Here is a 56,167-nt window from a genome sequence, read left to right on the forward strand (position 1 = left end):
CAAGGAGGCCGCGCGATGATTGCCCCCCTCTCCTGGAAGACCGTCCTCGCCGCCGTCCTGCTCTCCTCGGGCCCGGCCGCCGCCCAGGGCGCCACTCCTCCGAAGCCCGCCGCCGCGACCACCGCGGCCCCCCAGGGCGTCACCCTCCCCAAGCCCACCACCGTCACGCTGAAGAACGGCGCGCGCGTGCTGCTGGTGGAGCGCAAGGACCTGCCGCTCGTCGCCTTCAGCGCGTGGCTGCGCGGCGGCGCGCTCGCGGACCCCACTGGCAAGGAGGGCCTCTCCGCCCTCACCGCGGAGCTGCTCCAGAAGGGCGCGGGCGCCCGTGACGCCCGCCAGTTCGCCGAGGCCGTGGACGGCGTCGGCGGTGTGCTGGAGACGCGCGCGGAGCTGGAGAACCTGGTCGTCAGCGGCCAGTTCATGTCCCGCGACAGCGCGCTGATGGTGGAGCTGCTCGCGGACCTGCTCACCCGCCCGCGCTTCGCCCAGGACGAGCTGGAGAAGACGCGCGCGCGCATGGCCTCCGAAATCACCGCCGCCAAGGATGGTGACCCGCGCGGCCTCATCAACACCTACTTCGAGGCCTTCCAGTTCACCGGTCACCCCTACGGCACCCCCGTGGACGGCACCGAGGCGTCCCTGCCGGGCCTCTCCCGCGACGACGTGCTCGCCTACGCCAAGAGCCAGCTCGGCGGCGACAGGCTCATCCTCTCCGTCGTCGGTGACTTCGACAGCAAGGCGCTCGCCGCGAAGCTGGAGGCCGCGCTCGGCGGCTGGGCCCGCGCCGCCAGCCCCGCCCCGGAGGTCGCCACCACCACCGTCTCCAAGGGCCGCCGCGTCCTGCTGGTGGACAAGCCCGACGCCACCCAGACGTACTTCTCCATCGGCAACACCGGCATCGCCCGGAACGACCCGGACCGCGTCACCGCGAACCTGGCGGGCACGGTGCTCGGCGGACGCTTCACCTCGCTGCTCAACACCGAGCTGCGCGTGAAGTCCGGCCTGACCTATGGCGCCCGCGCCGGCTTCTCCCCGAGCGCCCACCCCGGCCCGTTCGTCATCAGCTCCTTCACCCAGACGGACAAGACAGACAAGGCCATCGACATGGCCCTGGATGTCTTCACCCGCTACCGCAAGTCCGGCATGGATGACGCCATGCTGGCGTCCGCCAAGTCCTACGTGCTGGGCCAGTTCCCGCCCCGGCTCGAGACGGGCGGCCAGGTGGCCGACAAGCTTTCGGAGCTGGCCTTCTACGGCCTGGATGCCAGCGACGTGGACGGCTTCGCCACCGCCGTGGCCGCCACCACCCGCGAGGGCGTGGGCACCGTCATCCAGCGCGCGCTGCCCGCCCCGGAGAACCTCACCTTCGTCCTCATCGGCAAGGCCTCCGCCATCCGGGAGATGGCTCGCAAGTACGGCCCCGTCACGGAGATGAAGATTTCAGACAAGCGCTTCTCCCCGCCGCCCGCGCCCGCCAAGCGCTGAGGCAGGCTCCCACGTCATCCGGGCCCGACACACTTGAACACCCGTCGGGCCCGGGTGTCACACATGGCGCGCAATGCCTTGCGCCGTGAGCAGGAATGCCCCTGTTGGGCCTCCCCGATGCCATCGGCTAGGGTTGACTGGCCTTACTTGAATTGGGGGCTTCACGTGAAGATGCTGCGTTTTTCTTTCCTGCTGGGCGCGACGTGTGTCGCGGCGCTGGCGGGGTGTGGAAGTGATTCGTCCGTGCCAGGGGGACTCGGAGAGGGCTTGTCCTCCGTGGACACGGACTCCCATGGCTCGGGTGACGGGACGTGGATGGGGGAGCCCGTCGCCGAGGGTTGTGGGCCGGATGCGGGAGTGCCCGGGGATGGTGGCTCGCCCGACGCCGGCGTGGATGGAGGGCCTTCGAATCAGCGCGCGGTGCTGGTGAAGGACACCACCCGCTTCTACACGTCGGTGGGCGTCGCCGAGCGCGAGGAGGACCTGTCAGCGAATCCTCCCGAGGTGCTCGTGTTCAACGGGTCCACCTTCACGCTGTTCCTGGGCTCGGCGGCGAACGGAGGGTGGCTCTTCACGGGGGTTCCGCCGGGGCCGTTCTACCTGCGCACGGGGGGGACCTACCTGGTGACGTCCTCGCGCTACGTGGACATCGGCCGCAACCGCCTGGGCCGGCCGGATGCCGAGTACGTGGACATCTTCACCTCGCCCCTCCAGGCCAACCTGCTGGGCCTGGCGCCATGGCAGCCCTACCTGGGCAGCCTGCAGCAGGGCTCCAGCCTGCAGCTCACCTCCGGGCAGGTGGACCTGTATGCGTCTCCCGCTTTCTACGAGGGGGTCCCCGACGGAGCCACCTCCATCGTCACCTCCCAGGCCGAGCTGGGCTCGAACCTGGGCAACTTCCCCGTCTTCGAAGCGGACCGCGGAGACCGGCTGTACATCAACCAGCTCAGTGAGTTCAGCGCGGGCTCGCTCCCCGATGGGCGTCCGCTGGGGTACTCCGCCGTGGAGCGCGCGGTGCAAGCGGGTGCATTCGACCACAGGCCCGACGGCGTCACCCCCATTCCCGTCACGGGCTTGCTCCAGCCGGTGCGGATGCGGGAGTTCCCCCTCGAGTGGCGCCTGCCGGAGTTCGCCCGGCTCACGTCGGAGGTCCATCCCAACGCGCTGCCCGGACTGCCCCGGCTCGATATCGTGCCCGGCCCGCACGGACTGGCGGACGGGTGGATTGGTTATACCGGGGAGTTGCTCACGCTGAGCCTGCCCCGGGGGGCCGCGTATGACTTCACGGCCCGCCTGAAGTTCGGCAATCCCTATCCGTCGAACTGGGGACTGGTGGGCGTGGTGTCCTACTCGTTCCGGAACCTGGAGGCGCTGCCGGATGGCTCGGGCCGGCTGGGCAGCATCTCCGGGAGCTACACGGCCTGGGATGAGTTCGACCACCTCATCGCGGGGCCCGTGTCGCCGCGGGTGTCGCCGCCCCGGTCCTTCACCATCGACGGCGTGCCCGCGAGCGTTCCGCGCAAGGTGGGCACCGCCAGCCCCGTGCTCGCCTGGGTTCCGCCGGCGATTGGCACGCCCACGGCCTACCGGGTGGCCATCTCGCGGCTCGACCTGGACTTCGGCTTCTCGACGACGTGGAGGTCGTTCTACCTGCCCGGCTCGGCCACCCAGCTCAGGCTGCCTCCGGAAGTCCTCGAGCCCGGCACCACGTACCACGCCACGGTGGCCGCCATCGACAGCCCCCAGGTCGACATCGAGTCCTACCCCTTCAGGACCCTGGAGCGGCTGCCCTACCGCTCCGCCAGCACCGTGAGCTCCTACTTCACCACGCCGTGAAGCGTGCGTGACGGTTGATGGAATGGCACCCCGGCCCCGGTGTTCTTCATGACGCCGGGGCCTTCGTGTGTCTGGTGTTTCCGGTGGCACACGCCCCTCGCGCGCGAAACGCAGGTTGCCTTGAGATGTCTCGGGGGCGTCTCAAGTACTTGCGCGGTGAAGGCGGGTCAGGCGTCCCTGGGGAGTCTCCATGGTATCGGGCGGGGAGCACGATTCCTCCTGAGACAGGTGGTTCATCATGATGATGCCGCGGAGTTCTTCCCTGCTGGGCACGACGTGTGTCGTGTGGCTGGCGGGGTGTGGAAGTGGTGCGTCCTCCTCCGAGCGGGAGCCCCAGGCGACAGGCCAGACGCTGCTCGCCGATGACACGGTGCTGGTGACGAGCACCACGCGCTTCTACACCTCGGTGGGCATCGCCGAACGCGTCGAGGACCTGTCGGCGAGTCCTCCTGAAATCTACACCTATGACGGGATCCGCTTCTCGCGAAACACCGGCTCCGCGGTGCCGGGAGGGTGGCGATTCACGGGCGTGCCGCGAGGGGAGTACTACCTGCGCGCAGACCCCATCAACATGGTCGACATCCTCACGTCCGCGCGTCACGTGGATATCGGCATCAACCGTCTGGGGCGTCCGGATGCCGTCTATACGAACGTCGACTGGTTTCCCCTCCAGCTCGACCTGCGAAACCTGTCGCCCTGGGTGCCGTGGACGGGTGACTACCAGCAGGGCTCCAGCTTTCAGGTGGTCTCCTCGGAGGTGGACATGATGGGGGAACTGACCCTCTTCGAGGCTTTCCCCGAGGGGGCGACCTCCATCGTCACCAATGAAGCGGGGCTGTACTCCTATCTCTGGACCAACATCCCCGTGTTCCAGGCGGACCGGGGGGACCGGCTGTACGTCAATCAGTTCAGTGAGTTCATCGCGGGCAGGACGTCCGATGGGACGTTGGTGGGCTACTCCTCCTTGACGCGCTCCGTGCACCTGGCGCCCTTCGACCTGGTGCCGAGCTGGGAGGAGCCCTTGCCCCTGCCCATCTCCGCGGAGTTCCAGCCCGTGAATGAAAGAGAGGTCGCTCTCGATTGGCGCCTGTCCGAGTTCGCACGCATGGCTCCGGAGGCCCACCCGCGCGCCGTCCCCAGGGGGTCCTCGTTCGCGGTCCGGCCCGCTCCCCATGGACCGGCGGATGGGTGGGTTGGCTACGCGGGGGAGTTGCTATGGATGGACATGCCCCAAGGGACGGCGTCTGACTTCACGACCCGCCTGCGGTTTGGCAACCCGTACCCTTCGAACTGGGGCGTGGTCGGCAGTGTGTCCACCCTTTATTTCTCTCCGACACAACTGCCGAGCAACCCGGCGCGTTTCATCAATCTGGCGAGTTCCTATACCGCGACCGAGGCGATCGAGGACCTCACCGCCGGCCCGGTGATTCCGAAGGTGTCGCCGCCTCGCTCCTTTCGCATCGACCGGAAGCCGGCCAGCGACCCTCAGCGGGTGAGCTCGCTCAACCCCATGATTTCCTGGGTCCCTCCCGCCGTCGGCAAGCCCACGGCCTATGAGGTCAAGGTCAGGCAGTACCTCCCCGAGTACGGTGCCATGCTGGACCTGGGGTCCATCTATGTCCCCGGCTCGGTCAGGGACGTGCGACTGCCCCCCGGAAAGCTAAAGCCGGGCGCCGAATGCTACGTGACGGTGACCGCCGTCTACGCGCCCCTGTGGGACGTGGAGCATGCTCCGCTCAGCACGCGGGACACGGTGCCCTACCGCTCCGCCGGCGCCTTCAGTTCCTTCTTCACCGTGCCCTGAGGCGGCGGCGCTGATGGCGCGCTCCGGGCCCCGGCGTTCCTCGTGACGCCGGGGCCTTCGTGTGTCTGGTGTTGCGGGAGGCGCACGCCCCGCGCGCGCGAAACGCCTGTCGCCTCGAATTCCCTCAGGGGGCCTCAAGTACTTGCGCGGTGAAGACTTGTCAGACGTCCCTGCAGAGCCTCCATGGTATCGGTCCTGGCGCACCATTTCTCGAGCGACAGGGGGTCCTTCATGAAACCGCTGCGAATGTCTTTCCTGCCAGGAACGATGTGTGTCGTGTGGCTTGCGGGGTGTGGAGGTGGAGCGTCCCCCGTCGAGAGGGATTCCCAGGCGACGGGCCAGACGTTGCTCGCCGACGACGCGGTGCTGGTGACTCGCACCACGCGCTTCTACACCTCGGTGGGCATCGCCGAGCGCGCCGAGGACTTGTCGGAGAACCCTCCTGAAATCCACGTGTATGACGGGGCCCGCTTCTCGCGCATCACCGGCTCCGCGGTGCCGGGAGGATGGCGGTTCATGGGCGTGCCGCGAGGGGAGTACTACCTTCGCTCGGACAGCGGCACCAGGGTCGACATCCTCACGTCCGCGCGCCATGTGGACCTGGGCGTCGGCAGTCGGGGGCGCCTGGATGCCGTCTACGCGGGGGTCGACTGGTCACCCGCACGGCTCGACCTGCGAAACCTGTCGCCCTGGGTGCCGGTGACGGGTGATTACCAGCGGGGCTCCAGCCTCCAGGTGGTCTCCTCCCAGCTGGACCTGTCCGGCTCGCTGCTCCTCTTCAAGGACGTGCCCGAGGGGGCGACCTCCATCGTCACCGATGAGGCGGAGATGCTGAGCTTCGGCAGGAGCGGGATTCCCGTCTTCCAGTCGGACCAAGGGGACCGGCTGTATGTGAATCAGCTCAGTGAGTTCATCGCGGGGGGAATGCCCGATGGGACGCGAGTGGGGTACTCCGCCGTGGACCGCTCCGTGGAACTGGAGCCCATCGACTTCGCTCCGGACTGGGAGACGCCCATGCCCATCACCGGGGTGCTCCAGCCGCTGGAGCCGAGAGAGGTCACCCTCGATTGGCGCCTGTCCGAGTTCTCCCGCCTGGCGGTGGAGGGGCACCCGCGTGCCTCGCTCGTCCTGTCCTATCTCGAGATTCGCCCCGCTCCCCACAGCCCGGCGGATGGTTGGTTTGGCCATGCGGGTGAGCTGCTCTCGATGTCCCTGCCCCCAGGGGCCGCGACGGACTTCACGGGCCGCTTGCGGTTCGGCAATCCCTATCCGTCGGACTGGGGCGTGGTCGGTCGGTTGGCCCAGAGCTACGCCTATCCGTCACCACTGCCGAGCAACCCGGCGAGTTCCGTCCAATTGACAGGGCACTATTTCGCCATCGACGTGCTCGAGAACCTCACCTCGGGCCCCGTGGTCCCGAGGCTGTCGCCGCCGCGCTCCTTGCGCATCGACCGGAAGCAGGCCAGCAGTTCCAACGAGGTGGGCTCGCTCCATCCCGTGATTTCCTGGGTCCCTCCGGCGGTCGGCAAGCCCACGGGCTATGAGGTGAGGGTGACGAGAATCCATCCGCGCCTGGGGCTCACCCTGAACATGGGAAATATCTATGTGCCTGGCTCGGTCCGGGAGTTGCGGCTGCCGCCCGGCAAGCTGGAGCGGGGGACCTACAACTTCGTGAAGGTGACCGCCATCGAGGCACCCCACTGGGACGTGGAGCATGCCCCGCTCCGCACGCTGGAGTCGGTGCCCTACCACTCCGCCGCCGCCTTCGGTTCCCTCTTCTTCGTGCCGTGAGGTGGGCCATGCCGAGGGCTCCTGGCGTTCGTCGTGACGCCGGGAATGTCACTTGGGGCCGGTGACGTTCCGGGGCGGGGCGGGCGGCTTCGTCAGCGCGCGGTAGCGGCCCTGGCACTTCTGGAAGCGCGCATCCACCGAGCGCGCGAACCACGCCGTGGTGAGCTCTCCCTTCAGCTTGGGGCTCTGGAGCGTCACCTGGGGGAGCTGGGCGTACGCGGGGGATTCTCCTGTCTGGTTCGCGTACACGCGCTTCACCGCGCGGAAGGTCTCTGTCGACTCGAAGTCCTCTTCCTTCTCCTTCTTCACGTCGCGGCGGACCTGTCGCTCGCTCAGCTCCGGGGCGTGGTCTCGACGGAAGGCGAGCAGCGCCGCCAGGGACTTGCTGTCCTCCGAGCGGGGGTCGCCGTTCTTGTCATAGAGTTGCAGGTCTCCGTCCAGCACCAGCGACACCCGGGTGAGCTGGCCCACCTGGGCCTGGAGCGCGGCGTTGCGCGAGGCGTAGACGCCAGCGTTGTAGTCGGCGAAGCGGAAGAGGGGCTGGGGATACGCGGCCTCGTAGCCGAGCAGCCGCGCGGTGCCGAAGCGCACTCCACCCGCGCGCGTGTATAGCGACTCGCGCACCTTCACCGGGTCCGCGTCCTCGCCTTCCTTCTCCACGGCGTATCGGACGCTCACCTGCATGGAGCCCGCGGTGGTGACGGGGTTGAGGTCCTCCAGTCGCCGCGAGGAGAACAGGGCGCTGGCCAGGTTCATCGTCGCGAACGTCGTGGGGTACTCGGCTTCGTAGTACGCGAGCATGTCCCGGAAGAGTCGGTCGAGGTCTCGTTCCGTGCGCACGGTGCGCAGGCGCTCGTCGAAGGTGCGCTTCTGGCCGGCAGCCTTGCCCGCGAGCACCGAGGCCAATGCCTTGTGGCCCAGCGGGCCCAGCGTGTCCGCGTGCTCCTCCAGTCGTGTGCGGACCATGCGCGGGAGGTTCGGGACCGCGGGGTCCGACTGGAAGCCGGATTCCTGTTCGATGACGGCGAGCACGGAGCACACGGCCGAGGGCGACGGCGGCACGTCCTCCGCTTCCAGCGCGGCGAGGACGTCTCGTGCCCAACCCTCGCGCTCCTTCACGTGGGGCGGGAGGAGCTGGGTGACCTGCTGGACCGAGAGACGCGGCGGCGGTGGCACGGTGGGCTCGGGCGTGCCCACGCCTCGCGGTGTACACGCGGCGAGTGCGCAGACCAGGGCCCAGGCGACGCGTGCACGTCCGCGCCGCCGCGTTCCGGTTCCACCTGGGCCTGGGTCATCCATCCGCTTTGCCTCCGGGCACGACACGAGGTTCCACCGAGGTTCGACGGTGGAACAGCCGGCGCGGCGACATCGTCCCGCCGCCGTGTTCCTCGACGGCGGGGCAGCGGGGCCATTCAGTCCGTGACTCGGGGCGTCATCCTACCTTGCCCCGAGGTGGCGGAGGGAGTGGGTTTCAGGCGGACTTCGGCTCAGCGACGGATGCGCACGTCGCGCGCCACGGAGCGCCCACCCATGAGGACGAAGCGCGCTCGCACGGGGGTGCCTGCCTGGAGCTGGCGCAGGGAGACGCGCCGTCCCTGGCGCACGCCCTGGCTGCGCTCGTCGAGCGTCAGTACGTAGTCGCTGCCGTCGCTGTCGCGCACGGTGATGGTGTCGCGGCTCACGCGGGTGACTCGGCCGCTCACGGCGCTGGAGGCGATGACCACGTCCTCGAGCGCGCGGTTCGAGGTGTTCTCGGGGAGCGCGGCCTGCGCTGCGCGCGCGGCGCCCTTGAACCAGTCTTCATCGTCGCTCGCCTGGACCGCTTCCGTGCCGATCATCACCCTGCCGGTCCCGGGGGCCTGGGCTGTCGCGCCGGTGGTGGTGCCGGTGCCCGTTGTGTTGCCGACCGCGGTGGTGCCGGTGCCCGTTGCACTGCTGGCCGACGTGTTGCCAGTGCTCCTCGCGGCGTTGCCGGTGCCCGGTGCATTGCCGGTCGACGTGCTGCCCGTGTTTCTCGCGGCGTTGCCGGTGCCCGTCGCATTGCTGGCCGACGTGTTGCCCGTGCTCCTCGTGGCGTTGCTGGTATTCCGTGCCGCCGCGTTGCCCGTGTTCCCGGTCGCCGCGTTGCCAGTTCCCGGTACGGTGCCGGTGTTCCTCGCCGCGTTGCCTGGAGCTTCAGCGGAGTCCTGCGTGGCGCCAGTCTGGCCCGCGACTCCTCCCGCCATGCTCGGAGGTGGCACCGCCTGCTCCGACTGTCCACTCGCGGACCGCGCGCTCGTCGCGGGGTCCTGTCCTTGCCGCTCGGCACACCCAGACACCCACGCGCAGAGCCCCAACATTCCCACCCACGCCCATCGCCTGCCCATCCAGTCACCTCGCGTTCCCATTCCGCGTTACGTGCCAGGAGACCTGTGCAAGAGGCGTGCTCCTATCGACTAGGGCGTGGGCCTGAGCGCTCGTGAGGGCTCACCGCGACGTGACTCGGGTAGCCGTGGGACTTCAACGCCTGGTCGCCTGCTCGCGAGGTGGGGCGGCTGGGGGCGCGACGTCAGCTCACGTGGGGTCCGCGTCGCTCAGGCCGTCATCGTGCGAGCCACGGCCTTCACGTGTGTGCGCACCAGTTCCCGTGCCGCCATCAACTCCGTGGCGTTGGTGGGCGTGTATCCCAGGCACAGCACCACGTCGTCCTCGGGTGAAGCCCGCACGCCCAGCTTCATGTAATCGAGCATTCGCGGCACCGGCTCGCCCTCCGTGTCGCGCGTGAAGCGGCCGAAGACCGCCGCGTTCGGGTCTCTTCGGGGCGCTGTCTCCTTCAGCGCGAACAGCCGCCGTGTCGCCGCGAGCACGTCCGGCTTCTCCACCATCCGCTCCGGGCGCGCCGGTCCCGCGAGCTCCCACTCCAGCAGCCGCAGGCAGCCGCGCACGAACTCCACGTCGGTGATGACCAGGCCGTACAGGTACCAGTCCGCGCACGCGGCAAGCACCAGTCGCGCCTGCGCGTCCGTGAGCCAGCCGAAGGTGGGGCAGGTGAAGGTCTCGCACACCGATGAGCGGTAGACGCCGCAGTCGCGCAGGTCCGCGCCCCCCGTCACCTTCGGATGCCCCAGACACCCCACCTGCTTGCGCTCCTTGTCCAGGAAGCCCAGCAGCGGACACACCCGGACGGCGGCGAACATCGGCGCCGCGCGCCGTGCCTCCACCAGCTCCCGCGCCGCCGCATGCCACGACTCCGGCTCCATCGGCGCTCGACGCAGCCGCTCCGTCTGCATGGCGAGCTGCTCCGTCAGCGCGACGCGCGAGTGGTCCTTGAAGTTGTAGAGGCCACAGCAGGCGCCGCACGAGGCGCCTCCACCGGGCTGACACAGGTGGAAGGAAACCGTCACGATTCACATCTTACGAACACCAACGATTTATGCAGCGGAATCGTAGCGAGCAGGCGGGCAACCGGCCCCAGGAGGGCAGGCGAGCGGGCGCCTCGGCCCGTCTGGGAGGCTCGCTCCACTCCTTCGAGGGTCGCCCCCCGGGAGAACGACTCCCGGGACTCGGCGTGGCTTCACCCCTTCACCCGTCGGTGGGCGGTGGGCTCAGAACCACTCGGGCCGCATCCGGGCGTAGGAGTCCTCGCCGGTGCGGCACAGGTGAATCAGCAGGGGAATCCGGGGCAGCTCCACGGCGAACCAGTACTGCGCCGTCGCGAGCTTGCCCTCGTAGAAGTCCGCGTCGCCCTGGCCCCGCGCGAGTCCTTCCTTCGCGGCGGCGGCCTGCTCCAGCCAGCGCCACGCCACCGCCAGCACGCTGAACAGGTCCAGGAAGTCCGCGCTGTGGCGCAGCATCAGCTCCACCTCTCCCGCCGCCCCCCGAGCACCCAACTCCGCGACCAGCTCCGCCACCTCGCCCGTGGTGCGCTCCAGCGCCTCACCCCACGTGGCCTCCACGCCGGCCTTCCGGGCCCGCGCCACGGTGCGGCCCACCGCGTCCGCGAACGTCGCCAGCGCCGCGCCACCACCGGCCACCACCTTGCGACCCAGCAGGTCGAGCCCCTGGATGCCCGTGGTGCCCTCATGGATGCTGTTGAGCTTCTGGTCCCTCAGCCATGCTTCCGGCAGGTACTCACTGGAGTAGCCGTAGCCGCCGTGCACCTGCACCGCGAGCGCGTTGGCCTCGAAGCCGCGCTCCGCGGGGAAGCTCTTCGCCACGGGCGTCAGCAAATCCACCAGCAGCCCCGCGCCGCGCCGCGTGTCCTCGTCCTGGGCATGCATCGCGAGGTCCGCCTGATACGCCGCCGTCACCAGCAGCGACAGGCCGCCTTCGACAATCGCCTTCTGCCGCAACAACATGCGCCGCACGTCCGCGTGCTCGATGATGGGGTGCTGCGGGCGCGTGGCGTCCTTGGCTCCCACGGGGCGGCCCTGGGGCCGCTCGCGCGCATAGGCCACCGCCTCGTGGTACGCGACGGACGCGGTGGCCACGCCGTTGAGGCCGACCATGATGCGCGCCTCGTTCATCATCTGGAACATGCACGCCAGCCCGCGCCCGGGCTGCCCCACCATCCACCCCCGGCAGTCGCCCGACTCGCCGTAGTTGAGCACGAGGCTGGGGATGCCCTTCCAGCCAATCTTGTGGATGACGCCAGCCACGCGGACGTCGTTGTCCACCAGCGCGTCACCCTCACGCCGCCGCGCCGGCACCGCGAACAGGGAGATGCCTCGCGTGCCGCTCTCCACGCCCTCCGTGCGCGCCAGCGTGAGGTGCACGATGTTCTCGCTGAAGTCCTGGTCCCCACCGCTGATGAAAATCTTGGAGCCCTGGATGCGCCACGTCCCATCCGCCGCCAGGGTCGCGCGCGTCCTCACGTCCGCCAGGCTGCTGCCCGCCTGCGGCTCGGTGAGGGCCATGGTGCCCGTCCACTCGCCCCGGTACAGCGGCTCCATGAAGGCCGCCTTCACCTCCGCGGTGCCGAAGGCCTCCAAGAGGTGCGCCGCGCCGTGCGTCAGTCCCAGATAGGCATACGCGCTCAGGTTTGCCGCCATCAGATAGGCGCTGGCCAGCGCGTGGACGGTGAGCGGGAGCTGCTGTCCGCCGACTTCCGGAGGCCTTGTGGCGGTGAGCATCCCCAGCTCCACCAGGCGCGGATACAACTCGCGCATCAGCGGATGGACGCGGACTCGGCCGTTCTCGAACGTGGGCGGCTCCGCGTCCAGCGTCCGATACGTGGGGTAGAGCACCTCGCGAGCGAAGCGACGCGCGCTGTCCAGGAGCAGGCCGAAGGTCTCTCGTGAGTGCTCCGCGAAGGCGGGCAGTTCGCACAGGGCGGCGACACGCACCACCTCGTCGAGCTGGAAGTCCACGTCGCGGTCCGACAACAACGGATTGGGGCGGGGCGCGGTCATGCCCCGGTTGTTAGCAGGAGCGTTACCAGGAGGCGATGGCCACTTCGAAGTCGAGCGCCTCCTCGTCGCGCGCTTCGCCCGCCCCGCCGCCGCGCGTTCGCAGTGCGGAACGTCGCCAGCGCTTTCCCGGTCGGCGCGGTGACTGGTGTCGCTCACCCAGGGCTTCCAGAACGGCGAAGGTCATCGGCTCCACGCCCAGTCCCCTGCTGCCCGAGGGCCGACGCATCCGCCCCAGGATTCGGCGCCTCCGAGGTCCTTCATCCCAGCCCGACGCTGATGTGCTCCACATGACAGGCTCCTGCTCCTCGGAGGCATGCGTTTCCACTTGCACGTCTGGCGGCTGAAGTTGGGTCTGGACCTGGGTCCATGCCAGTGTGGGGAGCGCTCGCCCCTTCGCCGTCAGTAGGGAGGGCAACGGAGAGGCCGAGCGATTGTCTGCTCGTCTGCCATGACCCGCCGACCACTCACCCCGAGGACTCGACCGTCCGTCGAGGCCGCCCGCGCGGCGCGGTGTCGGGCACCGGATACTTCCGTCCATGCGACGCACGCTCATGCTCCTGGCCACGGCGCTGACGCTGGTCGCCGTCTTCCTGCTGCTGCACCTGCTGGGGGGACGCCAGTACGTGGGCGCGCTGTCCGGCACGAGGGAGGGCGGCGCGCTGGGGCTCGTCCTGGGCCTGCTCTACGCGCTGGCGTGGTTCGGCGCGGTGCTGTTGGCCCCCATCCTGTTGCTGGCGGGACTGGCGGGAGCCTCGCTCCAGAGGGCTCCACCCACGCGACGCGGTTGAAAGTCCGCGCGAGGCCCGCGCGTTCTCGCGCATCATCGGGCGCATGAACCGCCCCGCGCTCGGAGCCGTCCTCGTGTCCGTTCTCTGCGTCCTCACTGGCTGTGCCGGCACCGCGCCGAACGTCCGGCACGCTCCCGAGGTGGACGCGCTCTTCGCGGACTACAGCGGCCCGGAGCGGCCCGGGGCCAGCCTCGTCGTGCTGAGGGAGGGGAAGGTCGTGCTCAGCCGCGCCTATGGCCTGGCGGACGTGGGCACCCGGACGAAGGCCACGCCGGAGAGTCATTACCGGCTGGCCTCGCTCACTAAGCAGTTCACCGCGATGGCCATCCTGCTGTTGGTGGACGAGGGCAAGCTCCGGCTGGAGGACCGCGTGGTGGACGTGCTCCCCGGGTTCCCCTCGTACCTGGGCGAGGTCCGCATCCACCACCTGCTCCAGCACACCTCCGGCATCTGGGACTACGAGGCGTTCGTCCCGGCCACGCAGACCGAACAGGTGAAGGACCGCGACGTGCTCCAACTGCTTTCGCGCACGGACCGCACGTACTTCCCGCCGGGGAGCGCGGTGCGCTACAGCAACTCCGCCTACGCGGTGCTCTCCCTCATCGTGGAGCAGGTGAGCGGCACGTCCTTCGCCGGCTTCCTGCGCGCACGAATCTTCACCCCCAGCGGCATGGCCTCCGCCGTCGCCCACCAGGAGGGTGTCTCCACTGTGTCCCAGCGGGCCTACGGCCATGCGAGCCGCGAGGAGGGTTTCGTCCCCAGGGACCAGAGCAACACCAGCGCCGTGCTGGGGGATGGCGGTGTCTATGCGTCCGGGGTGGACCTGGCCGCGTGGGATGTCGCGTTGGATTCACACGCGCTGGTGGACGCGAAGACGCAGGCGCTCGCGTGGACGCCGGTGAAGCTCCCGGATGGCGCCTCCGGGCGTTATGGCTTTGGCTGGTTCGTCGACGAGGACCAGGGCCGCACGCGCCTGTCACATCACGGTGAGACGTGTGGCTTCACCAACGCCATCGTGAAGTATCCGGACCAGCGTCTCACCGTCATCGTCCTGACGAACCGCGCGGGCGGCGCGCCGTGGACGCTCGCGCAGCAGGTCGCCGACCTGTGGCTGGGCACGGCCGCGACGCCGCGCCCCTGGCCTTTCGAGAGCATGGCCAACGCGCATTGAAACAGCGCGACAAGCCTCAGTGGCTCAGCCGCTCCGTCAACCAGACGCGCGCGTAGGCCCAGTCTCGTTTCATCGTGGCCTGCGACACACCCAGCGCCGTCGCCGTCTCGGGGAGGCTCAGGCCCGCGAAGTAGCGCAGCTCCACCAGCCGGGCGAGCCGGGGCTGGAAGGTCTCCAGCTCCGACAAGGCCCCCTCCAACTGGAGGACCTCCAGGTCAGGGCCCGGGGCTTCCAGGTCCAGGTGGCGGATGCTCAGCCACTCCCGCCGCGCGTCGCGACGCTGATGGAGTGAGGCGCGGGCCCGGTCCACCAGCACCCGCCGCAGCGCCTGGACGGCGACCCCGAAGAAGTGGCGACGGTCCTCGGGTTGGAGCGCATCCGTCCCGAACAAGCGCGTCCAGGCATCCTGAATCAGCACGGTGGGCTGTAGGGGATTGTGGGGAGCCATCTCGGGTTGGACGGCGCGGGCCATCCGCCGCAGCTCCCGATAGGTGGCCGCCGTCAGCGCGTCCCTCGCGCCCAGGTCTCCCTCTCGTGCTCCCTCCAACAAGACCGCCAGCTCCGTCGTGCTCATGGTGTCCCCCGCGGCTCCAACCGCGCCGCCCCACGGAAGCGCTCTCCGCGTCCCTCCTTAACGACGGATTCGCGGGAAATCCTTGAGTGGCCGGAAAGTACCCCTCACGCGGAAACCATCGGGCAAGGCCCGGAGATCGGGGTGGACGCCCGGAGCACGGCGCCGGGAGGTCGCGAGCGCTCGGCGGCCGTCCGCGCTTCGATACATCACATCCCGAGTTGATACATCGACGCGGACGCGGGCGGGCTTGTCACCGGGCTCAACGCAGCTCGTCGTTTGATGACAGGTCGCTGTTCCATGAACACAGTGGAGTTCTGTTCCAGATGTCGAGCCTGTCGACATGTCACAAGGTATCGCGCGAGGAGCAGACGGGCGGGGCGAGGAGGACCCGTTTACATTCGTGTCCAAGAAGCCCGAGCATCGTGTTCATCCATGCTTTTGCTCCGCGGTTCGTGTCACGTGTCGACAGCTTGTCGTGTCTCGGGTTTTTCAACGTGTCCTCCTGTGCAGGGTGGTTTCGCGGGGAGGGCCGTCTCGGGGTTGGCGAGGCTGGGGTGGATGGTGCTCATGCTGCTCGTGCTCGCGCCCTCGGCGCGGGCGGAAGGCCCGGGCGCGCGGAGCGTGGAGCTGGAGAGCGGGTGGCGGTATCGCTGGGGTGACTCGCCGGTGGGGCCGGATGGCGTGCCCACGTGGGCGCATGAGGCGGACGCGGAGGACTGGCGGCCCATGGTCGCGTTGCGTGAGCCTCCAGGGAAGGAGTCAAACACCTTCCTGTGGCTGAGCCTCCCCGTGCCGCACGGGACGTGGCTTGAGCCCGCGCTCTTCCTGGGCACGGTGGCGAATGCGTTCGAGGTGTACGCCGGGGGTCGCCGCGTCTACGCGAGCGGGACGATGAATCCCTCGGGCCATGAGTCGATGGAGAACATGGCGTGGAACCTGGTGACGCTGCCTCCCTCGGTGCCCGGCACGCGGGTGTTGCTGCGCATCCAGAGCACCGGGCAGACCATCGGCGCGAGCCGGGAGGCGCGGGTGGGCTCGCGGCACGAGCTGGCCGCGCGGGTGACGCGTGACGGGCTGGCGCCCTTCGTCATGGGCACACTGCTGCTCGTCGTCGCGGCGGTCTCCGCGGGGGCGGCCCTGCTGCGGCGCCAGAGACGGATGTTGGTGGCGCTCACGGTCTTCGCCGGAGGTTCGGGGCTGATGTTGCTGGGCTCCAGCGGGCTGCTGGTGTCCCTCTGGGACGCGAAGCTCTTGAGCAGTCAGCTCACGCTGCTGGGCGCCTACCTCCTCCTGCCGGGACTGGGGTGGTTCATCTCCGACAGCATCCTGGAGGGACAGCTGCGCTGGTTCCGCTGGGGCGCGACGGTGCTCTCCGTGCCCGCCGCCCTCCAGAGCCTGATGTTGTTCGTGGACCTGGGGACCGTGTATCGGCAGCTGCACCTCTTCACGTTCTACTCGCTGCCGTGCCTGTTCCTGTGCGTCATCGTCGCGGCCCGCGCCGCGTGGCGGGGGAGCATCGACGCGCGCATCTTCGTCGTGGGCCTGGGCGTGCTCACCTTCGTGCTGCTGCTCAGCACGCTGCCTTTGCTCGGGTTCACGGAAGTGACGGGCACCTACCACCACTGGGGTTTCATGGCGCTCACGGTGTCCCTGGTGGGCATCGTCGCGCGGCGCTCGACGATGGTGGTGCGCTCATTGGCGTCACACACGCGCCAGTTGGAGGCGCGGAGCAAGGACGTGCGGGAACTGGCCACGGGCATGGGCCGCGGCGCCGGGGAGCTGGCGACGGTGGTGCAGCAGCTGCGCACGTCGAGCGAGGAGCAGACGGTGGGCATTGGCCGTCAGGCGACGGCGCTCAAGGAGTTGGAGCAGACGGTGCAGGAAATCCGTCAGGGCTCGCTGGTGACGGCGGACAAGACGCGACTGCTGGCCAGCTCCATCGTCGTCGCGGAAGAGGCGGGTCGCGACGGCGGCGCGGCCATCGACCGGACGTTGAGCAACCTGGAGGCCATCCGGGTGGAGGTGTCGGAGATGGCCCGGCGCATCCTCGCGCTGGATGCGCGCACGCGGGAGATTTCCGGCATCGTCGACACGGTGAAGGGGCTCGCGGACCAGTCCAACATGCTGGCCGTCAACGCGGCGATTGAAGCCGCGCGCAGCGGTGAGCACGGCCGGGGTTTCGCCGTGGTGTCGCGCGAGGTGCGCAGCCTCGCGGACCAGTCCATCCTCGCCACGCAGCGCATCCGCGAGGTGCTGGAGGGGGTGAACACCAGCATGCGCGAGGCCGCGAAGATGAGCGAGCAGGGCGAGCAGCGGGTGAAGGTGAGCTTGGACGCGGTGCGTGTCTCCGGCTCGCAGTTGCAGAAGCTGGCGGGCATCATCGGCGACACCAGCAGCAGCGTGCGGCAGATTTCCATGGCAGTGTCCCAGCAGGACGCGGGCACGTCCCAGATAGCCATGGCCATCCAGGACCTGTCCGGACAGATGCAGCAGACGCTGCGGGTCGTGGAGGAGACGCAGCGGGTGTCGCGCTCGGTGCAGACGCTGGCGGAGAGCATGTCCGGCGCGGCTGGCAAGGCGCTCCAGTCGGGCACGCTGGGCGCGTGAGTGCCCGTGACGACCTCCGCCATGCGCGTGGCCACGTGCAGGCGCGTGCCGCCATGGTCGAAGCGCGTTCCCGGCGCGGCGACGGGGGCCAGCGTGGAGTGGGTGTTCACACACGCGGCCAGGGTGATGCCAGGCCGCGTGGTGAACGGGAGTTCCTTCTCCATGCCCACGCCCGGTGCGCCGAGCGAGGACAGGCCATGTCCCAGCTCAGTTCAGCGAGTGGGTTGGCCCGGACAGACGCCGCTCCAGTACCCGACATACGGCGTCGAGGTGTCACCCCAGGTGACGACGGTGCCTCGGCACTTGCAGATGATTCCGCCCACCTGCTCGAAATGGGAGGCGTCGCTGTAGAAGTTGTACTCCCACAGCATCGTGCCGTCGCACGCGTCGAGCGCACCCACCTGGCTGACGTTGGGGGCCTGCTCCGCGTCTTCCTCGCCCGTGACGCCGCACCCCGAGAGGACTCCGAACGCCAGCATGGCTCCGATGAGGTGACGCGACTTCATGTCGAACTCCGTGGGTGGAAGGTCTGATGCCACTGCGTGGCGATAGTAATCGAAGTCAGGGGTCGATGGGGGCGGGGCAGAGGGGGATGAAGGAGTCGCACGCGAAGCGCTGGGTGCAGTAGCCGCCCGCCTGCGTGGGCCAGGCATAGGCCGTCCCGTAGGCGGAGCCCGGGGGACACTCCAGGGTGTGCTCACTGACATGGCACCATTCAGCGGGGTCGCACTCCCAGGGGCCGGAGAGCGACTGGCGGACCGCGGCCTCGGCCTCGGGGACTTGCGATTCAGCGCCTCCTCCACAGCCAGTCAGCAGCAAGGCCACCACGAAGGCACCGCTCCACGTCTGACGATTCATTGAACGCTCCCGGGGATGAGGGAGTGCGACTTCACTTCCAGTGGCGGCTGGCGCCAAGGAGAATCGAGGGGCCGGCGGTCCTGGCCGGGCGCGTCACCACCCGCTGGAGCCACCCCTGTCGCCGGCGCGCGCGTCCCGGCGCGTGTCCCCGAGGAGGCCTGCTCGCTGGGGCATTTGCGTGATTGCCTCGCGAGTGTGGTCGAATCTCCCAAGAAACAGCGCCTCGGGACTCCTAGGGTGGCTCATGGGAGGCCCGGGTAGAGGGAGTGGTTCGCATGCGGCGCATTCGTGTCATCGACAGTCATACCGGGGGTGAGCCCACGCGCGTGGTGACGGACGGAGGCCCGGAGCTGGGAGCGGGCGATCTGGCGAGCCTGCGTGAGCGCTTCCGCGAGAAGTTCGACGCCTTTCGCAAGGCCATCGTCTGCGAGCCTCGTGGGTCCGACGTCATGGTGGGCGCGCTGCTGTGTCCGCCCGTCAGCGCGGCGAGCGTCGCCGGCATCATCTTCTTCAACAACGTTGGCTATCTCGGGATGTGTGGCCACGGGACCATCGGCGTGGTGAAGACGCTGGAGTACCTGGGGCGCATCGGTCCTGGTGTCCACTCGCTGGAGACTCCCGTCGGCGTGGTGAAGGCCACGCTGCATCCGGACGGGCGCGTCAGCATCGCCAATGTGCCGAGCTACCGGTGGGCGCACGACGTAGCCGTGTCCGTGCCGGGACATGGCGAGGTGCGCGGCGACATCGCCTGGGGTGGCAACTGGTTCTTCCTCTCCCGCGCCACGCACCTGCCGCTGGAGCTGTCGCGGACGCCCGCGCTCCTGGCGTACACCTCCGCCATCAAGCAGGCGCTCGCGGACCAGGGCATCACCGGGGAGGGCGGCGCGGAGATCGACCACGTCGAGCTGTATGCCCCGTCTCCGACGCCGGGGGTGGATGCTCGCAACTTCGTGCTCTGTCCGGGGCTGGCCTATGACCGGTCTCCGTGCGGCACCGGGACGAGCGCGAAGGTCGCGTGCCTGGCCGCCGAGGGTGTGCTCGCGGAAGGCGCGACGTGGGTGCAGGAGAGCATCCTCGGCAGTCGCTTCGAGGCGCGTTACGTCCGTGACGGCGCGCGCATCCTGCCCACCATCACCGGCACCGCGTCCGTCAACGCGGAGGCCACGTTGCTGGTGGACCCGACGGACCCGTTCGCCTGGGGCATTGGATGAGCGCCTTCGACTGCGTCATCGTCGGCGGTGGCATCGTCGGCGCGGCGCTCGCGGATGTGCTCAGCGCCGACGGTGTGTCGGTGGCGCTCGTCGAGGCGCGGTCCATTGGCGCGGGGACGACGGCGTGTGGCATGGGCCACCTGGTGGCCATGGATGACAACGCGGCGGAACTCGCGCTGACGTCGTGGTCCGTGTCGCTGTGGCGAGAGCTCGCCGATGGACTGCCTCGCACGGTGGAGTATGACGCGTGTGGCACCCTCTGGCTCGCCGCCGATGACGAGGAGATGGCCGCGGTCTCCGCGAAGGTGGCGAACTACCGCGCCGCGGGTGTCCGTGTCGAAGTGCTCGACAGCGCGGCGCTCTATGAGGCCGAGCCCGCGCTTGCTCCGGGACTCGTGGGGGCGCTGCGGGTCGTGGATGATGCCGTGCTGTATCCGCCGCTCGCCGCGCGGACCTTCGCGCTGCGTGCCCAGGCCCGTGGCGCGCGGCTGATGACGGGGTGTCCGGTTCGGGAGCTGCGCCCGGGAAGTGTCGTGCTCTCCAACGGTGACGTGCTGACGGCACGGCACATCGTGCTCGCGGCGGGGGTGGCCAGTCCCTCGCTCTGCCCTGGGCTGCCCATCTCTCCGCGCAAGGGACACCTGCTCATCACCCGGCGCGGGGCTCCCGTGGTGCATCACCAGTTGGTGGAGCTGGGTTACCTCAAGAGCGCGCACGGCACGGACGGCGCTTCCGTGGCGTTCAATGCCCAGCCACGTGTCACGGGGCAGCTCTTGCTGGGCTCGTCGCGACAGCCGGGTGATGCGACGCGCGAGGTGGACGCGGCGCTCCTGGAGCGCATGCTGAAGCGCGCAGCCATGTTCCTTCCAGGGCTCGATGGCTTGCAGGCGCTGCGCGTCTGGACGGGGCTGCGTCCGGCGACCCCGGATGGTCTGCCGTTGCTGGGGCCGCATCCGGAGAAGCCGTGGCTCTGGCTGGCTTGTGGCCATGAGGGGCTCGGTATCACCACGGCCACGGGCAGCGCGCGACTGGTGGCGGACCAACTGCTCGGGCGCACCAGCGCCATCGATGCGCGTCCGTATTCACCCGCACGCTTCCTGACGGCGTCTTCTCGGGAGACTGCTCATGCGTGAGACAGCGTCGAAGGCCGTCACGCTCGTCACCCTGCGCATCAACGGGCGTGCTGTCACGGTGCCGGTGGGAACGTCTGTCGCGGCTGCGCTGGCGATGACGGACAGCTTCGTCAGCCGCGCGGACCTGAGCGGGCGCCCTCGTGGCCCCCTCTGTGGAATGGGCGTCTGCTTCGAGTGCCGAGCCACCATCGATGGTGTGCCCGAGGTCCTCATGTGCCTGACGCCGTGCCGTGAGGACCAGGAGGTGGTGACCGATGCGTGAGGCCTGTGACCTCTTGGCTGGTGCCGGTCTCGGAAGGTTCGCCGCGGCTTGCCGCGCGGATGAGGTGTGCACTCATGCGTGAGGCCTGTGACCTCGTGGTCGTCGGCGCAGGACCGGGCGGACTCGCCGCCGCTTGCCGTGCGGCCGAGGCAGGGCTGGATGTCCTCGTCCTCGACGCCCAGCCAGAGCCGGGAGGGCAGGTCTGGCGAGGCGAGGCCCGAAAGGGCACGAATCGTCTCGCGCGTCGGTGGCTCTCACGCTTCTCCGCGTCGGGCGCTCGCTTTCGTCCAGGCGCCCGCGTCGTCGCCGCTCCCGAGCCCGGCGTGCTCCTGGTCGAAGAGGGCTCCTCGTCGTTCGCGGTGCGCTACGGCCGCGCGGTGCTCGCCACCGGCGCACGCGAGCGCTTCCTTCCGTTCCCCGGTTGGACACTGCCGGGCGTGCTGGGCGTCAGCGGCCTCCAGGTGCTCGTGAAGGATGGCCTCCCCATGCGCGGCAAGCGCGTGGTGCTCGCCGGCACGGGCCCGCTGTTGCTCGCCGCCGCCGCGACGATTCACGCCCACGGTGGCGAGGTCCTCTACATCGCCGAGCAGGCCTCCGCCGCGAGCCACTGGAGCTTCGCCCTCCAGCTCTGGCGGCACCCGGCCAAGCTGCTCCAAGGCGCCCTGATGTCAGCGACGCTCATCAGCGTGCCCACGTCCACGGACGCCTGGGTCATCGCCGCTGAAGGCGAGGACCGGGTGGAGTCGGTCCGCCTGTCCGTGCGCGGTCGCGAGGAGCAACTCCAGTGCGACTACCTGGGCGCGGCCTACGGGCTCGTGCCCAATCTGGAAGTGGCCCGGCTCCTGGGCTGTGAGACCTCGGCGGGAGCGGTGGTCGTGAACGAGCGCCTGGAGACACGCGTCCCCAAGGTCCACGCCGTGGGCGAGCTGCTCGGCATCGGCGGCGTGGACCAGGCGCTCGTCACCGGAGAACTGGCCGGACTCGTCGCCGCCGAGCAACCCATCCCCATCGAGATGGAGCGCACCTGGCATCGCGTCCGCGCGTTCGCCGCCCGGCTCGCGCTGCATGACGCGCCCCGCGCGGAGCTGCGACGACTGGCCACGCCCGACACGCTGCTGTGCCGCTGCGAGGACGTGCCCATGTCCGCGCTGGAGGGCTGTCAGAACCTGCGCGAGGCCCGGCTGTACGCCCGGCTGGGCATGGGCGCCTGTCAGGGCCGCACCTGCGGAACGGCGGCGCAAACCCTCTTCGGCTGGTCGGGCGAGGACGTGCGCCCACCGTGCCTCCCGGCGCGCATCGGCAGCCTGCGCCTTCCCTCGGAAGTTTCCTCTACCCACACGAGAGAGTCATGAGCCTCTGGACTGGTGTCCTCCCCGCCATCACCACCCCCTTCAACACGGACCTGTCCGTCGACCACGGCACGGTGCGCTCACACGTGCGCTGGCTGGTGTCGCAGGGCTGCACCGGCATCATCCCCTGCGGCTCACTGGGCGAGGGCGCGACGCTGAGCCTGGAAGAGAAGGCCGCGGTGATGCGCACGTGCGTGGACGCGGTGAAGGCGCCCGTCATCCCGGGCATCGCCGCGCTGTCCACCGCGGAGGCCGTGCGGCTGGCTCGCGCCGCGGAGGAGGCGGGCTGCGCCGGGCTGATGGTGTTGCCCCCGTATGTCTATTCCAGCGACTGGCGCGAGATGAAGGCCCACATGTCCGCTGTCCTGCGCGCCACGAAGCTGCCGTGCCTGCTCTACAACAACCCCGTCGCCTACAAGACGGACTTCACCCCCGCCCATCTCGCGGAGCTGGCCGCCGAGCATGACAATGCGGTCGCCGTGAAGGAGTCCTCCACCGATGCCCGTCGCGTCACCGCCATTCGCGCCCTCCTGGGAGACCGGCTGGCCCTGGGCGTGGGCGTGGACGACTGCCTCGTCGAGGGCGTGGACGCGGGCGCGCGCTTCTGGGTGGCGGGATTGGTCAATGCGTTCCCCGCCGAGTCCGTGCGACTGCTCGAGCTGGCCCTCGCCGGAAAGAAGCAGGCCGCGTTCGAGCTGTACCGCTGGTTCCTGCCGCTCCTGCGCCTGGACACCGTCACCAAGTTCGTCCAGCTCATCAAGCTGGTACAGCAGGAAGTGGGCTGGGGCCACGAGCGGGTGCGTGGGCCTCGGCTGGAGCTGGCGGGTGCCGAGCGCGAGGAGTGCCTGCGCGTGTTGCGCGAGGCCCTGGCGAACCGGCCCGCGCTGTAGTGGCCGTTGCGCGGTGCGAAGTGTCCTGTATCGAAGCTGGAGGGGCGATGGGCCCCTCCCGGAGTGAGGTCGCTGCATGAGCTGGATGGGACTGTCCTTGATTGGCGCCGAACGCGGCGAGCCCGGTGGGCCGACGTTCACCGGCTGGAATCCCGCGGAGGGCGTGGCGCTCGAGCCTCGCTTCCACGGCGCGCGGCCCCAGGAGGTGGAGCGGGCCTGCGTGCTCGCGGAGCAGGCCGCCCCCACGCTCGCGGCGCTGTCCTCGCGTCAGCGCGCCGTGTTCCTGGAGCACATCGCCGAGGCGCTCCTCGCGGCGGAGGCGGACTTCCTCGCCGTGACGCCGAAGGAGACCGGCCTTCCCCCCGCGCGCATCCAGGGAGAGCTGGGCCGCGCGGCCGGACAGTTCCGTCAGTTCGCTCGGCTGCTGGAGGAAGGCAGTTGGGTGGATGCACGCATCGACCGGGCCCTGCCCGAGCGCCGTCCCCTGCCGCGTGCGGACCTGCGCTCCCTGCTGCGCCCCGTGGGGCCCGTGGCCGTGTTCGGCGCGAGCAACTTCCCGCTCGCGTTCTCCGTCGCCGGAGGTGACACCGCGTCCGCGCTGGCGGCCGGCTGTCCCGTCGTCGCCAAGGCCCATCCCGCGCACCCCGCGACGTCGGAGCGCGCGGGCCTGGCCATCCGCGCGGCCGTGGCGGCGTGTGGGCTGCATGAAGGCGTGTTCTCGCTCCTGTTCGACGCGGGCACGGAGGTGGGCGCCTCGCTCGTGCGTCACCCCGCCATCCGCGCCGTCGGCTTCACGGGCTCTCGTGGCGGAGGGCGCGCGCTGATGGCACTGGCCGCCGCCCGGCCCGTTCCCATTCCCGTCTTCGCGGAGATGGGCTCCATCAACCCCATCTTCCTCCTGCCGGAGGCGCTGGCCGCCCGTCCCCAGGCGATGGCGGACGCGCTGGCCGCGTCCATCCTCCAGGGCGCGGGCCAGTTCTGCACCTCGCCCGGATTGCTCGTGGCGGTGGAGGGCCTGGGGTACGAGGCCTTCCGCGCACGGCTCGCGGAGAAGCTGGGGGCCGCGGCGGCCGCGCCCATGTTGTCGCCCGCCATCGCCGAACGCTTTCGAGAGGGCGTGAGCCGTCTCGCCGCTCGCACGGACACGCGGACCTGTGCGCGGGGGGAGTCGAAGGCCGCGCTGGGCGCCGCCGCGCTGTTCGAGGCGGAGGCTCGCGTGGTGCTCGCCGAGAGCGCGCTCACCGAAGAGGTGTTCGGAAGCTGCGCGGTGCTGACCGTGGCGCGTGACGCGGCGGAGCTGGTGCGCGTGGCCTCGCGACTGGAAGGCCAGCTCACCGCGACGGTGATGATGGATGCGGGAGACACGGCGTTGGCCTCCGAGCTGCTCCCCACGTTGTCGGACCGCGTGGGGCGAGTGCTGATGAACGGTGTCCCCACGGGCGTGGAGGTCTGCCCGGCCATGGTGCACGGCGGCCCCTTTCCGGCCAGCTCGGATGGCCGCTTCACCGCCGTGGGCACGGGCGCCATCCGCCGCTTCGTGCGGCCGGTGTGCTTCCAGGATGTGCCGGACGCGCTGCTCCCTCCGGAGCTGCGCGAGGCGAACCCCCTGGGCCTGTGGCGAACGGTGGAGGGTGTACTGCGGCGGGAGTGACTCCCGGGTGCCCCGTCTTCACCCGGGAGTCACTCCCGGGCTTCACGGCGTCGCGTCGAAGCGGGCCTCCAGCTTCACGCCCGCGAACGCCGCGCGGGCTCTCACCATGGCGTAGTAGTAGACGCCGGTCTGCGGCGAGGGGATGTCCACCACCTCGTTGTTGCCGGCCAGATACGGGCGGTAGTCATACGCCGTCGTCGACGGCCACTGGTTGGCGCGGATGTAGAGGTCCGCGTTGCCCGTGCCGCCGCTCATCTGGAAGCGCAGGTTGCGCGCGCCCGCGGGCACCCAGAGGTAGAAGTACTGGATGTTGTTGCCGGCCAGCGGGCCCCGGTAGCAGCCGTTGTCCAGCATCCGCGTGTCCGCGCCCGTGCACGCCGTGCCGGTGCCAGGACCGGGGCCCGGGTCCGGATTCGCGCAGGTGCTCGGGTCGGTCGCGGTGGAGACGCAATCAATCCACTGGTGGAACTCCGCGTCGTATGCCGAGCCCAGGCCGTCCAGCGACGTGCGATACCCGGTGTAGTTCCCCGCGCGGAACTGGCCGACGAAGGTGTCCACCTGCGTCGAGTGGCGCTCGAACATGAAGCGCACCGCGAGGTAGCCCCAGTAGTACACGCGCTCGGTGCCGCTGTTGTAGTCGTTGCGCAGAATCTGGCTGAGCTGGAAGCTCTTGCTGGTGCCAATCTCCACCGCGTCCGCGTTGTCGTCCTTCTTGGAGACGTACTCACCCAGGCCCTCAATCCACCAGATGGTGGGCTGGCTGATGCTGTCGCCGAAGTCGCCCTTCATGTCGAAGCGGCCGTCCAGGTAGTGGACGTACTCGTGGCGCAGGTTCCAGATTTCGAACGCGGGCCGAACCCACTCCGCCTCGTAGGCGATGAAGCGGGCCTGATTGCCGGACGCCGCCGGGTTTCCCTCCAGGTACATGCCGCCGTTGTTGGTGTCGATGCCGAACAGCGCGCCGGCATACGTCTGGTAGTCCAGGCTGCTGTCGAAGATGACCATCTCCAGCGACGTGTTGTTGTCACTGGTGACGGGCAGGCGGCCCGTCTTCAGCTTGTCGTGGAAGTAGGTCTCCTGCGTGGCGAGCAGGCCGCAGCTCTGCGTGAGCTGCGTGGCCGTCATCTCCTGGGCGCGCATGCGCAGCGTGGCGCCGCAGTTGTGCGTCACGCGCAGCACCGCCTGCTCCAGCGTCCTGCGGAAGTCGCAGATGCCGTAGTACGCGCAGTTGGTGCCGTCGTAGTAGTCGGCCATCTCCGCCGCGCCCACCCAGACGCCCGCGGTGGGGCCCGTCATCGAGTGGTTGGTGATGAGCGCCTTCACCTTGGGGCGCGTCTTCGTCTGCACCGTCCCCGGGTACTGGAGGAAGCGGGACAGCTCGCGGGCCGCGTTGACGGTGAGGTACTGGTTGTCGGTGCCCAGCAGGTGCTCGGTGCGCAGGCCGAAGGAGTCCAGCGAGTCGATGATGGACGTGTCCTGCTGCACGGCCGCCACGAAGTCGTCGTTGTAGTGGCCGCGGAACAGGCCGACGAAGACGTTGTTGGTGGCGCTGCGCATGTACCAGGAGGCCAGGGCGGTGTTGTTGAAGCGGTCCAGCAGGCCCTTGAAGGTGCCCAGGTGCCGCGCGTTCTCGCTCGAGCTGTCGATGAGCGTCACGAACTCACTGAGCACCGCGCCGTGGTCGTCGTTGACGTCCCGGAAGTGGCTGTTGGCCACGAAGGCGGCCAGGGCCGGGCGGATGGCGCTGGCCAGCGCCGTGCCGTAGCTGCCCACGACGTCCGGGGCGTAGTACTGCACGTAGTACCCCGCGCGCAGGAACATGATGAGCTGGAGCGTCTGGCCGCTGTTGTTCCCCACATAGGCCTGCGCGCTGGGGGTGAGCGCGTTGGCGATGGTGACCATCTTGCTCTCGATGAACACCTGCCGGGCGAGCGTGCCCGAGACGCTGAACAGCGTGTTGATGCAGTCCGTCGGGGAGCCCTTCACCAACGTGACGAGCGCCGTGCCGGAAGCGGACCCGAAGGCCGCCGCGTCACACGCCAGCAGGGAGCGCTTCGGCGCGGGCGGGGTGAGCGCCTGACGCAGCTGCTCCGGGGAGACATCCGGCTGCCGTTCGTCGGGTTGGATGCGTTGGTGCGCATGCTCCAGTCCATGGACGCGCTGAGCAGGCTCGGCCGGGGGAGGACCTCCAGGGCGGGCGTCCGCTCCGGGTGCGAACAGGGTGAGACAACAGATGGCGAGGACGATGTGACAGCGACACCAATCTGTGATTGGACTGCGCATGGCTTCGTGCTCCTCGAGTGGGGGGCTTGCCGCACGGTGTCGTCCCTTCCGAGTGACACCGACGTGGGTTTCACGCGGTGTTCAAGGTATTCCTGAGCACGTGTGACGTTCTTGTGTCTTTCCCTTGTGGGGACGAATGGAAACCACCAAAACGCGTGAAACCTTGGAACACTGGCGGATGGGCTTCATGGGGCGGGTGGCGAATCCGCTGTTCGCGGAGGAGCTGTTCGACCGGGTGCCGGACATCGTCTTCTCGGTGAAGGACATCCGGGGGCGCTACGTGTGCATCAGCGAGGCGTGCGCGGAGCGCTGTGGCCTGAAGAGCAAGGCGGCGGCGGTGGGGCGCACGGCGCACGAGCTGTTCCCCCAGCACATGGCGGACCGGTACGTGCGACAGGACGAGAAGGTGTTCCGGACGGGGCGCGCGCTCGTGGACAACCTGGACCTGACGTTGTTCAACAGCCGCGAGCCGGGCTGGTGTCTGACGAGCAAGGTGCCGCTGTTCGACGCCACGGGCGAGGTGATGGGGCTGGCGTGTCTGTCCAAGGACGTGCACGAGCCGGGGCGCGCGGGGCTGGTGGACGAGCGCTTCGCGGGGACCATCGACTACATCCAGGCGAACTACGGGGAGCGGCTGCGCATCGACTCGCTGGCGCGGCGGGCGGGGATGTCCGCGGCGCAGTTCGAGCGGCGGATGCGGCGCATCTTCCAGATGTCGGCGGGGCAGTTCATCATGAAGACTCGCATCGACGCGGCGGCGGAGCGACTGGTGGAAGATGCGCAGCCCATCGCCGCCATCGCGCTGGCGGTGGGCTTCTGTGACCAGAGTGCGCTGTCGCGCCAGTTCAAACAGGTAACGGGGTTGAGCCCGCGACAGTACCGGCAGCTCGTCGTCGCCACGTCCGCGTCGGGAGCGCCACGAGGCAAGCGCTCCCGCTGAAGGGAGGGGGCCTTCCCCAAACCCTCGCGGATGTGGTGCGCTGGCGGGCACCGATGAAAGCGACCGCGTTCCCCGTGTCCACCGTCGCATTCCATGTCGTGGCGCTGGCGTTCTTCGGCGGCTGCGCGGCGTGGCTCGTCCAGGAGTCGCAGGCGCTCGGCGGGCGTCGGGGGATGATGGCCCTGGCGGTGGCCGTGGCCTCGGGAGGACAGGTGTTGTTGTCGCTCGTGGCGCTGGTGGCGCTGCTGCGGGCGCGGGCGCTCGTCGCGCTGGGCTCGCGGGCGCGGATGGGGACCTATCTCCAGATTCTCGCGGGGATGGGGCTGCTGGCGTTGCTCGGCGTGCACCTGGTGTATTCGGAGGCGCGGCCGGCGCTGGGGAGCTTCTGTCTGGGGTTGGCGGTGTGGCTGGGCGCCATCGGCCTGCACCTGGTGCCGGGATTGTTCCTCTCGGGTGAGGGCTTCATCGACCCCTTGGGGCGGCGCACGCGCTTCTCGGAGCTGGAGTGGTTCTCCTTCCAGAAGGGCGACGGCGAGCCGCCCCGGGTGTTGCTCCAGGCGGGACGGGGAGCGTCGCTGCGCCTGGAGGCGCGGCTCGCGCACGACGCAGTGGATGGCGTGCGAGGACGGCTGCTGCAGGTGGGGCTGTCTCCGCGCGCGCCCGGGCGCTGAGGCTCACTTCTTGGACGGTGGCGCGGGGAACATGGCGGGCGTGGTCCGCTCCTTCCACGGGTCTCCGCCCACGCCAAAGTCGACGAGGTGGAACGGGTTCTCTCCGCCCATGCGCACCAGGCCCAGGCCGGGGACGGCGGCGGACCACTCGGCGGTGATTCCTCCGGAGAAGGTGTACTCCAGCACCTCCAATGTCTTGCCGGCGACGGTCTCCGTCGTCTTCTGGAGGAACTTCCCTTCGCGTCTGGATTTGGTGTCGTTCTTGAATGGGTCGAGAATCTCGCGCGCCTTCTTCCCTGGCAGGGTCAATCGCATCTGGACGATGTTGACGGGGCCAAAGCGGCCCTCGGCCACCAGCAACTCAATGGCCACACGTCCGGCCGAGGGGACCTCCACCTCGAGCGTCATCCATCGCCCCGCTTTGTCGAGCTTGCGCCCCGGCGCTCCCACCTTGACCACGAATCGGGTGGACCCCTCTGGAGAGACAATTTCGTAGCGCGCCCAGCCGCCTTCCTTCTCCACGAGAGGCAAGCCTGGCAAGCCACCGACAAGTCCCTCTTGAGCGGCGGCGGGCAGTGCCACGAAAGCCATCAGCACGGCCCCCACCAGCCAGGATGCATTTATTGTCATAGTATTCCCCAATGCCCCGCTCCCGATTGGCTGTGAGCATTCTGTCGTTGTGGCTTGCCGCCTGCACCGAGGCTGATTCCCGACGTGAAGCGGACGTCCCCATGAAGCCCCTCGCCCAGGCTCCCGTGGCGCCGGTGGTTCCAGCTTCGCAAGCGGCGCGAGCCGAGGGTGACGACGCGGGCGTTGCTACCCCGGACGCGGGAGCGGGAATCGACCCGCGTCGACTCAAGGAGGCCCGGCCCCTGGTCCCCGCGCCACTGCTTTATGGGCAGTTCAAGCCGACGGTCGGAACCTGGGTGGAGTATGAGCTGCGGACCCGTCAGGGGACTTCCCGGGTGCGCATCGCGGTGGTCGGGGAGACGGTGAGGGATGATGGTCTGCCACTGTATCAACTGGAGCTGGACCACCAGACCACCCCACGGACCCTCGTCGTGGTCTGGGTTCAGGGCGGTGAGCGTCCATTCGTGGAGAAGCTCGCGGTGTCGGTGCCTCCTCATGCCCCCATCTCCATGCCGGTGGATTTGTACGCGGACTCACCTGAGCTGAGAGGGACCTTGGAGGCAGAGCAAGACACCGAGCTGCGCAAGGGCCCATTTGCTGGCAAGGCACGGCAACGCGGCTTCCGTCTGGAGACGGGGCACTCCGTGGTGGTGGTGAATGCTCCCCAGGTTCCCCTCTTTGGAGTGGAGTCGATTCGAGAGGCCGAGACCACCTGGTCGGCGCGGGGCGCGGGAACGGACGCCAGGCCCCTGTTGGACGCCGTTCCCATCGCCATCCCACGGCTGCCGGGCCAGTGAGGCGGCCGGAAGCTCAGCCGAGCGGATATCCGAGCACGACGTAGAAGCCGCACACGTACATCGTGAAGGCGGAGAAGATGTCGGGCGCGAAGGTCGTGATGCCGAGCCCTCCGACGAAGAGCGCCATCATCAACAGGGAGATTTCCGTCAGCGCCTGTCCGCGTGAGCGAGGTCGGCGCAGCCAGCGATAGGTGGACGTCATCCAGCCGTTCATGGTCGAGACTCCTGCGTGGCGGCGGTCCGTTCCAGGACCAGGGTGACAAGCGTCGTCGGCGACCCCTTCTTGCCGACGGGAGACAGGGAGAGCGACAGGCGCTGGCCCGGCTTCTGGTAGTCGAGCAATTCCACGCCATGGGACGAAGGGGGCGTCTGCTTGGAGGCATAGCCGAGTGCCTCCAACTGCTTCCGGTAGAAGCCCGCCACGACGTCCGGAGTGCCTTGGGCCACTTCGGTGATGGTGGTGCTCGCCTCGGTGGTGTCCGGATTGCGCTCGTCGACCCGAAGCATTGTCTGGGCACCTGGGGGGCGTGGCAGGAACTCCGGGGCCCGCGCCTGGAGATGGATGCCCTCGGGGGCTTCGACGATGGAGGGGAAGACCTGGGTGCGAGGCTCGGGGCCCGGGACGCCGACCGTGGTGACGGCGACGAGCGCACCGCGTTTCGCGTCGTAGTAGCTGATGGCTCCACCGCCCGCGCCATCCGCTTCGGTGGCGATGCGGTGGCCCCGCTTGCGGAACTCACGGGCATAGAACTCGAGCACGTCGCCCGCCGGGTCCGGCGTCTCGAAGTAGGCCATCTCCAGGGGGTTCCCGTTGGCCTCCATCCGCCCCATGGGGATGGCCCTGGCGCGCGGGTATGGGGGGAAGAGGCCATCGAACCGCGACGTCAGGGGCTTGGGATGCGCGGGCACGGTGATGAAGGGCCTGGGAGCTGGCGTGGACGGCGGGGCTTCGGGCGGAGCCTCGGGGGGCTCGCGGAGGGCGGCCGCCGTAACCACCAGCAGCAAGACGCTCCCGAGCCCGAGGATGCGGGTCCGCGCGCCCGTCCTGTCCGACAGCTCCCGCCTCATGGCGTGCCGCTCCTGGCGCGGCGGGCTCGCGCGCGAACGGCTACTCGCACGCGTCATCTCCGTAGGTGTGGTAGCCCTCGCCCTTGCTGGAGGACTGGGAGTATTCGGACTCCGGTGCCTCGGACTTCGCCGCGCCTTGGAAGAACTTGCCTCGGCAGTTGTAGGACCGCATCGGCCAGTTGTCATCGTACGAGCCGGTGCTGTCGAGCCCGCGCTTCTGCTGAATCTTCTCCGGCTCGCAGTTGCCGAAGCAGGCCTTCGTGTCGCTCATCCAATAGGCGGCTTGCAGGACGTCGCCCGGGACGGTGCGCGTGGGCCTGGAGGAGGAGGCGCCCCGCTGACGGGGTATCGGCGTCGGGAAATACCCGTTCGAATGGCGGCCCTTGACCTGGACGATGAGCACCGAGTCCTTGATGTAGTCGGACATCAAGGGGAAATCCAAACCCAGCACCGAGAGCACCTTGCCAATGGCATCCAGTGCGCCGTTCTCCGAGGCGAGGCCCGCGTAGACGATGCGCTTCACCCGGTCGTGGGTGATTTGCTGGACGCGGGCATAGGTATTGGAGGGATGGTCTCCATGTCCCCAGGCCCGCCACGTGTCATGGACCATGTAGAAGGTCTCCGTGAAGCGGAGGTCCAATCGGTCATCGTCGAGACTGGGGATGAAGAAGGCGATTTGCTGGGGGATGATTCCATTCTCGATGTGGACCGCCACCTCGGCCCGGACGGCTCCCTGGTTGGGGTCCAGGCCCATGGATTTGGCGACCCGTCCCGCCGTGGCGCCCAGGGCTCCCAGGACCTTGCCGACGATTTGCATCGCGCCACCGAGGCCTCCGCGCTCCTCCATCGACTCGTCGGAGAGAGGGGCCTCGGCGTCATGGACTTGAACCTGGAGGGTGAGCGGATTCTGGTGGCCCATTCCCGAGGGCAGCTCCCCTGTCTTGGTGGAACCGTCGAGGTCCTGGTAGCGCTCCTGTGCCTCGGAGGCGATGCGAGTCACATCGGGACGCACAGTGCGCTCGAAGGCCACATAGCGCGCCAGCTCCGCGGCCTTGAGCCGGACGTGTTGAAGCTCCCAGAAGTAGTTCGCCCAGAGCATCATGGCGACCAGCACGGGGGCCAGGATGGCGAACTCCGTGGTCGCCGCTCCCCGCTGGGCTCGAGGACTGCGTCGTCCGGGGCGTGTGCCGCCCGTTCGTCGGGTCATGACACCTCTGTCAGTAATTGAGCGCGTCATCGAACTCACGCCGGACGGTGTGCCATTCGCGAATCATGCCTTCCATGGCGGTCTCCTCCCAGTGGGTCTTCACGGGGGCGAGGCGTGCGGTCCAGAGCGGGTTGAAGAAGTTGGGCTCCTCTTTCCAGTCACCCGGGCGGTGGTAGATGGCGCGGCCCACGGAGAGGGCCATCATCCCTCCCGTCTTGCGGCGGAACTCCTGCGCGTTCCTGTTCTGCACCCCGCCCACCATGCCCCAGGTGATGTCGAGGTAGCCGCCGATGATGGCTTCGTTCTTGTCGTCCCGCTGGCCGGAGCCGGACTCCACCATGAAACCGCTGTTCTCACCGTCATAGCGGAGGTTCTTCAGGTGGAAGGGCTCCATCTCCTCACCCGTCCCGCCGCCCTTGGACGTCATGTTCTTGGACAGGATGCTGATGTTGCACGGGTAGCTGAAGTGGTACTGCCAGGGCTTCTTGAAGCTGGTGTCCGAGGTGAGGAAGGGAGTGATTCCCATCCAGTCGTGGTGGTCCCCCGTCTTGCGGGTGCCGTACTCCTGGTGGAAGCCTCCCTCGGCGTCCGCGGCGGCGCGGAACCTGGCGGTCAGGATGTCCTTCCAGCGGCCAAGGGCGCAGGGGCCGCGCATGCGGATGGTGATGTCATCGGCCGCGAAGAGCTGGTCCTTGCGATTGTCCTCGAAGTCCTCGTCGAAGCTCTTGATTTGACTGTCCGCGGTCTTGTTGAGCTGGAACTCCACGGCGGCGAGGCAGAGGTTGATCTTCCACCTTCGCCCGATGACGGGAATGTCCTTGCCCACGGCCGTCCACTCACGGCGCACGGAGTTGGCGAGGTTGCCCATGAGCAGCCGGTACTTGGCCATGTTCGGGTCGGACAGGTCGTTGTCGTTGAGCAGCTTGGCGCGCTTGGTGAGGCCCGTGGGGTCGGCGAGGCTGAAGCCCACGGAGCTGCTGTGGGGGCCGTCATCGACCGCGTGGAGGAAGTTCTTCAGGTTGGAGAAGTTGACGTTGTACTTGCCCAGGACGGAGCCGATTCCCGACCCCGCGGACATGACGGAGGCGGGTCTGGCCTTGGGGTCGGTCCCCCCGACGACGCCATCGCTGGAGGTGAGCAGGAGGTCCTTCAGGGTCCCCAACATCATGGCTTCCTGCGCGAGCCAGAGCGCCACGTTGAGCGCGGAGAGGATGGGGATGAGGACCTTCGCGACCATCTCCACCGCCTCTCTCCATATCTCCAGGGCTTGTTTGATGGCCGCGAAGATGGCGCTGACGGGGGGGATGTATTGTGCGTATCCCGCGAGGGTGCCGATGGTCTTGTCCAGGTACACGGCATGGCTCACGTACGACATGAAGGTGAGCATGGCCGAGTAGTGAACGATCATGGCCCGGTTGGTATAGGCCAGGAAGTTGTAGGCCCGGGCTTCCTTCACCGCGACGGAGTAGGCCTGCGCGTCCGCGGCGTCCTGGAGCTTTATCTTCTCGTAGACGCCGTGGCCGATGCTCACGGAGGCCATGATGCTGACGGCCAGCACCAGCATGACGACGGCACCGATGACCAGGGCCTGCCCTCGTTCATCCCTGCGCAGTCTTCTGAGGAGAGAGAACATGGTCACCCGTCGATGGCGCACGTGTTCGGGCCGTGCTCGTCGTTGTTGAAGAGGTTGGACTGCATGCGCATGGACCAGGTGGCGACCAGGGGCAGCACGTACTTGCGGTCGTTCCCCCCGAGCTGGGCCAGGGTGACGAGCTGCGGGTGGAACTTGCCCCCATTCCGGCCCCGGTTCTGGAGATAGGCGGTGGCCGTCTGCCCTCCGGCCCGCTGGTTCTCGAACTGGAGGCCCTTGAGCTCATCCAGGAACTCGCGCCCCAGATAGAAGCTGTGGAGCTGCCAGTTCGCGAAGGGGATTCGCAGCTCGTAGAAGTAGGTGAGCCGGATGGAGAGCAGATTCGCTTCGATGACGCGGTCGTCCCGGACGTCGTCGTAGTCGATTTCCAGCGTGTCCAGGTGCGAGCCGTACGTGCCGAAAAGCCCCGCGAGCTCTCCCGACTTCGGGTTGAGGACCTCGACCTGAAGCAGGGGGAGTCCGGCGCGGGCGTAGAAGGGCTCGGGTCTGCGCAGGCGTGCCGTATAGGCCTTGTGGAACTTCATGGCCCGGTCCAGCGTGTCGATGCGACTGGCCATGCCGCCGGAGCCACTCAGCGGTGGCAGGGTGGGCAGCAGGGCGGCGAGCGCCGCTTGCTCCATCAACTTGCAACCGCCGTGATTCACGATGCCAGCCCGCACCGCGCGGTAGGCGCCGTACTCGGTCATCAGTCTGGCGTTATGCACCATGCCGAGCTGGATGATGCCCAGCACCATGAACACCATCATCGGCACGATGAGGGCCGTCTCGACGGCGGCTTGTCCGGACTGTCCGGACGCGACTCCAGGTCTGTCTATCGAGCGCATGGCCCTCCTCGGGCACGACTTCACTGCACCCCCGGCCCACCCCACCCGCTGAACCCAGACTCTATGGAAGAACGCGCTACGAAGGAAACGTGTGGCTCCATTTGAAGTCGCAAGGATTCTGGAAATCCGCCAGTTCGTGGCTTTTGCAACACCGTGGCTATGACGTCAGGGTTTCCCGGTGGGTGTGCGGGGCATCCCCGGTCCGGCGAGACACCGGAGACACCGGGGCACCGGGTCCCTGGGGACCGATTGTCGGGTGGAGGAACGCGCGCGGGGCCCGAAAGGGTGGCGCGGGTGCGGGCTGTTAAGGTGAGGTGCGTTCCATGTTTCCGTCCCATCCCCGCCCGGAGAAGGTGGCCGAGGAGCTCGCCGTGTCGTCGGAGCTGTCCCAGGGAGCGTTGTCCTGGCAGGTCCTGGAGAGTCTTCCCCAGCTTGTCTGGATGACGCGGCCGGACGGGCAGCACGTCTATTTCAACCGGCGCTGGTACGAGTTCACCGGCCTGTCCCCCGAGCAGTCGCTCGGCGACGGCTGGCGGCGCATCTTCCATCCGGACGACATGGCGGAGGCGGACAGGCGCTGGGCACACTCCCTCCGCACGGGCGAGCCCTACGAGGTGGAGTTCCGCTGCCGGCGCCATGACGGGACGTGGCGGTGGATGCTCGGTCGCGCCAATCCGCTGCGGGACGCCGAAGGCCACATCCTCCAGTGGTTCGGCACCACGACGGACATCGAGGAGCCGAAGCGGGCCTCGGAGTCCATGCGCTTCCTCGCCGAGGCCGGCGCGCTCTTGTCCTCCTCCGCGCTGGATTTGGAGGGCACGCTGTCGTCGCTGGCGCGGCTCGTCGTCCCGAGGCTTGCGGACTGGTGCGCCGTGGAGTTGGTGGAGGAGGACGGCCGCTCACGCCAGGTGGCGGTGGCCCACGTGGACCCCAGTCGGGTGCGGCTGGCCGAGCAGGTCCGGGAGCGCTACCCGCCGCGCCCGGATGACCCCCACGGCGTGCTGGCCGTCATCCGCACCGGCGCGCCCGTGTTGCAGGAGGTCATCTCCGAAGAGACGCTGGTCTCCGGCTCCCGGAGCGCCGAGCACCTGGACTTCCTGCGGCAGCTCGGGCTGCGCTCGGCGGTGATTGTCCCGCTGAAGGCGCGCGGACGCATCCTCGGCGCGCTCACGCTGGTGACGGCGGAGTCCGGCCGGCGGCTGGGCCCGCAGGACCTGACGCTGGGCGAGCAGCTCGCGTCGCGCGCCGCGCTGTCCGTGGACACCGCGCGCCTGCACCGCGAGACGCAGGAGTCGCTGCGCCGCAGTCAGGAGGAGCGCCGCACCGCGGAGACGCTGCTGCGCATCGGCGTCTCGCTGTCCTCGGAGCTGGACGCGGCGGTGCTCGTCCAGCGCATCACCGACGAGACGGTGGCCCTCACCGGTGCGGGCTTCGGCGCCTTCTTCGAGAACCGGGTGGACGAGCGCGGTGAATCATACCTGCTCTACACGCTGTCCGGTGCGCCCAGGCAGGCCTTCGCCCACATGCCCATGCCGCGCAACACCGCCATCTTCGGCCCGACGTTCCGGGGCGAGGGGACGCGCCTCTACGACGACGTGACGCTCCAGCCCGACTACGGCAAGAGCGCGCCCTTTCACGGGATGCCGCCCGGCCACCTGCCGGTGCGCAGCTACCTCGCGGTGCCCGTGAAGGGCCGCTCCGGCGAGGTGCTCGGCGGCCTGTTCTTCGGACACGAGGAGCCCGGGCGCTTCCGGGAGGAGCACGCGCGACTGGTGGAGGGCGTGGCCTCGCAGGCCGCGGTGGCCCTGGACAACGCGCGCCTGTTTCGCGACGCGCGACGGGCCGAGGAGCGCTTCCGCTCGCTCGTCACCGCCACCGCCCAGGCGGTGTGGGTGACGCGCCCGGATGGCCTCATCGAGGAGGACAGCCCCTCCTGGCGCGCCTACACCGGGCAGACGTATGAGCAGTGGCGGGGACAGGGGTGGCTGGACGCCATCCACCCGGAGGACCGCGAGCCGGCCGCCCGCGCGTGGCAGGCGGCGGTGACGGACGTGCGCCCCTACGAGGTGGAGTACCGCCTGTGCCGTCCGGATGGTTCGTACTCGCCCACGCTGGCCCGCGCCGTGCCCGTGCTCAACGTCAGCGGCACGGTGCGCGAGTGGGTGGGCACCAACACGGACATGACGGCCCAGCGCCGCGTCGAGGAGGGGCTGCGCCGGTTGGACCGAGAGCAGGGGGCGCGACGGCTGGAGGCCCTGCGCGCGGAGGTCAGCGGCGCGCTTTCGCGCGAGGGCACCGTCGGCGAAATCCTCCAGAGCTGCGCGGAGGCGCTGGCCCGTCACCTGGGCGCGCAGGTGGCGCGGCTGTGGATGTACTCGCGGGACGCGGCGATGCTGGAGCTGGTGGGCAACGCGGGGCCGTCCGCCCCGCCTCCGGACCGCTGGGCCCGCGTGTCCCTGCATGGCCCGAGCCTGGTGGCGGAGGTGGCCCGCAAGCGGGAGCAGGTCTGGGTGGACCAGATGGAGCTGGATGCCCGCGTCCTGGACCGGGCCTGGGTGCGGGAGCAGGGTGTGCGCTCGTTCGCCGGCATTCCCTTGCTGGTGCGCGGTCAACTGGTGGGTGTCATGGGCCTCTACAGTCGCGACGTGCTGGGCGAGGACGCGATGGCGGCGCTGGCCACGGTGGCGGACGCGCTCGCCCAGGGCCTGGAGCGCCGCAGGGCGGAGGAGGCGCTCCGGCTGCGCGCGCGGGAGCTGGCCCACTCCAACGAGGAGCTCCAGCAGTTCGCCTACGTGGCCTCGCATGACCTGCAGGAGCCCTTGCGCATGGTGGCCAGCTACACGCAGCTGCTCGCCCGTCGCTACCAGGGCAAGCTGGACGCGGACGCGGACACCTTCATCCACTACGCGGTGGACGGCGTCACCCGCATGCAGCAGCTCATCCAGGACCTGCTGGCCTACTCACGGGTGGGGACGCAGGGGCGGGAGCCCAGGCCCGTGGACGCGAACCAGGCCCTGGCCCGCGCGAAGGCGAACCTCCGGGTGGCCCTGCAGGAGTCCGGCGCGGACTTCCGCGCGGGGCCGCTGCCCACGGTGCTCGCGGACGAGACGCAGCTGGCGCAGCTGTTCCAGAACCTCATCGGCAACGCGCTCAAGTTCCATGGTGATGCGCCCCCGCGCGTGGAGGTGACGGCGGAGGCGCGAGGCGCGGAGGTCCGCTTCTCCGTGCGGGATTGGGGCATTGGCATCGACGCGCAGGACTTCGAGCGCATCTTCGTCATCTTCCAGCGCCTGCACGGCAAGGAGGCCTTCGCGGGGACGGGCATCGGGCTGGCCATCTGCAAGAAAATCGTCGAGCGGCTGGGCGGACGCATCGGCGTCGAGTCGCGGCCGGGGGAGGGGAGCACGTTCTGGTTCACCCTGCCCTGGCCGGCGGCCGGAGCCACGGTGTCCGAGGCGTCGTCATGAGTGAGATTGGCTCGAACGAGCGCCCCCTGCGCCTCTTGCTGGTGGAGGACAACCCGGGTGACGCGCGGCTGCTCCAGGAGGAGCTGCGCGAGGTGGGCACCACGCGGTTCGAGGTGCTCCACGTCGAGCGACTGGCGGACGCGGTGCGCGTGGTGAGCACCGACCCCCAGGTGGACGCGGTGCTGTTGGACCTGTCGCTGCCGGACGGACACGGGCTGGGCAACATCCCGCCCCTGCTCCAGGCCGCGCCGTCCATCCCCCTCGTCGTGCTCACCGGCACCGACGACGAGCGGCTGGCGGTGCGCGCGGTCCACGAAGGCGCGCAGGACTATCTGGTGAAGGGCCAGGTGTCGGGCCCGCTGCTGGTGCGCGCGCTGCGGTATGCGATTGAGCGCAAGCGGGTGGAGGAGGGCCTCAAGCGCGAGGAGGCCGCGCGGCGCACGGCGGTGTTCCGCGAGCAGTTCCTCGGCATCCTCGGCCATGACCTGCGCAACCCGCTCCAGGCCATCTCCGGCAACGCGTCGTTGCTCTTGCGCCACGGCGGCCTGAGCGAGCCCCAGCGCAAGGCCATCAACCGCATCTCCATCTCCGCGGACCGCATGGCGCGGATGATCAACGACCTGCTGGACTTCACCCGCACGCGGCTGGGCTCGGGCTACGTGCTCGAGCGCGCGCGGATGAACCTGCACGAGGTGCTGCGCCAGGTGGTGGAGGAGCTGGAGGTGGCGCACCCCCGGCGTCGGTTCGAGTTGAGCCTGACGGGCAACGGCTGGGGGGACTGGGACGCGGACCGCATCGCCCAGGCGGCGTCGAACCTGGTGGGCAACGCCGTGCAGTACTCGCCCGAGGACACCTCCGTGCGGGTGATGGTGGCCGACGCGGAGAGCGGCGTGAGGGTGGAGGTCCACAACTGGGGCCTGCCCATTCCCACCGAGCGGCTGTCCTCCATCTTCGACCCCTTCGTGCGCGCCCAGGACATGCGCAGCGCCCAGCGCAACGGCCTGGGCCTGGGGCTCTACATCACCCACGAAATCGTGCGCGCCCACGGAGGCCTGCTGGGCGTCTCCTCCTCCTCCGAGGAGGGCACGTGTTTCTGGCTCAGCCTGCCGCGCCAGTACGTCGCCTCGGGTCTGGGCGGTTGAGCGACGACGCACGGCGCCTGCCTGCCCGTGGTGAAAGCAGGCGAGCCGCGAGGGAGGAAGCGAGCGCGTGTCGCGGCGCGCGGAGGGAGGACCCACCTTTGGCGGGTGCATTCAACCCGGCCGTCGTCTCCAGGCGGCCCCACTCCTGGAGGTCCGGCGATGGTGATGCTCGGTGCAGCCCTCTTTGGTACCCTCTTCTTCCTCGTGGCCCTCTTCGCCGTCATCCTGCTCGGCGCCGCGGGCAACAAGTGGGAGAAGGACATTCGCGCGGTGACGGAGCGTGAGCGCGCCAACGGCCTGCTCGGTGACGTCACCTTGAAGGACCCCGACATCGCGCGGGGGCCCCACATCCACGCGCACGCCTGAGACACGCGGGCTTCAGCGGGGCCGCGGGCTGTAGTAGCGACGCAGCCAGCGGCTCAGCCCGTCCAGGCCGGGGAAGAGCACGCGCTCGGTGACGTTGGCCTGGTCCAGCTTGTCGCGCACCTCCCACTTCAGGGCCGCGGGGATGATGAGCTTGCGCACGCCCTGCTTCTGCTTCTCCAGGAAGGTGTCCAGGCGCAGGTCCGGCCCGTTCATCACCGAGAAGAGGGCGAACTGGTTGACGATGCGCGCGTCCAGCGACGGCGGCTCGAAGAAGAGCACGAAGGGGTGCTGGGTCAGCCGGTCCAGCTCCGCCATGGAGCCGGCCGCCGCCGCCAGCATGTCCCCGGTGAAGACGTCCGCTCCCTCCTTGCGCAGCTGCGCCTTGAGGGGGCGGGGGAGCAGGCGGTTCGTCTCCCGGTAGTCCACGCACCACACCACGCCGTCCGCGCCGGCCAGTTCGCTGTCCTCGGTGAGGAAGTGCAGCGCGACGTAGGGGCTGAACGTCCAGTCGAGCATCCGCGTGGGCAGGCCGTGGTGCTGGGCCAGGGCCAGCCAATCCCAGACGGAGTCCAGGGGCTCGCGAGGCGTGCCCCGCGCGTACTTGCGAAAGGCGCGCAGGAGGTCGCGCTCCTGGCGGATGAACATGCCCTGGCGGTTGAGCGCGGTGGACAGGTCATGCTCGACATGGGGCATGCCCCGGAAGACGAAGTTGGAGCGGTGACGGCCGAGCGCCTCGTTCCAGGAGTCGGAGAACAGGGAGTCCTGGAGCTCCAGCCACGTGGTGACGCGATGCTCTTTCATGACGAGGGCGGGCACAGTGCCCTCGGGCCCGCTGTCCGCGAAGATGGGGCTTGCCGGGCGGGGACGGAAGCGGGCGTCAGGCCACGCGTTGGTCGCGGGGCGCCACGGTGGCCGGAGGCGGGCCCGGCTGGGTGAGGCGGTGCAGGATTCGCGACAGCTCACCCGGGGCGAAGGGCTTGCGCAGCAGGCACACCGCTCCCTCGAAGCTGGGCAGCTCCAGGTCGAGCCCCGTCGTCAGCACGATGGGCAACTCCACCAGCGAGCGCTGCGCGTGCAGCATCCGGATGAGGTCCTGGCCCTCGATGTCGGGCAGCAGCCAGTCCAGCACCAGCACGTCCACGCGAGGCTCGGAGAAGAAGGCCTTCAGCGCGGTGAAGCCGTTCTCGCAAGCGAGGACCCGGTAGCCCTCCAGCTCCATGGCCTCGGCCATTGCGTCTCTGAGGAGGCCATCATCCTCGGCCAGGACGACCACGGGGCGATAAGGCATGCGCAAGGCTCGCGAAGACCGGAGGAGAAGGGCTCAAGCGGCGCGCGGGTCCGGACTCCCACCGCCACCGTGGGGCAAGAACCCCGGAGGCGGTGCGACTCGTCCCGGCCTCCACGCGAAGGTGGAGGGCCGGCACGTCGGCTGCTCTTCGAACCGGGCTAGGGCCTGCCCGTGTCCGCTGGCTGGTTGAAGGCGTACTGGTCCGCGCCCGGCGCGGCGTCCTGCTGGAACATGGGGCACTTGGCGCAGGTGAAGCTGTCCCAGTCCTCACGGACCGCCATGTCGATGCAGCCGCCGTAGAAGCGGCAGTGCACGTTGCGGTGGTCCTCGACGGAAAAGGACTCCGCGCGCATGGGCAGGCGGAACTCTGTGGGACGCGGTTGTGGACAGGACATGTTGTCTCTCTTGCCCCCCTCGTGGGTGCGTTGAATCGTCTACCGGCTGTTGCGACGCGTCATTCCCGGGGCGGACCCCGAGTCCCGCGCGATTCACGGCGAACCTCATAAAGGCCAGCAGCAGGGGTTGCCATCCACGCCGGCCGTCCGGCCGTGGGGCGGGGGACCGGGCTCGGGGCGCGTCCGAGGCGCGACGGGTGGTGGATCACACCCGACAAGCCCGCCGAGGGGGCCAGGCAGGGGGCGTCGACATGCGAACACTTCACCCGGTGCCGGCTTTCCCGGAAGATGCGAGGCGTGTCCGCCCCCCTTCGTCCCCTTCGTTCGGCTCCTGGCGCATCTCGTGGCGTGCTCGGCGCCCTGGCCCTGGCCTCGCTGCTCGTCCTGACGGCCTGTTCGGCCTTCTCCCGCGCCGTGAAGGAGGGCGACTCGGCCAGCCAGCAGCAGAAGTGGGCGGAGGCGGAGGCGGCCTACCTGCGCGCGCTCGCCGCGGACCCGGAGGCGTCCGAAATCACGGTGAAGCTGCGCGAGGTGCGCCGCGCGTGGAGCCAGGTGGTGCTGGAGGAGGCCCGGGGCGTACACGACGCCGGGGACCTGGATGGCGCCATGAAGCGGCTGGTGCGCGCGCTGGAATTGGACGCGGAGAACACGGCCGCGCGAGAGCTTCTGGGGGTGACGCTGGATGAGCGCGTCGCGGCGGGCCTGGAGGCGCTGAAGGCGGACAAGCTCCAGGAGGCGCGCGCGGAGCTGGACGCGGTGCTGTCGGTGGCGCCGGACCACGCGGGCGCGAAGAAGGGCGTGGACCTGGTGCAGGTGGCGTGGGCGAAGCGCTGGTTCAACACCGGAGACGGCCTGGAGAAGGCCGGCAAGCTGGGCAACGCGCTGGTGGCCTACGTGCGCGCGGACCAGGAGCGCGTGGGCGCGACGGCCGCGCGGGAGCGGGCGGAGGCGGTGCGGCAGAAGCTGCGCGACGAGGTCGCCTTCCTCGTCGTCGCGACGCCGGTGGAGGACAACGCCGGAGCGCCGGACGTGGCGCAGCGACTGGCGGCCGGCAGGCTCGCGGCCATGCTCCCCACCCAGCTCCCCCTGCGCGTGGTGACGGAGGCCCCCGAGGGCCGCGAGGGCGTGAAGCTGGACCTGTCCCTGGAGCGGGTGCTGCCCCTCAAGGCGGTGGAGGACTCGCAGCGCTCGCACCGCTACCTCGCCGGCAAGACGTCCGTGCCCAACCCCCGCCGCGCCGGCTTCGAGACGAAGCTGCTCCAGTCCGAGCGCGCCCAGGAGGAGGTGGACCGCAAGCAGGCCGCCGCCCTGCGCGAGTACCTGCGCATGCAGACGGAGATGAACCTGCTGCGCGCGGGCGCCGAGCGCTGCCGTGAGCGCGAGCGCCGCGAGTGCCTGGAGGCGCTGCAGGAGTGTGGCGAGGCCGCGCGCGAGGCGGAGAAGCCCGGCACGCTGCCCGGCGAGTGCAGCCCCGCGCGCTGCGCCAGCGGCCTGTGCGCGAAGGAGGAGCAGCTGCTGACGCTGATGGTGGTGGCGGTGAAGGACAAGGAGACGAAGCTGGAGGCGGCCCTGGACAAGTCGGAGTCGCAGCGCATCGAGGTGCAGCGCCACCGCGATACGACGTTCCGCGAGCCCGTCACCGTGGAGGAGCCCATGTTCTCCGACTTCGTCTACGACGTGCAGCTGCACCGCCTCACCGTGACGGCCTCCGTCACCGCGGTGATGCGCGATTTGCTCAAGGCCCAGGTCCCCGCGCCCCACACCGACGACTTCGCGGTGACGCACGAGGATATGGCGCACAAGGGCTACGACAGGTACGGCGTGCTGGCGGACCCGGTGCAACTGCGCAACGAGCTGGAGCTGCGCGTGGAGGTGGGGGACAAGGCCGTCTCCGACCTGGCTCGCCGCGTGAAGGAGCGCTTCGACGCGTACCGTGGCAAGCGCGTGGAAGATGCCCGCCGCGGCATGGTGCGCCCCGGCGCCGAGGATGTGGTGGAGACCGCCGTGCGAGCCCTGCTGCTCACCGCGGACGCGCCCCCGCCGGATGTCCTCCAGCCCCTGGCCCGCGCCCGCGGCCTCAACCGCCCCGAGACGCTCCTGGGCCTGTAGTCCGGCCTGACCCGCGACACTTTACAACGGGGGTGTCCTCTTCCTGGACACCTCCGCCGCGGCGTTCCAAACATTTGAAATCAAAGGAGTTTTGTTTCGGAATGTTACGGGATTTTACAGCCGGGGCGTGAAACGTGGAGTCAGCGTGCTCCGGGTATCTCCAGTGTTTCCGTGAAAAGCGTGAGGGAAATCCACTAGTTGCGGGCTTGGCATGGCGGCTGCTTCGTCGCCGGTCCCCGAGCTGTGGGAGCTCTGGCAGTACCCCCTCTGCAAGAAGGATGTTCATGTCCCAGTCCAAGTTGATCGGTGCCCTCGCGGGCCTGGCGCTGCTGGCCGGTTGTGGTGGCGGCGAAGGTTCCACCCCCGCCCCCGAGGCCGTTGGCCAGGGGATGTCGTGGGAGCAGTTCCTCTCGGTCGTCTACCAGGAGCCGGACACCGGCATCTTCATCGCGGATGGCGACACGACGTTCGCCAACGAGAAGCTGCTGCGCGAGTTCTACGAGAACAACGTTCGTAACGGGCAGCTCATCGTCCATACGGCCGGCGGCGCGGATGCCGCGTGGAACGCGACGCAGAAGAAGAACATCACCTACTGCGTGAGCACGACGTTCGGCTCCAACTACAACGCGGCCGTGCAGGCGATGGCGAACGCGGCGGCGGCGTGGGAAGCGGCGGCCAACGTCGACTTCGTCTACGTCAGCGCGCAGGACGCCAGCTGCACCGCGAGCAACCAGAACGTGGTGTTCGACGTGCGTCCGGTGAACTCGGGTGGCCAGTACCTGGCGCGCGCGTTCTTCCCGAACGACACCCGCGCCAACCGCAACGTGCTCATCGACAACACGGGCTTTGGCAACACGTCGCCCTGGACGCTGACGGGCATCATCCGTCACGAGCTGGGCCACACGCTGGGCTTCCGCCACGAGCACACCCGCCCCGAGTCGGGCACGTGCTTCGAGGACAACAACTGGCGCGCGCTGACGACGTACGACTCCGCGTCCGTCATGCACTATCCCCAGTGCAACGGCTCGCAGTCGGGTGACCTGGTCCTGACGGCCAAGGACATCCAGGGCGCCGTGGCGCTCTACGGCGCGCCGGGTGGCACGGACCCCGAGCCGCCGGGTCCGGGCACGGGCACGCCGACGACGGAGACCCGCTCGGGCTCCGTGGCGACGGGCAGCAACACCAGCTACGGCCCCTTCAACGTGGTGGCCGGCACCAGCTTCAGCGTGGCGATGACGGGCACGGGCGACCCGGACCTGTACGTGCGCTTTGGCGCGGTCCCCACCACGACGACGTATGACTGCCGTCCCTACCTGAGCGGCGCGTCGGAGTCCTGCAACGTGACGGTGCCCGCGGGCGTGACGACGGCGTACATCATGGTGCGTGGCTATGCGACGGGCACGTTCAACCTGACCATCAACTACACCAAGCCCGCGGCGGGCGGCACGCCGGCCACGGACAGCAAGACGGGCAGCGTCGCGGCGAACACCAACGTGAACTTCCCCGCGTACAGCGTGCTGGCCGGCTCCACCTTCCGCGTGGCGATGACGGGCACGGGCGACCCGGACCTCTACGTCCGCTTTGGCGCGGCGCCCACCACCGCCACGTACAACTGCCGTCCGTTCCAGACGGGCGCCACGGAGACGTGCGAGCTGACGGTGCCCGCGGGTCAGACGACGGCGTACGTCATGGTTCGCGGCTACACGGCGGCCACGTACAACCTGGCCATCAACTACACCAAGCCGTAGTCGCTTCCGGCTTCCGGTGTGGAACACGGGCGGTCTCCTTCGCGGGAGGCCGCCCGTTGTTTTCGTGGCGTGGCGCTTTCAGTCGATGAGGGGACTCAGGTCCGTGCGCACCGCGCGCTGCGAGTCCAGGCGTCGGCGCCGGGGGCCCGCGATGGCCAGCTGCCAGACAGCGCAGACGAGCCCCAGCGCGAGACAGCCGAGCCACAGCGCGGACGTGCCGGCGCGGCCGAGCACCCAGCCCCCGAGCGCGGGCGCGGCGCTGGATGCCAGGCCCCAGAGCATGTGGTACGCGCCCTGGTAGCTGCCGCGCAGTCCGGACGGGGCCAGGTCCGCGACGACGGAGGGCGCGACGGGGGCCTGGGCCATCTCCCCCAGCGTCCAGATGGCCACGGCCAGGGCCGCGAGCGCGACGTTGCCCGTCAGCGCGTGCAGGCCAAAGCCGATTCCGGTGAGGACCGCGGCCAGGGCCAGCGCCTGGGCGCGGCGCAGGCGGCGCAGCACCGGGTTCGTGAAGGGCTGGAGCGCGACGATGAGCAGGCCGTTGACGGACAGCACCGCGCCGAACTGCGCCTCAGTCAGCCCGCGCGAGCTCAGGTCCATCGGGAGCGACACCTGGCTCTGGTAGAAGATGAGCGCCACGCCGAAGTAGGGGACGGCGAAGGCGACGAAGCTCGGGTCCAGGAAGGGGGCCAGCAGGGAGCCCATGGCGCCCGGTGCCTGGGTGTCCGAGGTGGCCGGAGGCTTCACGGGGCGCGTCTCCGGCAGGAGCAGCCAGATGCAGCAGCCATAGGTGAAGGTGGTGATGGCGTCGACGATGAAGAGCGTCAGGTAGCCGTAGCGGACCATCAGTCCGGCCATGGGCAGGGCGATGGCGAAGCCCACGTTGACGACCCAGTAGAGCAGGCCGAACGCGCGCTGACGGTCCTCGGGGGAGACGACGTCCGCCACGGCGGCGGACACGGCGGGACGGTAGACCTCTCCGCAGATGCCCAGGCAGAAGGCCGCCGCGGCGATGGCGGCGGGCTCGCGCGCGAAGCCGAGGAAGAGCATGCCCACCGAGCCCAGCCACAGTCCGCCAGCCAGGGTGATGCGGCGGCCCACGCGGTCCGCGAGCATGCCGCCCAGGGGACTCGCGATGACCGCGCCCACGCCATAGAGCGACACGGTGAGCCCCGCGCGCTCCACGCTGAAGCCCCGCTCGCGCGTGAGGTACAGCGCGAGGAAGGGGACGACGAAGCTGCCCAGCCGGTTGACCAGCGTGCCCACCCACAGCACCCAGTACGTGCGAGGCAGTCCGCCGGCCATCTCGCGCAGCGCCCGGCGCAGCGCGCCCGTCATGAGCGCCCTCCCTTTGTTGCCGCGAGGAGATGCGAGGGGCACCGGAGGACGAATCGAGAAGCCATGGCCGCGCGCGAGCATGCGCCAGCGTGTCTCGCGCTCCAAGCCATCCCTGCATAGGGCGCCAGAGTCAGGAGAGACGAAGTCTTGCTTTGGGTTCCGAGCATTTGCGCCGGAATGACGAAGAGCCCGGGCCGCGCCTGATAACGCGTCCGGGGCCTGGGGACTCCGACGCCGCGTGGGGTGCGGACCCACGCGCACCGTGCAGGACTTGCATCATGGGCGCTGGGGGAAGCCAGCAGGTGTTGCACGCCCTGCAAGTGCTGCACGGTGGGCGCGCCGTCAGGGATTGCCGGGGATGTAGCCGAGGGGCGGTTGGAGCTCTGTCCAGCCGATGCCCGGTGACGTGGTGGAGGTGATGAAGTGGCTGTTGTCGTCGTGCCACAGGCTCAGGGGTGTCGCCATGAAGCCCGAGGCCACCGGGGAGAGGTAGCCCTCGAGCGCATCCACCTCCGTGCCTCCCGTGGGCACGTCGAGCGACCAGCCGAGGGGGGCGGGACAGGCGTCACTCGGTTCTCCGGTGACGGAGGTGTCGGGGATGAGGGTGGTGAGGAAGTGCTTCTGCCCGGTGGTGTCCACCCGGGCGCAGCGATAGAGGCCGTCGAGCTGCAGCTTCGCGCGCAGGGCCTGGGGAATCGTCTTGCTGAGCAGGGAGCCCTCCAGGCGGACCGGCACGTAGTTGGCGGGCACGCCGAGCCTCGCCGTATTGATTCCCACCAGGTTGGGATGCTGGGGGAGTGGCTGCGGGGCGTTGTAGGCGGTGGTCGTGACGGCCCGCCCGGGGTCCCCGTCCTGTTGGAACCGGTACAGGCCCGTGTCGAGGAAGCGTGAGAAGGTGAAGAGCCGCGCGCCGCGCTCCTCCAACTGCTCCACCGTGTAGTCCTCGCAATACTTTGGGACGAAGTCGCGGTCGAAGGGAGTCAAGGTCTGGCTGTGAGGGTCGAAGCAGGTGCCCGCGAACGGGAAGCTGGCCCAACGCCGCTTGCTCAGACACAGCGCCGCGTAGCGCGGCAGGATGACACCGTTGGTGGGATTCGCGTGTATGGCCCGGCAGGCGGGAGTGGGGTTGGACCCTGTCGTGTCCAGGGAGCAATCCGCCCACGCGGCTTCGAAGTAGTAGCCCTGGTACGCGCTGCCCGAGAGCGAGGTGACGACGTGCGCGGCGGCCGTCAAGGGCACGTACTTCGTGTCGTGGAACGCGATGGGCGTGCCATCCACGGTGTTGCTGTGGCCCACGCCGCAGTAGTCGGCCGTGGCCATCCGCAGACACGTCTGATGAAAACTCAGGGCTTCCTGGAGGTTGCCCGCGAGCGAGTTCCCCGCCGTGGTGAGGCCGCTGAGCACCTGGCCTGTCAGGGTTTGCGCCGCGGAGGTCCAGGGCGGGTAGCCCCAGTCGACGCACTTGGCGATGACGCCACCGTCTTCGAACTCGCAGCCCGAGACGTGCTTGGGCACGCAGGCGAAGGTGAAGGCGCTCGTGGAAGGGAGCAGACGCCAGGACCCGCTCTGGGCATCCTGGGTCCAGCTCAGCGGGACGGCCAGCGCGACGTTGTTGGCCGGGCACAGCGGCTGGGGCTGGGTGAGCGCGGTGGACCACGTCACCTGATACTCCCAGGTGGTCCCCATCACCGGCGGTGGCGGGTTCGGCTGGCCGGCGTACCGACACGTCTCGTAGATGCTGGCGTGCGGCGCCACCGAGACAATCTTGAACTTCCGTTGAGGGGCGCCCACCGAGAGGAACTCATGGCCCACGTAGTCCATCGGGCCGCACTGGCCGGTGCCGATGGGGAACTTGTTGCCGCGCAGGCCTCCCTTGCTCAGCGCCGTGCCGATGCAGGAAGGACGTGACGACGAGGAGGTGAAGCTCACGTTGACGTGGCCTTCATCGAAGATGCCCGTGCCGTGGAACTTCGTCCCCTGACCGCTCTGCGCGGGCGGCTCGTCCGCCAACACCGCGGTGGCATACAGGCCACCGGACAAACACATCCATGCCCCCAGGCAGGGGCCTCTCATCCATCGCATCGTGGGTTGCTCCTGTGAGTGGCTCGAAGTGCTCTGCCGCTGACGTAAAGCAGGAAGCCTGCCAACGGCCCCAGGCTCAATGGACGGCGGGAGGTGACGCACAGACACGCAGCCCGATGAAGGGGATGCGGAAGCGAGGCTCGCCGTCGCCGTGGTTGAGGCTGCGAGCGGTGAACATGTCCTGGTAGAAGCAGCCGCCGCCGTAGGTGGGCTGGTCGGGCGAGGACACCGAGCGCATCCACTCCCACACGTTGCCGGTGAAGTCCGCCAGGCCGAAGGGGCTGTCGGACGCGGGATGTGAGCCCACCTCGTCGGGACCGAAGGCCAGTGACTTGCGGCCGTAGGTGGCGTCGAAGTTGGCGTCGTCCGGCTCCAGCCGCTCGCCGTGAGGGTAGCTGCGCCCGTCCGCGCCCCGGGCGGCGCGCTCCCATTCGCGCTCGTCGCACAGGCGGGCCCCTGGCACCCGGCCGGTGTCGTTCAACCACGTGACGTAGGCCACGGCGTCCTCCCAGGAGATGCCGGACACGGGCAGGCGCAGCCAGTCCTGGTTCGCGCGGTGCTCGCGGTCCAGGTAGCGCAGCGGCTCGCCTTCGCGGGCGCGGTAGATGTGTCCCTTGCGCGCGAGCTGGAACTCCCACTGGCCCGGCTCCACTTCGACGAGCGAGATGTCACCGAAGTAGTTGCCTCCGTGGGGACGCCGCTCGGCGCGCTCGCGGGGCGGGAGGGTGCGCAGGAAGTCGAGGTACTCGCCGTGGGTGACCTCGGTGCGCCCCACGAGATAGCCCCCGGTGGTGAGCGCGTGCAGGGGCTGGGCGCGCATGGCGTTGCGGCGGATGACCTCGTCGTCGGGGCTGCCGTAGAGGAAGCGACCGGGGGGGACGTACACGAAGCCCTTGGGGACGGAGGCGGGCAGCACCAATCGGGTGGCGTGTGCTTCGCCGCGCTCCAGCAGCACCGGGTAGAGGACGGCGGGGCGGTCCGCTCTGACGAAGCTGAGGCGGTAGGAGCCTGGAGGCAGGGACGCGTCGCGCAGCGGAGTGGTGCCGAGCGTCACGGGGGCAGACCAGCTCAGCCGGCCCGCATCCTCGAGGGCGCGCTCGACGCGCACGCGGGCACCGGGGGGCTCGGTCTCCAGGTCCAGGCGCGCGGGGGCGTCCAGTCGTCGCTGGAAGTCGCGCGTGTCGTCGACGAGGGCCAGACGCTGGAGCAGCTCGCGATGCAGCGCGGGTCTGCGCAGCCGCTCGGCCAGGAGGATGCGCTCGAAGAGGACCTCCGCCAACAACTGGCGCCCGCCCGCGTGGCGCGGGTTCTTTTGAAGCGCGGCGTCGAGCGCGTTGCCGGCTTCACGGTAGGCGGTGTCGACCCGCTCGGCCGTCGCCAGGGCCCGGGCCCACGTGGCCTCTCCTTCCACCTTCTGGGCGGTGTCGAAGGCGGCGAAGGCCGCGCGGCGCTGGGCCTCCAGTCGCGTGTTCTCCTCTCGCGCCTGCTCCAGGGAGGTCCGCGCCTGGCTCACGGCCTGGGCGGTGTCGCGCTCGCGCGCGCGTGATGTCTGGAGTTGGAGCCCGCCGTACACGGCGACCGTGAAGAGAGGAAGGGAGAGGACCGCGGCGATGCGTCCCAGCCGCTTTCGTGTCGCCACGCGGCGCGAGGCATGGAGGAAGGCGCGCTCGTCCTCGCTCAGGGCGTCGAGCGGGAGACTCGCGGCTTCCATGAGCTGACGGCCGGACCACAGCAGCTCCACGGTGCGACCCAGGCGCCGCCACTCCGTGCACGCTCGCTCCAGGCGCTGGCGCAGGACGCGCAGTCCCTCGTCGCCCGCGAGCCAGCCGCGCAGCGTGTCCCAGCCCACCAGCAGGGCCTCGTGCGCCAGCTCGTAGGTGCCCGTCTCCGCGTCCTCGCTCACCGCCTCGCGCGCCACCACGAGCCGGCCTCGCACCAGGGCTTCCAGCGCCGCGCGGGCCGGGCCGACCTCCGAGCCTGGCGCGCCCACCAGCTCCTCGCGAGTGCGCTGGGCGCGAGTCCCCTCCGCTGTCACCAACCGTGAGAGGAGGTGTCGCGCCGCGCCGCGCTCCACCGGCGCCAGGGTCGCCAGCACGCCATCGGCATGTCGCGCGAGCGCCCCTCCGACTCCGCCGAGGGCTTCGAGCGCCATGGCGGGAATCACCCGGCGCTCCCGGTCCCTGTGCTCCCAGAGCTGCGCGAGCGCGAACTGGAGCAGAGGCAGTCCTCCCTCGCCCGCACCGGCGGACACCAGGGTCTCCACGAGCGCGGGTGACTCGAAGGTGAAGCCGTGGGCCCGAGCGGGAGCGACGACCGCCTCCGTCAGTCCCGCTTCGGTAGGGCGCTGGAGGAGGTACAGTCCCCCGGTGTCGAGCGCCTCGCGCAGGCCCGGCAGCGAGGCCAGTCGCGCGAGGAAGTCACCTCGTGCGGTGGCGAGCACGCGCAGCCGGGGGCCGCCTTCCACCAACGACTCCAGCGCGAGCGCGAAGCGCTGGGCATCCTCGGGCGGCGCGAGCGTGAGGAGCTCTTCCAGTTGGTCGATGTGGAGGAGCACGGCCCGAGTCCCCGCGCCCGTGCGCATGCGGCGTCCCAGGGCTTCGGGTGCGGCGTGCAGCTCGCCCAGGAGCGACGCTTCGCTCTCGCCGAGGAGAGGTGCCAGCGTCGCCGCGAGTGCCCCCAGGGGATGGCGTCCGGGCACCAGCTCGCACGTGGTCCACGCGCCGGGGCCCAGCGCGCCCTGGGCGACTCGGGGCAGGACGCCCGCGCGGCACAGCGACGACTTGCCGACACCGGAGTCTCCAGCCACGAGGACGAAGGGCTGCGAGCGCAGCCGGTCCACCAGCGCGCGAATCTCCGAGCCACGGCCGGAGAACGTGGCGCGGTCCTCCGCTCCGAAGGCGTGCAGTCCGGGGTAGGGGCGCTCGTTCGAGGGCGCGGGCTCACCGGTGCCTTCTCGCAGCGCCTCCAGGGCCTCGCGCAGCACATCGGCGGAGGCGAAGCGCGCGGCGGGCTCCAGGGACAAGCAACGGTCGATGATGGCGGCGAAGGCCGGGTCCACCTGGGGCAGCACCCGCGTCAGCACTGGACGCTCGCCCCGGAGCACGGCCTCGCGCAGCTCCGGCGCGGAGTCTCCCCGGTAGGGCCTCGTGCCGGTGCACAGCTCGTACAGCATGACTCCGAAGGAGTAGACGTCACTGTGAAGGGTCGCGGGCTGGCCCCGCCAGATTTCCGGCGCCATGTAGCCGGGCGTGCCCACCAGGCCCGTCACGAACGCGGGGATGGGCGAGGGTGTCGAGGGCGGGGGACTCGCGGGAGGTGACACCGTGAGGGTTCGCGAGAGCTCCTGCTCGCTGGAAGGTGCCACGTCGAGCCGCGCGAGGGAGAGCTGGGTGCGTGCCGGTTCGGACGGGCCGCCCGCCGCGTCGATGAGCTTGGCCACGCCGAAGTCCAGCAGCTTGACGTCGCCCTCCACGGTCTTCATGACGTTGGCGGGCTTGAGGTCGCGGTGGACGACGTCCCGGCGATGCGCCGCCGCCAGTCCTCGTGCGAGGCCGATGCCCAGCGTGAGGGCCTGCATCCAGTGCTGGGGGAGCGGCAGCCGGTCGAGGCTCTCGCCTCGCACGAACTCCGAAATCAGATACGGACGGCGCAGCACCTCGCCCACGCGGTAGATGCCCACGACGTTGGGGTGCTGCACGCGCGCGATGGCGCGGGCCTCGTTCCAGAAGCGCTCGCGTTGTCCCTCCTGTGGCGCCATGCCGGCGATGAACTTCACCGCCACCAGTCTGTCCAACCGCAGGTCCCGCGCGAGGAAGACCTCGCCCATCGCTCCCCGGCCCAGGGGCTCCAGCAGGTGGTACTCCTCGAAGTCGATAGGAGGCTGCCACGCAGCGGGGGCCTGGGTACTCATCCGGGAGGCTCCCGGTGGCGCGAGGCCGCGAGCCCGAATTGTTTGTATTTGAGTGCGAAGGTGCGCAGCGGCATTCCGATGAGTCGCGCCGCGCGCGCCTGGACGCCCGAGGTCTCCTCCAGTGCTTCCATCATGCGCTGGCGCTCCAGAGCACGAAGCTCATCGGAGAGGCGCTGGCGTCGCGAGGAGCTGGGGGACGACGCGGGCTCGAGGCGAGGAGCGGCTGGTTCGGCGGATGAGGAGGAGGCTCCGGCGGAAGAGGCTTTGGCGGAAGAGGCTTTGGCGGAAGAGGAGGAGGCTTCGGCGGAGGACGAGGAGGCTTCGGCGGAGGACGAGGAGGCTTCGGCGGAGGACGAGGAGGCTTCGGAGATGGGCGTGCCCTGGCCTTGGAGTGACTCGGGCAGACACGAGGGTTCGACGATGGGACCGTGCGCGGTGGCCGCGGTGAACTCCATGGCGTTCTTCAGCTCGCGCACGTTGCCGGGCCAGCGGTGGCCGCGCAGCAGTCCCATGGCGGCGGCGGACAGCTCCAGTGAGGGACGGCCCAGGCGGGTGCAGGCCTCGGCGAGGAAGGTGTTCGCGAGCAGGGGCAGCTCGCGAGGACGTTCCCGGAGCGGAGGCAGAAGTGCCACTGCGGTGGACAGTCGGAAGTAGAGGTCCTCGCGGAAGCGGCCGGCCTTCACCTCCTCGGAGAGGCGCCGGTGGGTGGCCGCGACGATGCGCACGTCGACGGGGCGCTCGCGCGAGTCGCCCACGCGGGTGATGACCTTCTGGTCCAGCGCGCGGAGCAGCTTGGCCTGCACCGGGAGGGAGAGCTCCGCGACTTCGTCGAGGAAGAGGGTGCCGCCACCGGCCTGTTCGAACAGACCCGCGCGTGCCGTAGCAGCTCCGGTGAACGCGCCCTTCTCGTGTCCGAACAGCGTGCTCTCCGCGAGGGACTCCTGGAGCGTCGCGCAGTTGAAGGCGACGAAGGGCCTGTCCGCGCGAGGGGACCAGTGGTGGATGGCCCAGGCGGCGTTCTCCTTGCCCGAGCCTGTCTCGCCCTGGATGAGCACGGTGAGGGGACTGGCCGCCAGCCGCCGCAGCAGCTCGAAGGTGCGCACCATGGCGGCGTCGGCCACCACCACGGCGCGCTCGCCCAGCTCCAACTGGTAGAGGCGGGGCCCGCTCAGGCTCAGGCCGCCCATGGGTGCGCTGAGCGCGGCGGCGCGCGCGGTGGAGACGAGGGCCTCCGAGTCCAGTCCATCCCGTGGCGCGGTCGCCACACCGGCGCGGACATCGGGCGCGAGGGGCAGAAGGGCTTCGAGGAGGTGTTGGACGAAGGGCTCCACTTCGTCGCGCAGCAGCTCCGGCAGCATGGCGACGAGGAGGTTCGGTCCTTCGCGCGCGAGCACGTCCATTCCGCGCAAGGCACCGCTCGCCGCGCGGAGCAGGTCCGGGGGCGCCACCGTGGAAGGTCCGAGCTCCAGCGCCACCACGCTGACGCTGCGTTCATAGTCGAGGACGCGCTCGAGTTCCTCGTCCAGCCGGTCGCGCAAGGCGTTGGCATCCAGCAGCGGGCGCGACGTCCGCGTCCCGCCGTGGAAGACGAGGACGACGTCGCCGAGTGTGACGACGTCGCCGGTGCGCAGCGGATGCGCGCCCTCTACCTTCACGCCGTTGACCTTGACGCCGTTGTGGCTGTCCTGGTCCGCGATACGCGCGGTCTCCGCGGTCACCGTCACCCGCGCATGGTGTCGGCTCACCGAGGCGTCCTGGACCCGCACGTCCGCGGTGGCGGCCCGGCCAATCAGGACCTCGCCCTCTTGGGGGAGTGGGCACAGGGAGGACGAGCTTCCCTCGATGACAAGTAAGTAGCGGCGGTCCGCTTCGTCACGCCCGTGTGTGGACTTGGACGAGCGTGCATCCAGGGTTTCTTGGGTGTCGGAGTTCGACATGTCTGGCCCGGAAGAGTCTCCCACATCAGACAGGGGCGCCGTCACCGCCGGATGGCAGCGACGGCGCATCCAAAGCCGGGCTGACGTGCTTCAGGGCTTGACGACAGGGTGGGTGGCCAGGGTTTGTGGACGCTTCTCCGGGGCGCACATGTCGTTGTCGGCGGGGCGCTGGCCGAAGAAGAGCTGGGTGCCTTCCACCTTCACCACGTCGTGGTCCTTGCCGCACTCGGTCAGCGGCTTGAATGACAAGCACGCGCCAGGGACGGGCTGCTCCACGCCCACCGTCCACGCGCCCGTGCCGCAGCCCGACTGGGTGAAGACGTCCGCCAAGGGCTGCAGGTGCGCGGTGAGGTAGCGCTCGCCGAAGGTGAAGGTGCCCTCGGTCGCGCCCGACACCTTCTCCGAATCCTGTCCCAGGCTGTAGGGGCCGACGACGCGCGCGGTGAACAGCTTCGTCTGGCAACCCGCGTCGCCGAAGAAGTCCAGGCGGAGCGTCCAGTCGGACTCGGTGAGCTGGAAGTGGCGCTGGAGGTAGTTGTTCGAGCCGTCGCCGTTGGGGACGGCTTCACACGTGGCGCTGTCCCAGGTGCCGGCGAGGTCCTGGGGGCGGACGTGGGACTTCGCTCCTCCGCACGCGGCGGCGCAGAGGGTGATGAGGGCAATGGCGAGGATGCGCATGGCGAGACTCCGTGGGTGGCTCGGGAGACCGCGACGTGCGGCCTGTTCCGGTGACGCCATGAATGCGCCAGGAGGCGGCCTGCGGAAACGCTGGAGGTTGCAGGGAGGGGCTGCGAGATTGCAGGGCACCATGCTGGACTGGAACGACCTGCGGTACTTCCTGGCGGTGTCGCGAGAGGGGACACTCGCGGGCGCGGCGCGGGCGCTGAAGGTGGATGCGACGACGGTGGGGCGCAGGCTCGCTGTGTTGGAGGAGACGCTGGGGGCGCGGTTGTTCGAGCGGACTCCGGGGCGGCTCGTCCCGACGGCGGCGGCGCGAGGCATCCAGGGGCCCGCGGAGGAGATGGAGGGGGCGATGCTCGCGGTGGAGCGTCGAGCGGGAGGGGAGGACGCGCGGCTGGAGGGCGTGGTGCGGGTGACGACGACGGAGGCGTTCGCGGTGAACACGTTGTTGCCGCGCTTCGCGCCGTTCCGGGAGCGGCATCCGGGCATCGAGGTGCGGTTTCTCACGGACTACGGCGCACTGGATTTGACCCGGCGCGAGGCGGACGTGGCGGTGCGGCTGACGCGGCCGAGCGAGGCCTCGCTGGTGGCGCGCAAGGTGGGGGACATCGCGATTTCGCTCTATGCGTCGGAGGCGTATGTCGCGCGCCGGGGGTTGGCGGACCCGGCCACGGGGTTCGCGGGGCATGACGTGATTGGGTACACGGGGGCGGCGGCGAAGTGGCCGGAGGCGCGGTGGCTGGAGTCGGTGGGGTCATCCGCGAGGGTAGGGGTGCGGTGCAACTCGTTGCTGTCGGTGATGGCGGCGACGGGTGGGGGATTGGGGTTGGGGT

The 56,167-nt window shown here is 69.6% G+C and carries 46 protein-coding genes; 23 read left to right on the forward strand and 23 right to left on the reverse strand.

The window, feature by feature from the left end; all coding sequences use genetic code 11:
- The first annotated feature begins 15 nt into the window (after nucleotides 1-15).
- The 4 genes from FJV41_RS14070 (at nucleotide 16) to FJV41_RS14085 (ending at nucleotide 6,916) form a co-directional block, all read left to right on the forward strand.
- A complete protein-coding gene (locus FJV41_RS14070; RefSeq protein ID WP_141642987.1) occupies nucleotides 16-1,485 on the forward strand; it encodes a M16 family metallopeptidase in 1,470 nt (489 codons plus the stop codon).
- Between the two features lie 171 nt (nucleotides 1,486-1,656).
- Nucleotides 1,657-3,321: a fibronectin type III domain-containing protein gene (locus FJV41_RS14075; RefSeq protein ID WP_246137203.1), complete on the forward strand. Its 1,665-nt coding sequence runs from the start codon at nucleotides 1,657-1,659 to the stop codon at nucleotides 3,319-3,321.
- 238 nt (nucleotides 3,322-3,559) lie between these two features.
- Nucleotides 3,560-5,125, forward strand: coding sequence for a hypothetical protein (locus FJV41_RS14080; RefSeq protein ID WP_141642989.1), 1,566 nt, complete (start codon nucleotides 3,560-3,562; stop codon nucleotides 5,123-5,125).
- A 231-nt stretch (nucleotides 5,126-5,356) separates the two neighbouring features.
- Nucleotides 5,357-6,916, forward strand: a complete 1,560-nt coding sequence (locus tag FJV41_RS14085) for a hypothetical protein (protein ID WP_141642990.1) — start codon at nucleotides 5,357-5,359, stop codon at nucleotides 6,914-6,916.
- Nucleotides 6,917-6,964: 48 nt separating this feature from the next.
- Here the strand turns inward: FJV41_RS14085 and FJV41_RS14090 are convergent, their stop codons facing one another.
- Both FJV41_RS14090 and FJV41_RS14095 read right to left on the reverse strand, forming a co-directional pair.
- Nucleotides 6,965-8,113 carry a DUF1615 family protein gene (locus FJV41_RS14090; protein WP_306440879.1) on the reverse strand — a complete coding sequence of 383 codons (1,149 nt, stop codon included), beginning with the start codon at nucleotides 8,111-8,113 and terminating at the stop codon, nucleotides 6,965-6,967.
- A 290-nt stretch (nucleotides 8,114-8,403) separates the two neighbouring features.
- Entirely contained in the window at nucleotides 8,404-8,754 is a 351-nt protein-coding gene (locus tag FJV41_RS14095; protein ID WP_220137853.1) for a hypothetical protein, read from the reverse strand.
- Between FJV41_RS14095 and FJV41_RS14100 the strand changes: the two genes are divergently transcribed.
- On the forward strand, nucleotides 8,744-9,355 hold the full coding sequence (locus FJV41_RS14100) for a hypothetical protein (RefSeq protein WP_141642993.1): 612 nt from the start codon (nucleotides 8,744-8,746) through the stop codon (nucleotides 9,353-9,355). The genes FJV41_RS14095 and FJV41_RS14100 overlap by 11 nt on opposite strands.
- A 134-nt stretch (nucleotides 9,356-9,489) precedes the next feature.
- On the opposite strand, the gene FJV41_RS14105 is transcribed toward FJV41_RS14100, so the two are convergent.
- From FJV41_RS14105 to FJV41_RS14115, 3 genes are all read right to left on the reverse strand, one after another.
- On the reverse strand, nucleotides 9,490-10,299 hold the full coding sequence (locus FJV41_RS14105) for a hypothetical protein (protein ID WP_141642994.1): 810 nt from the start codon (nucleotides 10,297-10,299) through the stop codon (nucleotides 9,490-9,492).
- Between the two features lie 201 nt (nucleotides 10,300-10,500).
- A complete protein-coding gene (locus tag FJV41_RS14110; protein ID WP_141642995.1) occupies nucleotides 10,501-12,306 on the reverse strand; it encodes an acyl-CoA dehydrogenase in 1,806 nt (601 codons plus the stop codon).
- A 22-nt stretch (nucleotides 12,307-12,328) separates the two neighbouring features.
- Nucleotides 12,329-12,595, reverse strand: coding sequence for a hypothetical protein (locus tag FJV41_RS14115; protein ID WP_141642996.1), 267 nt, complete (start codon nucleotides 12,593-12,595; stop codon nucleotides 12,329-12,331).
- A 247-nt stretch (nucleotides 12,596-12,842) separates the two neighbouring features.
- On the opposite strand from FJV41_RS14115, the gene FJV41_RS14120 reads away from it, so the two are divergent.
- On the forward strand, nucleotides 12,843-13,094 hold the full coding sequence (locus FJV41_RS14120; RefSeq protein ID WP_141642997.1) for a hypothetical protein: 252 nt from the start codon (nucleotides 12,843-12,845) through the stop codon (nucleotides 13,092-13,094).
- 73 nt (nucleotides 13,095-13,167) lie between these two features.
- Nucleotides 13,168-14,265: a serine hydrolase domain-containing protein gene (locus FJV41_RS14125; protein ID WP_246137199.1), complete on the forward strand. Its 1,098-nt coding sequence runs from the start codon at nucleotides 13,168-13,170 to the stop codon at nucleotides 14,263-14,265.
- Nucleotides 14,266-14,281: 16 nt separating this feature from the next.
- On the opposite strand, the gene FJV41_RS14130 is transcribed toward FJV41_RS14125, so the two are convergent.
- Entirely contained in the window at nucleotides 14,282-14,839 is a 558-nt protein-coding gene (locus FJV41_RS14130) for an ECF-type sigma factor (RefSeq protein WP_141642999.1), read from the reverse strand.
- 558 nt (nucleotides 14,840-15,397) lie between these two features.
- Between FJV41_RS14130 and FJV41_RS14135 the strand changes: the two genes are divergently transcribed.
- Nucleotides 15,398-17,446 (forward strand): methyl-accepting chemotaxis protein, encoded by a 2,049-nt coding sequence (locus tag FJV41_RS14135; protein ID WP_141643000.1) that lies wholly within the window; start codon nucleotides 15,398-15,400, stop codon nucleotides 17,444-17,446.
- 212 nt (nucleotides 17,447-17,658) lie between these two features.
- Here the strand turns inward: FJV41_RS14135 and FJV41_RS14145 are convergent, their stop codons facing one another.
- Both FJV41_RS14145 and FJV41_RS14150 read right to left on the reverse strand, forming a co-directional pair.
- Nucleotides 17,659-17,952, reverse strand: coding sequence for a hypothetical protein (locus FJV41_RS14145; protein ID WP_141643001.1), 294 nt, complete (start codon nucleotides 17,950-17,952; stop codon nucleotides 17,659-17,661).
- A 55-nt stretch (nucleotides 17,953-18,007) separates the two neighbouring features.
- Complete coding sequence (locus FJV41_RS14150; protein ID WP_141643002.1) at nucleotides 18,008-18,304, reverse strand: hypothetical protein; 297 nt, start codon at nucleotides 18,302-18,304, stop codon at nucleotides 18,008-18,010.
- A 275-nt stretch (nucleotides 18,305-18,579) separates the two neighbouring features.
- Between FJV41_RS14150 and FJV41_RS14155 the strand changes: the two genes are divergently transcribed.
- The 6 genes from FJV41_RS14155 to FJV41_RS14180 all read left to right on the forward strand — a co-directional run bounded on the left by FJV41_RS14155 (nucleotide 18,580) and on the right by FJV41_RS14180 (nucleotide 24,800).
- The gene (locus tag FJV41_RS14155) at nucleotides 18,580-19,515 is read left to right on the forward strand and encodes a proline racemase family protein (protein ID WP_141643003.1); all 936 of its coding nucleotides are present in this window, start codon (nucleotides 18,580-18,582) and stop codon (nucleotides 19,513-19,515) included.
- On the forward strand, nucleotides 19,512-20,648 hold the full coding sequence (locus FJV41_RS14160) for an NAD(P)/FAD-dependent oxidoreductase (RefSeq protein ID WP_141643004.1): 1,137 nt from the start codon (nucleotides 19,512-19,514) through the stop codon (nucleotides 20,646-20,648). Before FJV41_RS14155 ends, FJV41_RS14160 begins: the two co-directional genes overlap by 4 nt.
- Complete coding sequence (locus tag FJV41_RS14165; RefSeq protein WP_141643005.1) at nucleotides 20,641-20,910, forward strand: (2Fe-2S)-binding protein; 270 nt, start codon at nucleotides 20,641-20,643, stop codon at nucleotides 20,908-20,910. The genes FJV41_RS14160 and FJV41_RS14165 overlap by 8 nt, the downstream gene beginning before the upstream one ends.
- 74 nt (nucleotides 20,911-20,984) lie before the next feature.
- Nucleotides 20,985-22,262, forward strand: coding sequence for an NAD(P)/FAD-dependent oxidoreductase (locus FJV41_RS14170; protein ID WP_141643006.1), 1,278 nt, complete (start codon nucleotides 20,985-20,987; stop codon nucleotides 22,260-22,262).
- On the forward strand, nucleotides 22,259-23,149 hold the full coding sequence (locus FJV41_RS14175; RefSeq protein ID WP_141643007.1) for a dihydrodipicolinate synthase family protein: 891 nt from the start codon (nucleotides 22,259-22,261) through the stop codon (nucleotides 23,147-23,149). The genes FJV41_RS14170 and FJV41_RS14175 overlap by 4 nt, the downstream gene beginning before the upstream one ends.
- 76 nt (nucleotides 23,150-23,225) lie before the next feature.
- Complete coding sequence (locus FJV41_RS14180) at nucleotides 23,226-24,800, forward strand: aldehyde dehydrogenase (NADP(+)) (RefSeq protein ID WP_141643008.1); 1,575 nt, start codon at nucleotides 23,226-23,228, stop codon at nucleotides 24,798-24,800.
- Nucleotides 24,801-24,842: 42 nt separating this feature from the next.
- Here the strand turns inward: FJV41_RS14180 and FJV41_RS14185 are convergent, their stop codons facing one another.
- Nucleotides 24,843-27,083 (reverse strand): M9 family metallopeptidase, encoded by a 2,241-nt coding sequence (locus tag FJV41_RS14185; RefSeq protein WP_141643009.1) that lies wholly within the window; start codon nucleotides 27,081-27,083, stop codon nucleotides 24,843-24,845.
- 178 nt (nucleotides 27,084-27,261) lie between these two features.
- On the opposite strand from FJV41_RS14185, the gene FJV41_RS14190 reads away from it, so the two are divergent.
- Together FJV41_RS14190 and FJV41_RS14195 are read left to right on the forward strand one after the other, a co-directional pair.
- Nucleotides 27,262-28,023 carry an AraC family transcriptional regulator gene (locus FJV41_RS14190; RefSeq protein ID WP_246137200.1) on the forward strand — a complete coding sequence of 254 codons (762 nt, stop codon included), beginning with the start codon at nucleotides 27,262-27,264 and terminating at the stop codon, nucleotides 28,021-28,023.
- A gap of 53 nt (nucleotides 28,024-28,076) precedes the next feature.
- A complete protein-coding gene (locus tag FJV41_RS14195) occupies nucleotides 28,077-28,694 on the forward strand; it encodes a hypothetical protein (RefSeq protein WP_141643011.1) in 618 nt (205 codons plus the stop codon).
- Between the two features lie 3 nt (nucleotides 28,695-28,697).
- Here the strand turns inward: FJV41_RS14195 and FJV41_RS14200 are convergent, their stop codons facing one another.
- A complete protein-coding gene (locus FJV41_RS14200) occupies nucleotides 28,698-29,285 on the reverse strand; it encodes a hypothetical protein (RefSeq protein ID WP_246137201.1) in 588 nt (195 codons plus the stop codon).
- 140 nt (nucleotides 29,286-29,425) lie between these two features.
- Here FJV41_RS14200 and FJV41_RS14205 point away from each other — a divergent pair, with 140 nt between their 5' ends.
- On the forward strand, nucleotides 29,426-30,121 hold the full coding sequence (locus tag FJV41_RS14205) for a hypothetical protein (protein WP_246137202.1): 696 nt from the start codon (nucleotides 29,426-29,428) through the stop codon (nucleotides 30,119-30,121).
- 13 nt (nucleotides 30,122-30,134) lie between these two features.
- Here the strand turns inward: FJV41_RS14205 and FJV41_RS14210 are convergent, their stop codons facing one another.
- From FJV41_RS14210 to FJV41_RS14230, 5 genes are read right to left on the reverse strand one after another with little or no spacing between them, the layout of a single operon-like run.
- On the reverse strand, nucleotides 30,135-30,335 hold the full coding sequence (locus tag FJV41_RS14210; protein WP_141643013.1) for a hypothetical protein: 201 nt from the start codon (nucleotides 30,333-30,335) through the stop codon (nucleotides 30,135-30,137).
- On the reverse strand, nucleotides 30,332-31,189 hold the full coding sequence (locus FJV41_RS14215; RefSeq protein WP_141643014.1) for a hypothetical protein: 858 nt from the start codon (nucleotides 31,187-31,189) through the stop codon (nucleotides 30,332-30,334). Before FJV41_RS14215 ends, FJV41_RS14210 begins: the two co-directional genes overlap by 4 nt.
- 40 nt (nucleotides 31,190-31,229) lie before the next feature.
- A complete protein-coding gene (locus tag FJV41_RS14220) occupies nucleotides 31,230-32,396 on the reverse strand; it encodes a TadE/TadG family type IV pilus assembly protein (RefSeq protein WP_141643015.1) in 1,167 nt (388 codons plus the stop codon).
- Nucleotides 32,397-32,406: 10 nt separating this feature from the next.
- Entirely contained in the window at nucleotides 32,407-34,029 is a 1,623-nt protein-coding gene (locus FJV41_RS14225) for a TadE/TadG family type IV pilus assembly protein (RefSeq protein ID WP_141643016.1), read from the reverse strand.
- Nucleotides 34,030-34,031: 2 nt separating this feature from the next.
- Entirely contained in the window at nucleotides 34,032-34,871 is an 840-nt protein-coding gene (locus tag FJV41_RS14230) for a TadE/TadG family type IV pilus assembly protein (RefSeq protein ID WP_141643017.1), read from the reverse strand.
- Between the two features lie 323 nt (nucleotides 34,872-35,194).
- Between FJV41_RS14230 and FJV41_RS14235 the strand changes: the two genes are divergently transcribed.
- The 3 genes from FJV41_RS14235 to FJV41_RS14245 all read left to right on the forward strand — a co-directional run bounded on the left by FJV41_RS14235 (nucleotide 35,195) and on the right by FJV41_RS14245 (nucleotide 39,846).
- Nucleotides 35,195-38,338, forward strand: a complete 3,144-nt coding sequence (locus FJV41_RS14235; RefSeq protein WP_141643018.1) for a PAS domain-containing protein — start codon at nucleotides 35,195-35,197, stop codon at nucleotides 38,336-38,338.
- Nucleotides 38,335-39,480 (forward strand): hybrid sensor histidine kinase/response regulator, encoded by a 1,146-nt coding sequence (locus FJV41_RS14240; RefSeq protein WP_141643019.1) that lies wholly within the window; start codon nucleotides 38,335-38,337, stop codon nucleotides 39,478-39,480. Before FJV41_RS14235 ends, FJV41_RS14240 begins: the two co-directional genes overlap by 4 nt.
- Nucleotides 39,481-39,639: 159 nt before the next feature.
- Nucleotides 39,640-39,846, forward strand: coding sequence for a hypothetical protein (locus FJV41_RS14245; RefSeq protein ID WP_141643020.1), 207 nt, complete (start codon nucleotides 39,640-39,642; stop codon nucleotides 39,844-39,846).
- A 12-nt stretch (nucleotides 39,847-39,858) separates the two neighbouring features.
- Here the strand turns inward: FJV41_RS14245 and FJV41_RS14250 are convergent, their stop codons facing one another.
- The 3 genes from FJV41_RS14250 to FJV41_RS14260 form a co-directional block, all read right to left on the reverse strand.
- The gene (locus tag FJV41_RS14250; RefSeq protein ID WP_141643021.1) at nucleotides 39,859-40,647 is read right to left on the reverse strand and encodes an FRG domain-containing protein; all 789 of its coding nucleotides are present in this window, start codon (nucleotides 40,645-40,647) and stop codon (nucleotides 39,859-39,861) included.
- Nucleotides 40,648-40,723: 76 nt separating this feature from the next.
- Nucleotides 40,724-41,134: a response regulator transcription factor gene (locus FJV41_RS14255; protein WP_141643022.1), complete on the reverse strand. Its 411-nt coding sequence runs from the start codon at nucleotides 41,132-41,134 to the stop codon at nucleotides 40,724-40,726.
- A 158-nt stretch (nucleotides 41,135-41,292) separates the two neighbouring features.
- Nucleotides 41,293-41,529, reverse strand: a complete 237-nt coding sequence (locus tag FJV41_RS14260) for a hypothetical protein (RefSeq protein ID WP_141643023.1) — start codon at nucleotides 41,527-41,529, stop codon at nucleotides 41,293-41,295.
- Nucleotides 41,530-41,817: 288 nt separating this feature from the next.
- Here FJV41_RS14260 and traC point away from each other — a divergent pair, with 288 nt between their 5' ends.
- The gene (gene traC, locus FJV41_RS14265; protein ID WP_141643024.1) at nucleotides 41,818-43,638 is read left to right on the forward strand and encodes an outer membrane exchange accessory lipoprotein TraC; all 1,821 of its coding nucleotides are present in this window, start codon (nucleotides 41,818-41,820) and stop codon (nucleotides 43,636-43,638) included.
- 284 nt (nucleotides 43,639-43,922) lie between these two features.
- Nucleotides 43,923-45,386, forward strand: a complete 1,464-nt coding sequence (locus tag FJV41_RS14270) for a M57 family metalloprotease (protein ID WP_174488538.1) — start codon at nucleotides 43,923-43,925, stop codon at nucleotides 45,384-45,386.
- 78 nt (nucleotides 45,387-45,464) lie between these two features.
- On the opposite strand, the gene FJV41_RS14275 is transcribed toward FJV41_RS14270, so the two are convergent.
- The 5 genes from FJV41_RS14275 to FJV41_RS14310 all read right to left on the reverse strand — a co-directional run bounded on the left by FJV41_RS14275 (nucleotide 45,465) and on the right by FJV41_RS14310 (nucleotide 55,331).
- Entirely contained in the window at nucleotides 45,465-46,724 is a 1,260-nt protein-coding gene (locus FJV41_RS14275) for an MDR family MFS transporter (RefSeq protein WP_141643026.1), read from the reverse strand.
- 342 nt (nucleotides 46,725-47,066) lie between these two features.
- A complete protein-coding gene (locus tag FJV41_RS14280; protein ID WP_181790628.1) occupies nucleotides 47,067-48,806 on the reverse strand; it encodes an ADYC domain-containing protein in 1,740 nt (579 codons plus the stop codon).
- Nucleotides 48,807-48,882: 76 nt separating this feature from the next.
- The gene (locus FJV41_RS14285; protein WP_141643028.1) at nucleotides 48,883-52,716 is read right to left on the reverse strand and encodes an nSTAND1 domain-containing NTPase; all 3,834 of its coding nucleotides are present in this window, start codon (nucleotides 52,714-52,716) and stop codon (nucleotides 48,883-48,885) included.
- A complete protein-coding gene (locus FJV41_RS53115) occupies nucleotides 52,713-54,653 on the reverse strand; it encodes a sigma 54-interacting transcriptional regulator (protein ID WP_220137854.1) in 1,941 nt (646 codons plus the stop codon). The genes FJV41_RS14285 and FJV41_RS53115 overlap by 4 nt, the downstream gene beginning before the upstream one ends.
- A gap of 90 nt (nucleotides 54,654-54,743) precedes the next feature.
- On the reverse strand, nucleotides 54,744-55,331 hold the full coding sequence (locus FJV41_RS14310) for a hypothetical protein (RefSeq protein ID WP_181790630.1): 588 nt from the start codon (nucleotides 55,329-55,331) through the stop codon (nucleotides 54,744-54,746).
- Between the two features lie 130 nt (nucleotides 55,332-55,461).
- Here FJV41_RS14310 and FJV41_RS14315 point away from each other — a divergent pair.
- The coding region (locus FJV41_RS14315; protein ID WP_181790632.1) for a LysR family transcriptional regulator at nucleotides 55,462-56,167 on the forward strand (706 nt) is incomplete at its 3' end.

It is taken from the genome of Myxococcus llanfairpwllgwyngyllgogerychwyrndrobwllllantysiliogogogochensis, from assembly GCF_006636215.1.
In the GTDB taxonomy this organism is placed as follows: domain Bacteria; phylum Myxococcota; class Myxococcia; order Myxococcales; family Myxococcaceae; genus Myxococcus; species Myxococcus llanfairpwllgwyngyllgogerychwyrndrobwllllantysiliogogogochensis.

Coding starts and splice junctions, on each gene's coding strand:
- FJV41_RS14070 (WP_141642987.1), top strand. CDS start 16: ATGATTGCCCCCCTCTCCTGGAAGACCGTCCTCGCCGCCGTCCTGCTC.
- FJV41_RS14075 (WP_246137203.1), top strand. CDS start 1,657: ATGCTGCGTTTTTCTTTCCTGCTGGGCGCGACGTGTGTCGCGGCGCTG.
- FJV41_RS14080 (WP_141642989.1), top strand. CDS start 3,560: ATGATGATGCCGCGGAGTTCTTCCCTGCTGGGCACGACGTGTGTCGTG.
- FJV41_RS14085 (WP_141642990.1), top strand. CDS start 5,357: ATGAAACCGCTGCGAATGTCTTTCCTGCCAGGAACGATGTGTGTCGTG.
- FJV41_RS14095 (WP_220137853.1), bottom strand. CDS start 8,754: ATGATCGGCACGGAAGCGGTCCAGGCGAGCGACGATGAAGACTGGTTC.
- FJV41_RS14110 (WP_141642995.1), bottom strand. CDS start 12,306: ATGACCGCGCCCCGCCCCAATCCGTTGTTGTCGGACCGCGACGTGGAC.
- FJV41_RS14115 (WP_141642996.1), bottom strand. CDS start 12,595: ATGTGGAGCACATCAGCGTCGGGCTGGGATGAAGGACCTCGGAGGCGC.
- FJV41_RS14120 (WP_141642997.1), top strand. CDS start 12,843: ATGCGACGCACGCTCATGCTCCTGGCCACGGCGCTGACGCTGGTCGCC.
- FJV41_RS14130 (WP_141642999.1), bottom strand. CDS start 14,839: ATGAGCACGACGGAGCTGGCGGTCTTGTTGGAGGGAGCACGAGAGGGA.
- FJV41_RS14135 (WP_141643000.1), top strand. CDS start 15,398: ATGGTGCTCATGCTGCTCGTGCTCGCGCCCTCGGCGCGGGCGGAAGGC.
- FJV41_RS14145 (WP_141643001.1), bottom strand. CDS start 17,952: ATGAAGTCGCGTCACCTCATCGGAGCCATGCTGGCGTTCGGAGTCCTC.
- FJV41_RS14150 (WP_141643002.1), bottom strand. CDS start 18,304: ATGAATCGTCAGACGTGGAGCGGTGCCTTCGTGGTGGCCTTGCTGCTG.
- FJV41_RS14155 (WP_141643003.1), top strand. CDS start 18,580: ATGCGGCGCATTCGTGTCATCGACAGTCATACCGGGGGTGAGCCCACG.
- FJV41_RS14160 (WP_141643004.1), top strand. CDS start 19,512: ATGAGCGCCTTCGACTGCGTCATCGTCGGCGGTGGCATCGTCGGCGCG.
- FJV41_RS14165 (WP_141643005.1), top strand. CDS start 20,641: ATGCGTGAGACAGCGTCGAAGGCCGTCACGCTCGTCACCCTGCGCATC.
- FJV41_RS14170 (WP_141643006.1), top strand. CDS start 20,985: ATGCGTGAGGCCTGTGACCTCGTGGTCGTCGGCGCAGGACCGGGCGGA.
- FJV41_RS14175 (WP_141643007.1), top strand. CDS start 22,259: ATGAGCCTCTGGACTGGTGTCCTCCCCGCCATCACCACCCCCTTCAAC.
- FJV41_RS14180 (WP_141643008.1), top strand. CDS start 23,226: ATGAGCTGGATGGGACTGTCCTTGATTGGCGCCGAACGCGGCGAGCCC.
- FJV41_RS14185 (WP_141643009.1), bottom strand. CDS start 27,083: ATGCGCAGTCCAATCACAGATTGGTGTCGCTGTCACATCGTCCTCGCC.
- FJV41_RS14190 (WP_246137200.1), top strand. CDS start 27,262: ATGGGCTTCATGGGGCGGGTGGCGAATCCGCTGTTCGCGGAGGAGCTG.
- FJV41_RS14195 (WP_141643011.1), top strand. CDS start 28,077: ATGAAAGCGACCGCGTTCCCCGTGTCCACCGTCGCATTCCATGTCGTG.
- FJV41_RS14200 (WP_246137201.1), bottom strand. CDS start 29,285: ATGGCTTTCGTGGCACTGCCCGCCGCCGCTCAAGAGGGACTTGTCGGT.
- FJV41_RS14205 (WP_246137202.1), top strand. CDS start 29,426: ATGAAGCCCCTCGCCCAGGCTCCCGTGGCGCCGGTGGTTCCAGCTTCG.
- FJV41_RS14210 (WP_141643013.1), bottom strand. CDS start 30,335: ATGAACGGCTGGATGACGTCCACCTATCGCTGGCTGCGCCGACCTCGC.
- FJV41_RS14215 (WP_141643014.1), bottom strand. CDS start 31,189: ATGAGGCGGGAGCTGTCGGACAGGACGGGCGCGCGGACCCGCATCCTC.
- FJV41_RS14220 (WP_141643015.1), bottom strand. CDS start 32,396: ATGACCCGACGAACGGGCGGCACACGCCCCGGACGACGCAGTCCTCGA.
- FJV41_RS14225 (WP_141643016.1), bottom strand. CDS start 34,029: ATGTTCTCTCTCCTCAGAAGACTGCGCAGGGATGAACGAGGGCAGGCC.
- FJV41_RS14230 (WP_141643017.1), bottom strand. CDS start 34,871: ATGCGCTCGATAGACAGACCTGGAGTCGCGTCCGGACAGTCCGGACAA.
- FJV41_RS14235 (WP_141643018.1), top strand. CDS start 35,195: ATGTTTCCGTCCCATCCCCGCCCGGAGAAGGTGGCCGAGGAGCTCGCC.
- FJV41_RS14240 (WP_141643019.1), top strand. CDS start 38,335: ATGAGTGAGATTGGCTCGAACGAGCGCCCCCTGCGCCTCTTGCTGGTG.
- FJV41_RS14245 (WP_141643020.1), top strand. CDS start 39,640: ATGGTGATGCTCGGTGCAGCCCTCTTTGGTACCCTCTTCTTCCTCGTG.
- FJV41_RS14250 (WP_141643021.1), bottom strand. CDS start 40,647: ATGAAAGAGCATCGCGTCACCACGTGGCTGGAGCTCCAGGACTCCCTG.
- FJV41_RS14255 (WP_141643022.1), bottom strand. CDS start 41,134: ATGCCTTATCGCCCCGTGGTCGTCCTGGCCGAGGATGATGGCCTCCTC.
- FJV41_RS14260 (WP_141643023.1), bottom strand. CDS start 41,529: ATGTCCTGTCCACAACCGCGTCCCACAGAGTTCCGCCTGCCCATGCGC.
- traC (WP_141643024.1), top strand. CDS start 41,818: ATGCGAGGCGTGTCCGCCCCCCTTCGTCCCCTTCGTTCGGCTCCTGGC.
- FJV41_RS14270 (WP_174488538.1), top strand. CDS start 43,923: ATGTCCCAGTCCAAGTTGATCGGTGCCCTCGCGGGCCTGGCGCTGCTG.
- FJV41_RS14275 (WP_141643026.1), bottom strand. CDS start 46,724: ATGACGGGCGCGCTGCGCCGGGCGCTGCGCGAGATGGCCGGCGGACTG.
- FJV41_RS14280 (WP_181790628.1), bottom strand. CDS start 48,806: ATGCGATGGATGAGAGGCCCCTGCCTGGGGGCATGGATGTGTTTGTCC.
- FJV41_RS14285 (WP_141643028.1), bottom strand. CDS start 52,716: ATGAGTACCCAGGCCCCCGCTGCGTGGCAGCCTCCTATCGACTTCGAG.
- FJV41_RS53115 (WP_220137854.1), bottom strand. CDS start 54,653: ATGTCGAACTCCGACACCCAAGAAACCCTGGATGCACGCTCGTCCAAG.
- FJV41_RS14310 (WP_181790630.1), bottom strand. CDS start 55,331: ATGCGCATCCTCGCCATTGCCCTCATCACCCTCTGCGCCGCCGCGTGC.